Annotated in this window: 49 protein-coding genes and 2 tRNA genes (1 of these 51 running past the window's edge); 34 read left to right on the forward strand and 17 right to left on the reverse strand. The window is 65.5% G+C overall.

Annotated elements, in window-relative coordinates:
• Window positions 1-15: 15 nt before the first annotated feature.
• Window positions 16-1,557, reverse strand: a complete 1,542-nt coding sequence (locus NX782_RS23005) for a DEAD/DEAH box helicase (RefSeq protein WP_258847826.1) — start codon at window positions 1,555-1,557, stop codon at window positions 16-18.
• A gap of 401 nt (window positions 1,558-1,958) precedes the next feature.
• A complete protein-coding gene (locus NX782_RS23010) occupies window positions 1,959-3,326 on the reverse strand; it encodes a transglycosylase SLT domain-containing protein (protein WP_258847827.1) in 1,368 nt (455 codons plus the stop codon).
• Window positions 3,327-3,769: 443 nt separating this feature from the next.
• Between NX782_RS23010 and NX782_RS23015 the strand changes: the two genes are divergently transcribed.
• Both NX782_RS23015 and NX782_RS23020 read left to right on the forward strand, forming a co-directional pair.
• Window positions 3,770-4,339 carry a DUF1415 domain-containing protein gene (locus tag NX782_RS23015; RefSeq protein ID WP_258847828.1) on the forward strand — a complete coding sequence of 190 codons (570 nt, stop codon included), beginning with the start codon at window positions 3,770-3,772 and terminating at the stop codon, window positions 4,337-4,339.
• Complete coding sequence (locus NX782_RS23020; RefSeq protein WP_370661830.1) at window positions 4,320-4,535, forward strand: DUF1289 domain-containing protein; 216 nt, start codon at window positions 4,320-4,322, stop codon at window positions 4,533-4,535. The genes NX782_RS23015 and NX782_RS23020 overlap by 20 nt, the downstream gene beginning before the upstream one ends.
• A gap of 56 nt (window positions 4,536-4,591) precedes the next feature.
• Here the strand turns inward: NX782_RS23020 and NX782_RS23025 are convergent, their stop codons facing one another.
• On the reverse strand, window positions 4,592-5,101 hold the full coding sequence (locus NX782_RS23025; protein ID WP_258847830.1) for a DUF1993 domain-containing protein: 510 nt from the start codon (window positions 5,099-5,101) through the stop codon (window positions 4,592-4,594).
• A gap of 198 nt (window positions 5,102-5,299) precedes the next feature.
• Here NX782_RS23025 and NX782_RS23030 point away from each other — a divergent pair, with 198 nt between their 5' ends.
• Complete coding sequence (locus NX782_RS23030; RefSeq protein ID WP_258847831.1) at window positions 5,300-8,467, forward strand: EAL domain-containing protein; 3,168 nt, start codon at window positions 5,300-5,302, stop codon at window positions 8,465-8,467.
• Window positions 8,436-10,763 carry a xanthine dehydrogenase family protein molybdopterin-binding subunit gene (locus NX782_RS23035; protein ID WP_258847832.1) on the forward strand — a complete coding sequence of 776 codons (2,328 nt, stop codon included), beginning with the start codon at window positions 8,436-8,438 and terminating at the stop codon, window positions 10,761-10,763. The genes NX782_RS23030 and NX782_RS23035 overlap by 32 nt, the downstream gene beginning before the upstream one ends.
• 89 nt (window positions 10,764-10,852) lie before the next feature.
• Here the strand turns inward: NX782_RS23035 and NX782_RS23040 are convergent, their stop codons facing one another.
• Window positions 10,853-11,278 carry a thioredoxin family protein gene (locus NX782_RS23040; RefSeq protein WP_258847833.1) on the reverse strand — a complete coding sequence of 142 codons (426 nt, stop codon included), beginning with the start codon at window positions 11,276-11,278 and terminating at the stop codon, window positions 10,853-10,855.
• Window positions 11,279-11,330: 52 nt separating this feature from the next.
• On the opposite strand from NX782_RS23040, the gene tsaB reads away from it, so the two are divergent.
• The 4 genes from tsaB to NX782_RS23060 are packed head-to-tail and all read left to right on the forward strand — an operon-like array spanning window position 11,331 to window position 14,521.
• On the forward strand, window positions 11,331-12,053 hold the full coding sequence (gene tsaB / locus NX782_RS23045) for a tRNA (adenosine(37)-N6)-threonylcarbamoyltransferase complex dimerization subunit type 1 TsaB (protein WP_258847835.1): 723 nt from the start codon (window positions 11,331-11,333) through the stop codon (window positions 12,051-12,053).
• A complete protein-coding gene (gene rimI, locus NX782_RS23050; protein WP_258847836.1) occupies window positions 12,053-12,511 on the forward strand; it encodes a ribosomal protein S18-alanine N-acetyltransferase in 459 nt (152 codons plus the stop codon). Before tsaB ends, rimI begins: the two co-directional genes overlap by 1 nt.
• Window positions 12,508-13,560: a uracil-DNA glycosylase gene (locus NX782_RS23055; RefSeq protein WP_258847837.1), complete on the forward strand. Its 1,053-nt coding sequence runs from the start codon at window positions 12,508-12,510 to the stop codon at window positions 13,558-13,560. Before rimI ends, NX782_RS23055 begins: the two co-directional genes overlap by 4 nt.
• Window positions 13,541-14,521, forward strand: a complete 981-nt coding sequence (locus NX782_RS23060) for a DUF1853 family protein (RefSeq protein WP_258847838.1) — start codon at window positions 13,541-13,543, stop codon at window positions 14,519-14,521. Before NX782_RS23055 ends, NX782_RS23060 begins: the two co-directional genes overlap by 20 nt.
• 42 nt (window positions 14,522-14,563) lie before the next feature.
• Here NX782_RS23060 and lplT read toward each other — a convergent pair whose 3' ends face one another.
• Window positions 14,564-15,826, reverse strand: a complete 1,263-nt coding sequence (gene lplT, locus NX782_RS23065; protein WP_258847839.1) for a lysophospholipid transporter LplT — start codon at window positions 15,824-15,826, stop codon at window positions 14,564-14,566.
• Between the two features lie 161 nt (window positions 15,827-15,987).
• Between lplT and alr the strand changes: the two genes are divergently transcribed.
• The 16 genes from alr (at window position 15,988) to NX782_RS23145 (ending at window position 33,255) form a co-directional block, all read left to right on the forward strand.
• The gene (gene alr / locus NX782_RS23070; RefSeq protein WP_258847840.1) at window positions 15,988-17,094 is read left to right on the forward strand and encodes an alanine racemase; all 1,107 of its coding nucleotides are present in this window, start codon (window positions 15,988-15,990) and stop codon (window positions 17,092-17,094) included.
• 26 nt (window positions 17,095-17,120) lie between these two features.
• Window positions 17,121-18,500: a DNA repair protein RadA gene (radA, locus tag NX782_RS23075; protein WP_258847841.1), complete on the forward strand. Its 1,380-nt coding sequence runs from the start codon at window positions 17,121-17,123 to the stop codon at window positions 18,498-18,500.
• A gap of 62 nt (window positions 18,501-18,562) precedes the next feature.
• Window positions 18,563-18,880 carry a PilZ domain-containing protein gene (locus NX782_RS23080; RefSeq protein ID WP_258847842.1) on the forward strand — a complete coding sequence of 106 codons (318 nt, stop codon included), beginning with the start codon at window positions 18,563-18,565 and terminating at the stop codon, window positions 18,878-18,880.
• A 464-nt stretch (window positions 18,881-19,344) separates the two neighbouring features.
• Window positions 19,345-20,388, forward strand: coding sequence for a phosphate ABC transporter substrate-binding protein PstS (pstS, locus tag NX782_RS23085; protein WP_258847844.1), 1,044 nt, complete (start codon window positions 19,345-19,347; stop codon window positions 20,386-20,388).
• Between the two features lie 198 nt (window positions 20,389-20,586).
• Window positions 20,587-21,519 carry a phosphate ABC transporter permease subunit PstC gene (pstC, locus tag NX782_RS23090; protein WP_258847885.1) on the forward strand — a complete coding sequence of 311 codons (933 nt, stop codon included), beginning with the start codon at window positions 20,587-20,589 and terminating at the stop codon, window positions 21,517-21,519.
• On the forward strand, window positions 21,519-22,388 hold the full coding sequence (gene pstA / locus NX782_RS23095) for a phosphate ABC transporter permease PstA (protein ID WP_258847845.1): 870 nt from the start codon (window positions 21,519-21,521) through the stop codon (window positions 22,386-22,388). Before pstC ends, pstA begins: the two co-directional genes overlap by 1 nt.
• Before the next feature lie 24 nt (window positions 22,389-22,412).
• Entirely contained in the window at window positions 22,413-23,180 is a 768-nt protein-coding gene (gene pstB, locus NX782_RS23100) for a phosphate ABC transporter ATP-binding protein PstB (protein ID WP_370661831.1), read from the forward strand.
• A gap of 176 nt (window positions 23,181-23,356) precedes the next feature.
• Window positions 23,357-24,061, forward strand: coding sequence for a phosphate signaling complex protein PhoU (gene phoU / locus NX782_RS23105; RefSeq protein WP_258847848.1), 705 nt, complete (start codon window positions 23,357-23,359; stop codon window positions 24,059-24,061).
• Window positions 24,062-24,065: 4 nt separating this feature from the next.
• On the forward strand, window positions 24,066-24,758 hold the full coding sequence (locus tag NX782_RS23110; RefSeq protein ID WP_258847849.1) for a response regulator: 693 nt from the start codon (window positions 24,066-24,068) through the stop codon (window positions 24,756-24,758).
• A complete protein-coding gene (gene phoR, locus NX782_RS23115) occupies window positions 24,759-26,135 on the forward strand; it encodes a phosphate regulon sensor histidine kinase PhoR (protein ID WP_258847850.1) in 1,377 nt (458 codons plus the stop codon). It begins immediately after the preceding gene.
• Between the two features lie 86 nt (window positions 26,136-26,221).
• Window positions 26,222-27,148, forward strand: coding sequence for a patatin-like phospholipase family protein (locus NX782_RS23120; RefSeq protein ID WP_258847851.1), 927 nt, complete (start codon window positions 26,222-26,224; stop codon window positions 27,146-27,148).
• Window positions 27,149-27,179: 31 nt separating this feature from the next.
• The gene (locus tag NX782_RS23125) at window positions 27,180-27,590 is read left to right on the forward strand and encodes a GlcG/HbpS family heme-binding protein (protein WP_258847852.1); all 411 of its coding nucleotides are present in this window, start codon (window positions 27,180-27,182) and stop codon (window positions 27,588-27,590) included.
• A 228-nt stretch (window positions 27,591-27,818) separates the two neighbouring features.
• A complete protein-coding gene (gene carA, locus NX782_RS23130) occupies window positions 27,819-28,997 on the forward strand; it encodes a glutamine-hydrolyzing carbamoyl-phosphate synthase small subunit (protein WP_258847853.1) in 1,179 nt (392 codons plus the stop codon).
• Complete coding sequence (carB, locus tag NX782_RS23135; RefSeq protein WP_258847854.1) at window positions 28,998-32,228, forward strand: carbamoyl-phosphate synthase large subunit; 3,231 nt, start codon at window positions 28,998-29,000, stop codon at window positions 32,226-32,228. It begins immediately after the preceding gene.
• 102 nt (window positions 32,229-32,330) lie between these two features.
• Window positions 32,331-32,804: a transcription elongation factor GreA gene (greA, locus tag NX782_RS23140; RefSeq protein ID WP_258847855.1), complete on the forward strand. Its 474-nt coding sequence runs from the start codon at window positions 32,331-32,333 to the stop codon at window positions 32,802-32,804.
• Between the two features lie 10 nt (window positions 32,805-32,814).
• Window positions 32,815-33,255, forward strand: a complete 441-nt coding sequence (locus NX782_RS23145) for a DUF4149 domain-containing protein (RefSeq protein ID WP_258847856.1) — start codon at window positions 32,815-32,817, stop codon at window positions 33,253-33,255.
• A gap of 55 nt (window positions 33,256-33,310) precedes the next feature.
• Here NX782_RS23145 and yhbY read toward each other — a convergent pair whose 3' ends face one another.
• On the reverse strand, window positions 33,311-33,781 hold the full coding sequence (gene yhbY / locus NX782_RS23150; protein ID WP_258847858.1) for a ribosome assembly RNA-binding protein YhbY: 471 nt from the start codon (window positions 33,779-33,781) through the stop codon (window positions 33,311-33,313).
• Between the two features lie 46 nt (window positions 33,782-33,827).
• Between yhbY and NX782_RS23155 the strand changes: the two genes are divergently transcribed.
• The 7 genes from NX782_RS23155 to NX782_RS23185 all read left to right on the forward strand — a co-directional run bounded on the left by NX782_RS23155 (window position 33,828) and on the right by NX782_RS23185 (window position 40,229).
• A complete protein-coding gene (locus NX782_RS23155) occupies window positions 33,828-34,475 on the forward strand; it encodes an RlmE family RNA methyltransferase (protein ID WP_258847859.1) in 648 nt (215 codons plus the stop codon).
• 246 nt (window positions 34,476-34,721) lie between these two features.
• Window positions 34,722-36,605: an ATP-dependent zinc metalloprotease FtsH gene (gene ftsH / locus NX782_RS23160; protein ID WP_258847860.1), complete on the forward strand. Its 1,884-nt coding sequence runs from the start codon at window positions 34,722-34,724 to the stop codon at window positions 36,603-36,605.
• 71 nt (window positions 36,606-36,676) lie between these two features.
• Window positions 36,677-37,516 carry a dihydropteroate synthase gene (gene folP / locus NX782_RS23165; RefSeq protein WP_258847861.1) on the forward strand — a complete coding sequence of 280 codons (840 nt, stop codon included), beginning with the start codon at window positions 36,677-36,679 and terminating at the stop codon, window positions 37,514-37,516.
• Between the two features lie 24 nt (window positions 37,517-37,540).
• On the forward strand, window positions 37,541-38,881 hold the full coding sequence (gene glmM / locus NX782_RS23170) for a phosphoglucosamine mutase (RefSeq protein ID WP_258847862.1): 1,341 nt from the start codon (window positions 37,541-37,543) through the stop codon (window positions 38,879-38,881).
• Between the two features lie 66 nt (window positions 38,882-38,947).
• Window positions 38,948-39,024: transfer RNA gene (locus NX782_RS23175), tRNA-Pro, on the forward strand.
• A gap of 61 nt (window positions 39,025-39,085) precedes the next feature.
• Window positions 39,086-39,162 (forward strand) — tRNA-Arg (locus tag NX782_RS23180).
• 143 nt (window positions 39,163-39,305) lie between these two features.
• Window positions 39,306-40,229, forward strand: coding sequence for an MBL fold metallo-hydrolase (locus NX782_RS23185; protein WP_258847863.1), 924 nt, complete (start codon window positions 39,306-39,308; stop codon window positions 40,227-40,229).
• 3 nt (window positions 40,230-40,232) lie between these two features.
• Here the strand turns inward: NX782_RS23185 and NX782_RS23190 are convergent, their stop codons facing one another.
• Entirely contained in the window at window positions 40,233-41,534 is a 1,302-nt protein-coding gene (locus tag NX782_RS23190; protein ID WP_258847864.1) for a family 1 glycosylhydrolase, read from the reverse strand.
• Between the two features lie 141 nt (window positions 41,535-41,675).
• Between NX782_RS23190 and NX782_RS23195 the strand changes: the two genes are divergently transcribed.
• The 3 genes from NX782_RS23195 (at window position 41,676) to NX782_RS23205 (ending at window position 47,170) form a co-directional block, all read left to right on the forward strand.
• Window positions 41,676-43,577, forward strand: a complete 1,902-nt coding sequence (locus NX782_RS23195) for a TonB C-terminal domain-containing protein (protein WP_258847865.1) — start codon at window positions 41,676-41,678, stop codon at window positions 43,575-43,577.
• Window positions 43,578-43,863: 286 nt separating this feature from the next.
• Window positions 43,864-44,838, forward strand: a complete 975-nt coding sequence (locus NX782_RS23200; protein WP_258847866.1) for a polysaccharide biosynthesis/export family protein — start codon at window positions 43,864-43,866, stop codon at window positions 44,836-44,838.
• A 43-nt stretch (window positions 44,839-44,881) separates the two neighbouring features.
• Window positions 44,882-47,170: a polysaccharide biosynthesis tyrosine autokinase gene (locus tag NX782_RS23205; RefSeq protein WP_258847867.1), complete on the forward strand. Its 2,289-nt coding sequence runs from the start codon at window positions 44,882-44,884 to the stop codon at window positions 47,168-47,170.
• A 291-nt stretch (window positions 47,171-47,461) separates the two neighbouring features.
• Here NX782_RS23205 and NX782_RS23210 read toward each other — a convergent pair whose 3' ends face one another.
• The 10 genes in view from NX782_RS23210 to NX782_RS23255 are tightly spaced (at most 40 nt apart) and all read right to left on the reverse strand, a layout consistent with a single transcriptional unit that may run on beyond the window.
• Window positions 47,462-48,658, reverse strand: a complete 1,197-nt coding sequence (locus NX782_RS23210) for an acyltransferase family protein (protein WP_258847868.1) — start codon at window positions 48,656-48,658, stop codon at window positions 47,462-47,464.
• A gap of 40 nt (window positions 48,659-48,698) precedes the next feature.
• Complete coding sequence (locus NX782_RS23215) at window positions 48,699-49,301, reverse strand: hypothetical protein (protein ID WP_258847869.1); 603 nt, start codon at window positions 49,299-49,301, stop codon at window positions 48,699-48,701.
• Window positions 49,302-49,308: 7 nt separating this feature from the next.
• Window positions 49,309-49,926, reverse strand: a complete 618-nt coding sequence (locus NX782_RS23220; RefSeq protein ID WP_258847870.1) for a sugar transferase — start codon at window positions 49,924-49,926, stop codon at window positions 49,309-49,311.
• Window positions 49,923-51,170 (reverse strand): DegT/DnrJ/EryC1/StrS family aminotransferase, encoded by a 1,248-nt coding sequence (locus NX782_RS23225; protein WP_258847871.1) that lies wholly within the window; start codon window positions 51,168-51,170, stop codon window positions 49,923-49,925. Before NX782_RS23225 ends, NX782_RS23220 begins: the two co-directional genes overlap by 4 nt.
• Window positions 51,163-52,410, reverse strand: a complete 1,248-nt coding sequence (locus tag NX782_RS23230) for a glycosyltransferase family 4 protein (RefSeq protein WP_258847886.1) — start codon at window positions 52,408-52,410, stop codon at window positions 51,163-51,165. The genes NX782_RS23225 and NX782_RS23230 overlap by 8 nt, the downstream gene beginning before the upstream one ends.
• Window positions 52,407-53,189 carry a polysaccharide deacetylase family protein gene (locus NX782_RS23235; RefSeq protein ID WP_258847872.1) on the reverse strand — a complete coding sequence of 261 codons (783 nt, stop codon included), beginning with the start codon at window positions 53,187-53,189 and terminating at the stop codon, window positions 52,407-52,409. The genes NX782_RS23230 and NX782_RS23235 overlap by 4 nt, the downstream gene beginning before the upstream one ends.
• A complete protein-coding gene (locus NX782_RS23240) occupies window positions 53,186-53,890 on the reverse strand; it encodes a hypothetical protein (protein WP_258847873.1) in 705 nt (234 codons plus the stop codon). Before NX782_RS23240 ends, NX782_RS23235 begins: the two co-directional genes overlap by 4 nt.
• Window positions 53,887-55,017 carry a glycosyltransferase family 4 protein gene (locus NX782_RS23245; RefSeq protein ID WP_258847874.1) on the reverse strand — a complete coding sequence of 377 codons (1,131 nt, stop codon included), beginning with the start codon at window positions 55,015-55,017 and terminating at the stop codon, window positions 53,887-53,889. Before NX782_RS23245 ends, NX782_RS23240 begins: the two co-directional genes overlap by 4 nt.
• Entirely contained in the window at window positions 54,923-56,197 is a 1,275-nt protein-coding gene (locus NX782_RS23250) for a hypothetical protein (protein WP_258847875.1), read from the reverse strand. The genes NX782_RS23245 and NX782_RS23250 overlap by 95 nt, the downstream gene beginning before the upstream one ends.
• Before the next feature lie 10 nt (window positions 56,198-56,207).
• Window positions 56,208-57,284, reverse strand: the 3' portion of a protein-coding gene (locus NX782_RS23255; protein ID WP_258847876.1) for a lipopolysaccharide biosynthesis protein. 168 nt of this gene lie beyond the right edge of the window; the window shows 1,077 of its 1,245 coding nt (coding positions 169-1,245); its start codon lies off the right edge, out of view — the gene reads right to left on this strand; it ends in the stop codon at window positions 56,208-56,210.

A 57,284-nucleotide genomic window follows, 5' to 3' on the forward strand; every position in this document is an offset into this window, starting at 1 on the left:
CATGCAACCAGAGGATTAACGGTCGCCGAAGGTGCGGCGGGCGTTGTCCGCCGAACGCGGGTGCGAACCGCGGTAGCCGCCTTCGCGCGGAGCGCCATCACGGCGCTGGCCGCCTTCGCGGTTGTAGCCACCTTCACGATTATAGCCACCGCCGGCCGGACGGCCGCCGTCACGGTTGTAGCCGCCTTCGCGCGGTGCGCTTTCGCTGCGGTAGCCGCCTTCGCTACGGAAGCCGCCTTCACGCGGACCCGAGCCCGGCTTGTGGAAGCTGCGCTGGCCCGGCTTGGCCGAACCGTTGCGGCCGTCGCCCGGCTTCCAGCCCGGACGGGCGCCGGAGCGTGCCGGTGCCGAACGCTTCGGCTCGAAGCCTTCGACCACGTCGACCGGGATGGTCTGCTTGGTGAAGCGTTCGATGCGCTTGACGTTCATGCCTTCCGCGTGGTTCACCAGCGAGACGGCGATGCCGTTGCGGCCGGCGCGGCCGGTACGGCCGATGCGGTGCACGTAGTCCTCCGGGAACTTCGGCAGGTCGTAGTTCACCACGTGGGTGATGGTCGGCACGTCGATGCCGCGCGCGGCGACGTCGGTGGCAACCAGCACCTTCACTTGGCCGCGGCGCATGCTGTCCAGGGTGCGGTTGCGCGCGCCCTGGTGCATGTCGCCGTGCAGCGCGGCGGCGGCGAAGCCGGCGATGTTCAGGCGGTCGGCGATCATGTCGGCGTCACGCTTGGTGGCGGTGAACACGACAGCCTGGTCCAGGGTCTCGTCGCGCAGCAGGTGGTCGAGCAGGCGGTTCTTGTGCGACAGGTCGTCGACGAAGTGCACCTTCTGCACGATGTTCTCGTGGCGCTTGGTGCCGCTGGCGATCTGGATCACCATCGGGTCCTTGGTGATGCGGCGGGCCATGTTGCCGACCACGCCGTCGAGCGTCGCCGAGAACAGCATGGTCTGGCGCGAATCCGGGGTCGCGGCGACGATCTTCTCGATGTCTTCGATAAAGCCCATGTCCAGCATGCGGTCGGCTTCGTCCAGCACCAGGATCTCGAGCTGGGAGAAGTCGATCTTGCCCGACTCCATGTGGTCGATCAGGCGGCCCGGGGTCGCGACCAGGATTTCCGGGTTACGCGACAGCAGTTGCATCTGCTTCGGGTAAGGCATGCCGCCCAGGATCGAGACGGCGCGGATGCGGCGCATGAACGCGGTGTACTGCTCGGTCGCGCTGGTCACCTGCAGGGCCAGTTCGCGGGTCGGGGTCAGCACCAGCATTTTCGGCTGGGCCGGCTTGAAACGGACGCGCTCGCCGCGTGCCTTGGCGGCCTGCGCTTCCTGCGCAGGGGTACGGCCGGCCGGAGCCGCTTCCTGGTTGGCGAATTTGTTCAGGGCCGGCAGCATGAATGCCGCGGTCTTGCCCGAACCGGTTTGCGACGAGACCAGCAGATCGCGACCCGCGATACCAGCCGGCACGGCTTGCTCTTGCACCGGGGTCGGCTTTTCGTAGCCGGCAACCGACACTGCTTTGACGATGGACGTGTGTAAGCCTAGTGCTTCAAAACTCATTGTTTGGTGTACTTTCGATAGATCTGTGGGCGTTTACGCAAAATTGCGGAAACGCAAAATAGCAACGCGAACCAACAAAACGAAATGACTTGGAAACGAAAGAAATTTCGGCACAAAAGCTTTGCGCCGGGACGGTGCCAATGAAGACGGCACGCAGGGCGGGAGGGCTTTATGAATGGGTATCTTTCAACGATACCAGGGCTTGCGAAGCTGCTGTTGTACTACTGCTGCGATGCTGCTGTTTGTCTGGCCCGCAAACTACCGCTTGGGCTTGTTTGCGAATGCGTTTTGCAGCGCACAAACGACACTATACCGCAGTTTTGAAAAGTCTGCTGGACGCGTACGAAAACGCGCCCGGCCGTGAGAAGGGAAGGTCCGGGGCAGGCACGGACCCCGTCGGGTCAGCGGTGCTTGCGGCCGTTGGCGCGTGCCGACGGCTTGCTGCCGCCGGAAACACGGTTCTTGATCTCGGCCACGGCATGCGCCGCGCTGGCCTTGAAACGCTGGGCGCCGCTCAGCTTCTGGCCCTTGCGCTTGCTCTCGCCGCGGTCGGCTTCGAGCGCGATCTGGGCGTTGTCGATGATGTTCTCGGCGATGTCGGCGGCGGTCGAGGTGCTGGTCTTCGGCACCAGGATGGTCGAGCCGGCCTTCAGGCGCATCTGCGGCGGGATGTTGTTGGCCTGGCGGATGACGTCCGGCGTGGTGCCGAACTTCGAGGCCAGCGAGGCGATCGTTTCCTTGGCGCCGGTGATCTTGTGCGTGGTCCAGGACGACAGCGCATGGCCCCATTGCGACAGGTTCAGGTGGAACTTTTCCGCGTTTTCCTTCGGCAGCAGGATCTTGGTCGATTCGCCGGTGATGACCGGTTTCTTGAACTGCGGATTGAGCGCCTTGAATTCGTCGATCGACATCTCGGCCAGCTGGGCGGCCACGGCCAGGTCGATGTCCGAGGTCTTGTCGACGGTGGTGAAATAGGGCTGGTTGTCGATCAGCGGCAGCGATACGCCGTACTGGCCCGGATTGGCGATGATGTTCTTCACCGCCTGCAGCTTCGGCACGTAGTTGCGGGTCTCGGCCGGCATCAGGTCGGCCAGGCTCTCGAAGTCGGTCGGCTTGCCGGCGGCGCGGTTCTTCTGGATCGCCCGCTGGACATTACCTTCGCCCCAGTTATAAGCAGCCAGTGCCAGCTGCCAATCGCCGAACATGGTGTACAGGCGCTGCAGGTAGGTGAGGGCGGCGTCGGTCGAGGCCAGCACGCCACGGCGCTCGTCCTTGAACATGTTCTGCTTCAGGTTGAAGTCCTTGCCGGTGCCCGGCACGAACTGCCACAGGCCGGACGCATCCGCGGTGGACAGCGCCTGCGGATTGAAGGCGGACTCGATCACCGGCAGCAGCGCCAGTTCGGTCGGCATGCCGCGCTTTTCCAGCTCCTGCACCACGTGGTAGAGGTAGAGCGAGGCGCGACCCGAGGTGCGCGCCAGGTATTCCGGACGGCTGGAATACCACTGGACGTGTTTGGCGACCAGGGTATTGTCGATGTCGGGAATCGCGTAGCCGCTGCGGATACGGCCCCACAGGTCGGGATCCTTGTAGTCGTCGCCCTTGGCGTTCAGGGAGGTCGGCAGAGCCGGTTTGGCCAGTGCTGCGGCGCTGATGCCCGGGTTGCTTTGCGAGATCGTGCTCGAAGAACTTTCGGCAGCGAGGCTGATCGCGGGGACCAAAAACAGTGCGATGGCCAGGGCTTGGGTGGTGCGAGTCGTTTCGTACATAGCTTTCCAGTGTTGCGTCCAGGAACGGTTAGGACTGACGAGTAAGAGGGGAGTGTACGGACCAGTTATCACGGCAGTCAAGGAATATGTCTCGGCGGTTACAAAATTTTTTGACTACACATCTTGATAACACCTGCTTTTATTTTGACAATTAATGACAGGGTATTGGAGTGTGTTGTTCAGATTTTCATAGTTAAGGCGGGCTCTTGAAATTTGGATACCCCTGGGGGTATACGCAAGATCGAGGCGAGATAGACAATGCTGTCCAGGTGGTTCATGGCCATTTAAACAAGCCGGAAATCCTGACTAAGCGTTAATACCAGAGCCGCTTGCCCCGCTTGCCAAGTTACGCCGGCTTGCCAGTCCATCTATGAGGGCACGCAAAGTGCGCGTACAATGCCGGCTCTGCGCAATGCGCTTTTGCAATTTAGGAAACGAGCCTCATGAGCACTGCCAACCTCAACGCGGACGATGACGAAATCATCGCCGCCACCCGCCGCTGGCTGGAACGCGCCGTCATCGGCCTGAACCTGTGTCCGTTTGCCAAGTCGGTGTATGTGAAGGAGCAGGTGCGCTACGTCGTCTCGCCGGCGCGCACGCCCGAAGCGCTGCTGGAAACCCTGATGAACGAGCTGCAGGACCTGGCCGACACCGATCCGGAAAAGACCGACACGACCCTGCTGATCCATCCCTTCGTGCTGAACGACTTCCTGGACTTCAACGAGTTCCTGGACGTGGCCGACGCCGCGGTGGAAGACATGTCGCTCGACGGCGAGTTGCAGGTGGCCAGTTTCCATCCGGACTACCAGTTCGCCGATACCGACCAGAACGACATCTCGAACTACACCAACCGCGCGCCTTATCCGATCCTGCAGCTGCTGCGCGAAGAGAGCATCGACCGCGCCGTGGAAGCCTTCCCGGAAGCCGAAGCGATCTTCGAGAAGAATATCGAGACCATGGAGAAGCTCGGTCACGAAGGCTGGGACAAACTCGATGTCGGACCGGCCCGCTGATCCCATGGGCGCACCCTTGCCGGAACGTCCGGACACGCCTTGTGTCGCGGTCTGCTCGACCACCTTCGACGACGTCTGCCGCGGCTGCGGCCGCACCGTGGTCGAGGTGGCGCACTGGGTCTCGATGACGGCCGAGCAGAAGGAGCGCGTCTGGGAACGCATCCTGGCCCAGGGCTACCCGCGCCGTAACACCTGATAAAAATCAAACCGGGGTCAGACTGCTTGCGCATCGTCTGACCCCGGTTTGATTTATCAGAAACTGCCTATGAAATCGCGCTTGCCGATCTCCACGCCGTTATGGCGCAGGATCGCGTACGCGGTCGTCGCGTGGAAGTAGAAATGCGGCAGGGCGTAGTGCGCCAGGTAGGTCTGGCCGCTGCTGAACTGGCGCTGCTTGTCGCCGCTGCCGACCGTGATTTCGCGCTCCTCGCCGGCCTCGACCGCTTCGCGCGGCACGCTGTCGATGAAGGCCAGGGTCTTGGCGATGCGTTCGCGCAGGCCGGCGAAGTCGGTTTCCGCGTCTTCATAGCGCGGCACCTCGATGCCGCCCAGGCGCGCCACCGTCCCCTTGGCGAAATCGGTCGCCACCTGCACCTGGCGCAGCAGCGGGAACATGTCCGGGAACAAGCGTGCCTTCAGCAGCGCGTCCGGCTCGATCTTTTTCAGGTCGGCATGCGACTCGGCCTTCTCCAGGATCGCCGCCAGGCTGCCCAGGATCTGCCGGAAGACCGGCACCGAAGCGGTGTACATCGACAGGCTCATCGTCAACTCCTCCATATCAATCAACAAGACGGCCATCATAGCAGCCCGAAACGTGGCTGCATGGTCACGCTTGCCGTCGCTACATTCCTATGGCATGAGTATTTGATGACTTATAGCAACTTTGTGTGCATAATCTGGCAACACAAGCTGACCAATATTCACAAAAAAGCGACCGCCTCCGGGTACTGCCCTCCTGTCATGTCTGCCTCAAGCTCCCTGAATACTTTTGCCCGGCGTGTGCTGCCGCTGCGCCTGCCGCAGCTGTACGGACGTTCTCTGTACGGCGCGCTGCTCTTGATGGTGTTCGGCGGCCTGGTGGTGCCGGCGCTGGTCGGCAGCTATTTCCTGGTCGGCGTGCAGGAGCAGGAAGCCGCCCGCGCCAATCTCGACGCGACCCTGCAGCGCAATGCCGACATCCTGGCGCTGGGCATGCAGGAATCGCTGTGGAACATGAACGCCGATGCCGCCCGCTCGCTGGTCGAATCGGTGATGCGCGATCCGGCCGTGCTGCACGTGCAGGTCGCGACCCAGGGTGAGGATTTCATCGACCAGCGCGCCAGCGCCGGGCCCGAGGGCCGGGTGTTGCGCGCCGAGCGCAGCGTGGTGGTGCACGGCCAGCCGATCGGCAAGGTGCTGGTCGAGATGGACGACAACCACAGCCAGCATGAGCTGCGCGCCAAGCAGTGGCGCTATGCCGGCGTGCTGGCGGTGCAGCTGGCCTTCTCGCTGCTGCTGATCGCGGTGCTGATCAAGCGTCGCCTGCTGGCGCCGCTGGGCAGCCTGACCGGCTTTTCCGACCGCGTTTCGCGCGGCGATTTCGAGACCCCGCTGGTGCTCTCGTCGAAGGACGAACTGGGCCGCCTGGGCGCGCAGATGGACCGCATGCGGATCGCGATCCGCGAGCTGTTCGCCGACATCGGCCGGCGCGAGGAACGCTTCCGCACCATCGTGACCCAGGTCCCGGGCGCCGTCTTCCGGGCGCGTCCCGGCGGCAGCATCGACTTCGTCAGCGACGCCATCGAAGCCATCTCCGGCTACCCGGCGCGCATGTTCATGAGCACCACCACCGACCGCTGGTCCGACATCATCGCGCCGGAAGACCGCCGCATGCGCCGGCACCTGGCCAAGGAAGCGGTGCTGGCCGCGCGCGCCTACGAGATCGAGTACCGGATTGTCGATGCGGCCGGCGTCGAGCGCTGGGTGCTGGAAAGCGGCCAGCCGGTGGCGCAGGGCGGCGACGCCGCCTACTGGGTCGACGGCATCATCTCCGACATCAGCGAGCGCAAATACAACGAGATGCGTATCGAAGCCCTGCTGGCCGAGCAGGGCGCGGTGCTCGACAACGTGGTGTTCGGCATCGCCCAGGAGAGCGACCTGCGCATCGTCTCGACCAACCGCCGCTTCGACGAATTGTTCGGCTATGCGGAAGGAGAGCTGGTCGGCGAATCGATCGCGGCGCTGTTCCCGAGCTACGAGATGTACGAGCAGGGCATCGCCGCCAGCGCCAGGGTGCTGCCGACCGGCGCCGACTACAGCACCGAGCACCTGTACCGGCGCCGCGACGGCAGCCTGTTCATGTGCCAGGTGAGCGGGCGCGTGCTCGACCCCGAACGTCCCGATGCCGGCAGCATCTGGGTGTATGCGGACGTGACCGAGCGCCGCCAGGCCGAGGAAAAGCTGCGCCTGTCCGCCACGGTGCTCGAACACATCGCCGATGGCGTGATGGTGATCGACGTGCATGGCCGCATCGTCGCCACCAACCCGGCCTATACCCAGATCACCGGCTACACCGAGATCGAAGCGATCGGCACGCAATCGAACCTGACCCGCAGCGCCGCCGAAGACCAGGCCTTGTACGACGGCCTGTGGCGCGACCTCGCCGAAACCGGCTTCTGGCGCGGCGAGATCTGGAGCACCCGCAAGAACGGCGAGGTCTATCTCGAGTGGCTGACGGTGTCCGCGGTGCGCGACGACGAGGACACGGTGACGCATTACGTCTGCGTGTTCAGCGACATCACCAAGCTGAAGGAATCGCAGGAAAAGCTCGACCACCTGGCGCACCACGATCCGCTCACCGGCTTGCCGAACCGCCTGCTGTTCCACGACCGCCTGCAGCACGCGATGGTGCGCACGGCCCGCGCCGGCGAGCAGCTGGCCGTGATCTTCATCGACCTCGATCGCTTCAAGAACGTCAACGACACGCTCGGCCACCACGTCGGCGACGAGCTGCTCAAGCAGGTCGCCAAGACCCTGTCCGGCTGCCTGCGCGACGGCGACACCCTGGCGCGCCTGGGCGGCGACGAATTCATCGTGCTGCTGGAAAGCGTGGACGGCGAGCGCGGCGCGCGCCTGGTGGCCGAAAAGCTGATGCGCCTGTTCGAGCAGCCGGCGCTGGTGTCCGGCTACGAGCTGTTCGTCACCGGCAGCGTGGGCATCAGCCTGTTCCCGCAGGACGCCACTGACCTGAACGTCCTGATCCGCAACGCCGACGTCGCCATGTACCAGGCCAAGGCGCGCGGCCGCAACGGCTATGCCTTCTACGCGCCTTCGATGGACGGCGAGGGCCTCGAGCGCCTGCGCCTGGAAACGCTGCTGCGCCGCGCGCTCGAAAAGAACGAGATCTGGCTGGCCTACCAGCCGCAGGTCGAGATCGACAGCGGGCGCCTGATCGGGGTCGAGGCCCTGGTGCGCTGGAACAGTCCGGAGCTGGGCCAGGTCGGGCCCGACCGCTTCATTCCGCTGGCCGAGGACATCGGCTTCATCAACCAGCTCGGCGAATGGGTGCTGGAAGAAGCCTGCCGCCAGCTGACCCGCTGGGACCAGGCCGGCCTGTATGTGCCGAAGATCGCGGTCAACCTGTCGGCCCGCCAGCTCGATCGCGGCGGCCTGGCCGGCACCGTCGAGCGGGTGCTGCGCGAGACCAGGCTGCCGGCGCACCGCCTGCAGCTGGAGGTCACCGAGTCGGTCATTATGAACACCGGCGATGCGATGCAGTATATTAACGATTTGCACGCGATCGGCGTCGAGCTGGCGATCGACGATTTCGGCACCGGCTATTCGTCGCTGGCTTATCTGAAGCAGCTGCCGGTGCAGACGCTCAAGATCGACCGCAGCTTCATCAAGGACATCTCGACCGACGCCAACGACGAAGCGATCGCGATCGCCATCATCCAGCTCGGCAAGAGCATGAATCTGGCGGTGATCGCGGAAGGCGTGGAGACGGGCGAGCAGGCGGCGTTCCTGCTGCGGCACGGCTGCCGTCGCGCGCAAGGATACTTATATGCCCGGCCTTTGCCGCCGGCGCAATTGCAGGCACAGTGGGGACACCAACATCATGCGCGACTCGAATTCGCAGGGGCAGAATAAGGACAAGAGCCGGACCGGCAAGCCTGCGCGCAGCCGGCGCCGCTTCCTGCTGGGCGGGCTGGCCGCCGGTGGCGTGCTGATGGTCGGCTGGGGCCTGGCGCCGCCGCGCCAGCGCCTGCACACCGGCAGCCCGCTGGCCGTGGAAGCCGGCGCCGTCGCCCTCAACGGCTGGGTCGCGATCGCGCCCGACGGCACCGTCTCGGTGGTGGTCCCGCGCAGCGAAATGGGGCAGGGCGTGAACACCGCACTGCCGATGCTGCTGGCCGAGGAACTCGACGCTCCCCTGGCGGACGTGCGCATCTCGCAGGCGCCGATCGACAAGATCTTCGGCAATCTCACGGTGCTGCGCGAGAACCTGCCTTTCCACCCCGACGACCGCGGCAGCATCAAGCAGGGCGTGCAATGGGTGATGTCCAAGGTCGGGCGCGAACTGGGGCTGATGTTCACCGGCGGCTCCACCAGCGTGAAAGATGCCTGGGTGCCGATGCGCGAAGCCGGCGCGGTGGCGCGCGCGATGCTGGTACGGGCCGCGGCCGAGAAGTGGCAGGCCGATGCTGCGCGCCTGTCGACCCGCGACGGCTTCGTCCTGCATCCGGACGGGCGCCGCCTCGGCTATGGCGAGCTGGCGGCACGCGCGGCGGTGGTCGGCGCCGACATCGAGCCTGGCGACGTGCGCCTGAAGACCCCTGCCGAATTCCGTCTGATCGGCCAGCCGGTGCCGCGCCGCGACACGCCGGCCAAGGTCAACGGCAGCGCGCTGTTCGGCATCGATGCACGCGTGCCCGGCATGCTGTATGCGGCGGTAAAGATGGCGCCGGTGGTGGGCGCCGGGGTCGCCTCTTTCGATGCGGCGAAAGCGCTGGCGATGCCGGGCGTGGTGCAAGTGGTCGATGTATCGTCCGCCTTGCCGCAGTTCTCCGGCGCCGGGGCTGGCGTGGCGGTGGTCGCGAAGACCTGGTGGCAGGCCAGGCAGGCCGCCGCCGCGCTGCCCGTCACCTGGAGCGCCAGCCCGCATGCGAACCTGTCCAGCGAAGGCATCTTCGCGGATTTTGCGAAGCTGCTCGACAGCGAATCCGGCTTCACCTATTTCGAGAGCGGTAGCCAGGACGTGCAGGGCGCGGCGAAGACGCTGCAGGCCGAGTACCGCGCGCCGTTCCTGGCCCACGCCACGATGGAGCCGGTCAACTGCACCGCCCAGCTCAAGGACGGCAAGCTGAAGCTGTGGACTTCGACCCAGGTGCCGAGCATCGCCGTCGAGATCGCGGCCAAGGTCGCCGGCGTCGAGCGCGGCGACGTTTCGCTGGACGTGATGCTGCTGGGCGGCGGCTTCGGCCGGCGCTTGGAAACCGACATGGTGGCGCAGGCGGTGGCGATCGCGAAAGCCCTGGATGGCGCATTGAGCGGCCAGCCGGTGCAGCTGATCTGGACCCGCGAGGACGACACCCGGCACGACGTCTACCGCCCGCAGGCGCTGGCGCGCTTCAGCGCGAAGCTCGACGCCAGGGGCAATCTGCTGGCCTGGGACAACAAGTCGGTCAGCGGCGCGATCGGCCACCAGTACTTCCCGCGCAACCTGGGCCTGCCCGGCATCGGTCCGGACAAGACCACCGCCGAGGGCGAGTACGACATGCAGTACGCGATCCCGAACCGCCGCATCGCCCACGTGATCGCGAACAGCCCGGTCGCGATCGGTTACTGGCGTTCGGTCGGTCACTCGCACAATGCCTTCTTCAAGGAGGGCTTCCTGGACGAAGTCGCGCATGCGGCCGGCAAGGACGGCGTGGCCTTCAGGCGCGAACTGCTGCGCGAGTATCCACGCCACCTGGCGGTGCTGGATGCCGCGCTGGCCCGTGCCGGCACCGCGCCCGAGGGCCGCGCGCACGGCGTGGCGGTGCACCAGTCCTTCGGCACCATCGTGGCCCAGGTGGCCGAGGTGTCGGTGACTGAAAAGCAGATCCGCGTGCACCGCGTGGTGTGCGCGGTCGATTGCGGCATCGTCGTGAACCCGAACATCGTGGCCCAGCAGGTCGAGTCGGCGGTGGTGTTCGGCTTGTCGGCGGCGCTGGGCGGCGAGATCACGCTGAAGGAGGGCCGCGTCCAGCAGGGCAACTTCGGCGACTATCCGGTGCTGCGGATGAACGAGGCGCCCGAGGTCGTGACCGTGATCGTGCCGAGCATGGAACCGCCCGAAGGCATGGGCGAGCCGGCCGTGCCGCCGGTGGCGCCGGCGGTGGCGGGGGCGGTGTTCAAGTTGACGGGGCAGCGCTTGCGGAGTTTGCCGCTGCGGCTGGCGTGACCGATCGTTGAGCGTGGGCTCGGGGAGCCCACCCTACGATCTGTGGTGCCCGTAGGGTGGGCACCCCGTGCCCACGTCTAGCCAAATAGTTATTCCGCGTTGGCCAACAACGTACGCAAATTCGCATCCCGCTGCCACCCGCGCCGCTCCTCGCTGGACGCCGCCAGGCGCGCCAATTCCTCGTCCGCCAGCGCCGCCTGTGCCTGCACCAGGCGGTCGGCCAGCAGCGGATCGGGCAGCATGGTGCCGAAGAAGGCGACCCTGTCACCGCGCTGCAACAGCAGGGTCGGAAAATTTTCGACGTCGAGGTCGCCGACCACGTCGGCCTGGTCTTCGATGTCGATCCAGACGAAGGTCTTGTCGGGGTGGCGCGCGGCCAGGCTGTCGAAGCCGGCGCGGTAGGACGAGCAGGTGCCGCACCAGGCGGCGCACAGGCAGGCGACGACCCATCCCTCGCCGTCGAGGGCGGCGGCGAGCTGGTCGCGGGTGTCAAGATCGAGGAGCAGGCTGGGCATGGGGCGGATTTTACGGCTTTTGGCCGGCAGGCGCCACGGGTTAAAATACGGCATGCCTATCATTCTTGCCATCGAAACCTCGTCCGAGCTGGCCTCGTGCGCACTGTTCAACAGCGCCGCCGTGCCGGCAACCGTTCTTGCCCGCGACACCTCCGGCGTGCGCACCCATTCGCAATCCGTGCTGCCGATGGTGCAGGAACTGTTGCGCGAGGCCGGCGTCAAGCTGGCCGACTGCGATGCCATCGCCTTCGGCGCCGGCCCCGGTTCCTTCACCGGCGTGCGCACCGCCTGCGGCGTGGCCCAGGGCCTGGCCTTCGGCGCCGGCCTGCCGGTGCTGTCCATGGTGACCCTCGAAGCGATGGCCGAGGCGTGCCGCACGCACAGCGGCGCCACCGAGGTGCTGGCGGTGCTGGATGCGCGCATGAACGAGGTCTACTGGGCCCAGTACCGTTACCTTGACGGCGCCTGGGTCGAGGTGGTGGCGCCGCGCCTGTCTGCGCCGCAGGACGTCGCACCGCAGCCGGCGAGCGGCCTGGCCGCCTGCGGCAATGGCTTCGCCGCCTATCCGGAGGCGTTTGCCGGCAAGGACTTCGCCGCGCACGCGATCGGCGACATGCTGCCGCACGCGCGCGACATGGCCGTGCTGGGCGCCCGCGCGCTGGCGGCTGGCCTGGCGGTGCCGGCCGATCAGGCCCAGCCGATCTACCTGCGCAACAAGGTCGCTTATACCAGCGCCGAACGCCAGGCGATCAACGCGGCCAAGGCGGGCGGCTGATGGCGGCATCGCTGACGCTGCGGCCGATGGTGGTGGCCGACATCGACGAGGTGCATGCGCTCGAACAGAGCGTGTTCCCGCATCCGTGGAGCCGCGCCAACTTCGTCGATTCGCTGGCCAGCGGCTACGATTGCTGGGTGCTGCGCGAGCCGGACGAAGGCGCGCTGGCCGGTTACTTCCTGCTGATGTATGCGGTCGACGAAGCGCATCTGCTGGACGTCGCCGTCAGCGGCGCGCGCCACGGCACCGGCCTGGGCCGCTTCCTGCTGGACCGCATCACGGCGCGCTCGCGCGAAAAGGGCATGGCCTCGATCCTGCTCGAGGTGCGGCCGTCGAACGAGCGCGCGCTGCAGGTGTACGCGCGCTACGGCTACACGCAGATCGGGCGCCGCAAGGGGTATTATCCAGCCCATGAGGGCAAGCGCGAGGATGCGATCGTGATGAGGTACACACTATGAACGGATTCGCCGGACGCGATGCCATCTTCCTGGCGGAGATGGGAATCACGCCGCTGTGGCAGTTGCGCGATGCCGCGCCGGCCGCGGCCGCGGCTGGGGAAGCGGTGGCGGTGCTCGATGCCGTCGCTGAGGTGCCGGTGCTGGCCGCTGAAGCGGCGCCTGCGCCTGCGGCGCCGGAAGCGGCGGAAGATGCGTTCGTCGCTGCGGCGGCCGAGCCGGTGGCGCGCATGCCCGCGCCTGCGCCCGCGCCGGCAGATGTCGCGCCGCCGCCGGTGCCAGCGCAGCCCACGCAGCCCACGCAGCCCACGCGGCCCGCGCCGCAAGGTCCGCGTCCGCTGCAGCCGGTCGCCCAGTCGGTATCGGCGCTGGCGCCGGTCGCGCCCGAAGACCTGGCCTGGGACGACACCGCGCTGCCGGCCGAGGCGACCCCGGAAGAGATCGCACAGATGGACTGGGACCAGCTCGGCCTGGCGATCGCCTCCTGCCGTCGCTGCAGCGCCTGCCGCGATGGCCGCGCGCCGGTGCCGGGCACGGGCGCCAGGAAGGCGCGCTGGCTGGTGGCGGCCGGGGCCTCGACCGCGGCCGACGAAAAGGCCCGCGTGCCGCTGGCCGGCGATCCGGGCAAGCTGCTGGACAACATGCTGGCGGCGGTCGAGCTGACGCGCGAGCGCGAGGTCTACATCACCAACCTGATCAAGTGCCGTCCGACCACCGCCAGCGGCGGCGAACGCGCGCCGACGCCGGAAGAAGCGGCGGCCTGCCGTCCCTATCTGGAACGCGAGCTGGCCCTGACCGGCGCCGGCACCGTGCTGACCCTGGGGCAGATCGCCGCCAACACCCTGCTGGGACGGCCGATCGCGGAGCCGCTGGCCGGCGTGCGCGGCCGCGCCTACCCGCTGCAGGGTGCGCGGGCCACGCTGGTGGCGACCCTGCATCCGGGCGAGCTGCTGCGACGCGGCGGCGACAAGGCCCTGGCCTGGGCCGATCTGTGCCGGGCCCGGGCCGCAAGCGGCGCCGCTGGATCGTCCGGTGCGCAATCCGGCCGATAACTACCAGGCCGGCTTCGAGCGCCGCTGGGGCCACCTGCGGCGCGCCCGGGTGCGCGCCCTGGCCTGGTTGCTGGACGCGCCCGATCTGCTCGACATCCACGATCCGCACTGGGAAGGACGCATCGCCACCCTCGGTCCGATGACATCGGAAACCGAGTGCTGGCTGGCGGCGCTGGACCAGGATCCATCCGCGCTGGACGCGGCGCTGGGCGCCAAGATGTATACCCGACTCGGCCTGTACGCGGAAAAGCTGATGGCCTTCTATTTTGCCGAGCAGGGCAGGCTGGTGGCCCACGGCCTGCAGGTGCGCGCCGCGCGCGACGCCACCATCGGCGAGTTCGACTTTTTGCTGGATGACGGCGCGGACGGCGTCGAGCATATCGAGTTCGCCACCAAGTTCTATCTGCTGCAGGGCGAGCTGCATGGCGGTGTCAGCCAGGATGCGGTCGCGAGCTTCGACAACTTCGTCGGTCCCAACCTGGCCGACAGCCTGGGCCGCAAGATGCGCAAGGTGTTCGACCGCCAGCTGCAGCTGGGTTCGCACCCGGCGGCGCAGGCGCTGCTGCCGCGGCCGGTAACGAGCGCGAAGGCATTGGTGAAGGGCTGGCTGTTCTATCCGGCCGGGACTTATTTTGCGATGGACGGCATCACGGCCGGTCATTGCCGCGGCTTCTGGTGCGCGCTGTCGGAACTTGAGCAGATGCAGGAAGACCGCTTCCTGATCCTGCCGCGCCTGCAATGGCTGCCGCCGTTCCGCGCCGCATCCGCCACCTGGATGCTGGACCGCGCCCAGCTGCTGGCCGAGCTGGCCGACCATTTCGAGACATCCGACACGCCGGTGCTGATCGCGGTGGTGCGCGACGGCCGTGTCAACGGCGCCGGCAGCATCGTCGAAACCGAGCGCGGCTTCATCGTCCCCGACGACTGGCACGAACGCGCCAACGCCCGCCTGCACCCCTGATCTTCATCAAACCGGGGCCAGACCCCGGTTCTTGGCAAGGAATTAGTGCTTGTGCTCGCCGATCAGCGCCAGCGAATCGTGCTCGCGCTGGTTGGCGGCGTGGCGGCGGCCGATCATGTACATCAGGCCGGCGAGGGTGAGGCCGAACACGACGATGATGATGTTCAGGTCCAGGTTGAGCGTGAGCATGATCGCGTACGCCGCCAGCATGGTCAGGATCGACAGGTTCTCGTTGAAGTTCTGCACGGCGATCGAGTGGCCCGCGCTCATCAGCACGTGGCCGCGGTGCTGCAGCAGGGCGTTCATCGGCACCACGAAGAAGCCGGACAGCAGGCCGATGATCATCAGCAGGGGCACGGCAACCGACACCGAATACACCAGCGTCATGCTGGTCACCACCAGGCCCATGACGATGCCGAGCGGAATCACGGTCAGCGACTTCCTCAGCGGGATGATCTTGGCGGCGGCCGCGGCGCCCGCGGCGACGCCCAGGGCGAAGGTGCCGATCAGGAAGGACGACTTATCCAGCGGCATCTTCAGCGAACGCTCGGCCCACTTGATGACGATCAACTGCAGCGTCGCACCGGCACCCCAGAACAGCGTAGTAACGGCCAGCGAGATCTGGCCCAGCTTGTCCTTCCACAGCGTGGCCGAGCAGTTGGCGAAATCGGCGATCAGCTTGGTCGGGTTGCGCTCCTGGTGATCGTAGCGGGCGCCGGTGTCCGGCACGCCCAGGTTGAACATCGCCGCCAGGATGTACACGCCGATCAGCACGGCCAGCGAAGCCTGGCTCGGCGTCGACAGGATGCTGTCGAGGACGGGCAGGTGCAGACCCACCAGCCAGGCGCCGCCCATCGGGCTGACGAGGGCGCCGCCGAACGCGGTGCCGAGGATGATCGACAGCACCGTCAGGCCTTCGATCCAGCCGTTGGCGACGACCAGCTTTTCGGCCGGCAGCAGTTCGGTCAGGATCCCGTACTTGGCGGGCGAATACACGGCCGCGCCGAAGCCGACCACGGCATACGCGAGCAGCGGATGGACGCCGGCGAACACTAGGCCGCAGCCGAAAATCTTGATCAGGTTGGCAATGAACATCACCCGGCCCTTGAGCATCGAATCGGCGAACGCGCCGACGAAGGGGGCCAGCAGGACGTAGAACAGGACGAATGAGAGTTTCAGCAGGGGAATCAGCGATGGCGGTGCATGCATCGCTGCAAGCAGATCGATCGCGACGAACAATAACGCGCTATCTGCGAGCGACGAAAAAAACTGCGCCGCCATGATGGTATAAAAACCACGATTCATTCGAGACGTTCTAAAAGCTAGTGTGGGTTGCTTTATACCATGAAAGCGGGCCGCGCCCAAGAAATCGACAATACCCGGTTTCAACTGCCGACGCCAAGTTGCTGCCAAGTTGGCGCTAAAATAGCCCTTCTGTTCGGCTTTTTCACCCTCATCTATCGCCCATGCCACGTCCCCTCCACGCCATCATTCATCTCGACGCCATGCAGCACAACCTGGCGAAGGCCTATGCCTGCGCGCCGACGGCCCGGGTCTGGGCGGTGGTCAAGGCCAACGCCTATGGCCATGGCCTGGAGCGCGGCATGCGCGGCTTCAGCCAGGCCGACGGTCTGGCGCTGATCGAGACCGAGAACGCGCTGCGCCTGCGCGAGCTGGGCTGGGCCAAGCCGATCCTGCTGCTGGAAGGGATCTTCGACGCCTCCGACGTGCCGCTGCTGGCCGAGCACAATATCAACAGCGCGGTGCACTGCTTCGAGCAGGTCCAGATGCTGGAGTACACCCAGCTCTACCGCCCGATCGACGTGCACCTCAAGATGAATACCGGGATGAACCGGCTCGGCTTCCGTCCCGACGAATACGCGGCCGCCTACAAGCGCCTGCGCGCCATCCCCGGCATCCGCAACATCACCCTGATGACCCACTTCGCGAATGCCGACGAGCTGGAGCATCCGCGCCTGTCGGTCGCCGAGCAGGTGCGCCGCTTCCGCGAAGGGGCGCAGGGACTGGAAGGGCAGCGCAGCCTGTCGAATTCCGGCGGCGTGCTGCATCAGGCGGCCCTGGCCAAGGAGCTGCACAACGACTGGGTGCGCCCCGGCGTGATGCTGTACGGCGGCACCCCGGGCGGCGGCGTCAGCGCGCGCGAATACGGCCTGCTGCCGACCATGACCCTGAAATCCGAGATCATCGGCATCCAGCAGCTGCAGAAGGGCGATACCGTCGGCTACGGCAGCCGCTTCGAGGCGCCCGGTCCGATGACGGTCGGCGTGGTGGCCTGCGGCTATGCCGACGGCTACCCGCGCCACGCCGAGCCCGGCACCCCGGTGCTGGTGGATGGCGTCAGGACCCAACTGGTCGGCCGCGTCTCGATGGACATGATGACGGTGGACCTGAGCCCGGTCGCCAACGCGCGCGTGGGCAGCAAGGTCACGCTGTGGGGCGACGGCCTGCCGATCGACGAGGTGGCGAATGCCGCCGGCACGATCGGCTACGAATTGATGTGCGCCCTGGCGCCGCGCGTGCGCGTGGTTGAAGGCCGGGTCGGCACAGATTGAATTAATACGAGCACATATATATAGCAATGGCAAAATCCCGAACCAGTTTCGTCTGTAACGATTGCGGCAGCGTGGCCAGCCGCTGGACCGGCCAGTGCGGCGACTGCAAGGCATGGAACACCATGACCGAGCAGGTCGAGACCGCCGGCCTGAACCGGATGTCGCAGACCCCCGGCATGCACAAGAGCCTGGCGCAGACCGCGCCGGTGCTGTCTCTCGCCGATATCGAGGCGATCGACGTGCCGCGCTTCGGCACCGGCATCGAAGAATTCGACCGCGTGCTGGGCGGCGGCCTGGTCGCCGGTGGCGTGGTGCTGATCGGCGGCGACCCCGGCATCGGCAAGTCGACCCTGCTGCTGCAGGCGCTGGCCAACCTGGCCACGACCCGCAGCACCCTGTATGTCTCGGGCGAGGAGTCCGGCGCCCAGATCGCGCTGCGCGCGCGCAGGCTGCAGGTCGAGGCCAAGGAACTCAAGCTGCAGGCCGAGATCCAGCTCGAGAAGATCCTCGGCACCATCGCCGACATGAAGCCGGAAGTGGCCGTGATCGACTCGATCCAGACCCTGTACTCGGACGCGCTGACCTCGGCGCCCGGTTCGGTGGCCCAGGTGCGCGAGTGCGCGGCCCAGCTCACCCGCGTCGCCAAGCAGACCGGCGTGACCATCATCCTGGTCGGCCACGTCACGAAAGAGGGCGCGCTGGCCGGTCCGCGCGTACTCGAGCACATCGTCGATACGGTGCTCTACTTCGAGGGCGATACCCAAAGCAGCTTCCGCCTGGTGCGGGCGATCAAGAACCGCTTCGGCGCCGTCAACGAGCTGGGCGTGTTCGCGATGACGGAAAAGGGCCTGAAGGGGGTGTCCAACCCGTCGGCGCTGTTCCTGTCGCAGCACGACAGCCAGGTGCCCGGTTCCTGCGTGATGGTGACCCAGGAGGGCACGCGTCCGCTGCTGGTCGAGATCCAGGCCCTGGTCGACACCAGCCACCTGCCGAACGCGCGCCGCCTCTCGGTCGGCCTCGAACAGAACCGTCTGGCGATGCTGCTGGCGGTGCTGCACCGGCACGCCGGCATCGCCGCCTTCGACCAGGACGTGTTCATCAACGCGGTCGGCGGCGTCAAGATCACGGAACCGGCGGCCGACCTGGCAGTCCTGCTGGCGATTAACTCGTCGATGCGCAACAAGCCGCTGCCGCGCGGCCTGGTGGTGTTCGGCGAAGTCGGCCTGGCCGGCGAAATCCGCCCGGCGCCACGCGGCCAGGAGCGCCTGCGCGAAGCCGCCAAGCTGGGCTTCTCGGTGGCCGTGATCCCGAAGTCGAACGTGCCGAAGCAGCCGATCGAGGGCATGACCATCGTCGCGGTGGAGCGCATCGACGAGGCCTTCAACAAACTGCGCGAGCTCGACTAAAAAAGCGCTTAGGCCTTATAATTGCTGGTTTGTCTGATAACGGAACCAACTGGTAAGGTGTAATGACGGATCAAAGGCAGTCGGGGCGCAAGATTGTGAAGGTGAGGGCGGTGGTCGCGATGGAAGGCCAGGCGCCGATGCCGGGACGGACCTCGGATGTGGGCAGCAATGGCGTCAGCATCGCGGTGCAGAGCCCCCTGCAGGTGGGGCAGACCGGGCAGGTGGGCTTCGACCTGCTGGTCGAGGGTAAGCTGACCCCGATCGCCGCGCGCGCGAAAGTCATCTACTGCATTTTCAGCGGCGGCGAATTCAAGGCCGGCTTCCAGTTCCTGAACCTGGACCTGGCGGCGATGACCCAGCTGTCGCGCTTCCTGCGATAACGCTTCCCCGTCAAGAAAACGAAAGCGGCGAGCGCCCCTTGGGCCTCGCCGCTTTGTCATTGTGGCCAAGAGGCCAGTTACGCTATTCGTGATAGCGATCCGTCAATTTCCCAGAGCAGTTGCGTCCTTCGCAGATGGCCTCGAAAGCCACCAGTCCGGCTATCCCGACCAATATGCCGGTCACAATTACACCTAACACCATGAACGTCAAACGCCGTTTGGCGAGTCCCCCCGATCGTCTCGCATGCAATGTAAGCGCGGCATGCACACGCTGAACAAGTCCTCCATTCAGCCCCGACACCTTCAAGCTAGCAGACCAACCAGTATTTACAAGGGGCTTTTGGCCCTGTTCCGCAAGTCATAAATCGATGACAGCCATGTCATAAAGCCGTCATATTTGCTCTCTACACTGCGCAGCATTAACACCGCGTCACCTCCCTAAACCAGGAAAACAAGGACTTGATATGCGCATGAAGCAACTGCTGGCAACCCTGATCATCGGCACCTCGGCCGCCTTCGCGAGCACCGCGACCATGGCCGCGGACATCACCGGTGCGGGCGCCACCTTCCCGTACCCGATCTACGCCAAGTGGGCGGAGATGTACAAGAAGGCGACCGGCAACGGCCTCAACTACCAATCGGTCGGCTCGGGCGCCGGCATCAAGCAGATCAAGGCCAAGACCGTCGACTTCGGCGCCTCCGACATGCCGCTCGCCGCCGACGAGCTGAACCAGGCTGGCCTGTTCCAGTTCCCGGCCATCATGGGCGGCGTCGTCACCGTGGTGAACCTGCCGGGCGTCCAGCCGGGCCAACTGAAACTGACCGGACCGGTCGTGGCCGACATCTACCTCGGCAAGATCACCAAGTGGAACGACCAGGCGATCGCCGCACTGAACCCGGGCGTCAAACTGCCGGACGACGAGATCACCGTCGTGCACCGCGCCGACAGCTCGGGCACCTCCTTCCTGTTCACCGACTACCTGTCGAAGACCAACCCGGAATTCAAATCGAAGATCGGCGCCGGCACCGCGGTGAAATGGGCCACCGGCGTGGGCGGCAAGGGCAATGACGGCGTCGCCGCCAACGTCCAGCGCATCAAGGGCTCGATCGGCTACGTCGAGTGGGCCTATGCCAAGAAGAACAAGATGAGCCACACCCAGCTGAAGAACCGCGACGGCGTGTTCCTGCAGCCGGACGACGACGCCTTCAAGGCCGCCGCCGCCAACGCCGACTGGGCCAAGACCCCGGGCTTCTCGGTGGTCCTGACCGACCAGCCGGGCAAGGCGGCATGGCCGATCACCGGCGTCTCCTACATCCTGGTGCACAAGGCCCAGGAAGATGCCGCCAAGGGCAAGGAAGTCCTGAAGTTCTTCGACTACGCCTTCAAGAGCGGCGACGCCGCTGCAACCGAGCTGGACTACGTGCCGCTGCCGGATAGCGTGACCAAGCTGGTGCAGGATGCCTGGAAGGCGAACATGAAGGATGCTTCGGGCAAGGCGATCTGGTAAGTCACCAACGTCGTCCCCGCGCAGGCGGGGACCCAAGTTCTGCATGAGCAGTCGGAACGCATGCAAACTTGGGTTCCCGCCTTCGCGGGAACGACGGCAGAGAACGAATATATGAGCGCACAAAACGCCACCGTAACCCAAGAGGCCACCCAGCAAGCCCTGCTGGACGACGCCAGCCACGCCCGCCTGCGCAACACCATGCGCAAGCAGCGCATCCAGGACTTCTTCTTCCATAAGATTACCTTGCTGTTCGCGGCCTCGGTGCTGGTGGTGCTGGTCGGGATCATCGTCTCGCTGGCCGTCGGCGCGATGCCGGCTTTCCGCGAATTCGGCGCGCACTTCATCGTCCGCAACGAGTGGGACCCGATCAACGACCAGTTCGGCGCCCTGATCGCCATCGCCGGCACCCTGGCGACTTCGCTGATCGCGCTGCTGGTGGCGGTGCCGGTCAGCTTCGGCATCGCGCTGTTCCTGACCGAGATCTGCCCGGCCTGGCTGCGCCGCCCGATGGGCACCGCGGTCGAACTGCTGGCCGGCGTGCCCTCCATCATCTACGGCATGTGGGGCCTGTTCGTGTTCGCGCCGATGTTCGGCGACCACATCCAGCCGCTCCTGAAAAAGACCCTGGGCGTGCTGCCGGTCGTCGGCCCGCTGTTCCAGGGCCCGACCATGGGCCTGGGCATCCTGACCGCCGGCCTGATCCTGGCCGTGATGATCATCCCCTTCATCGCTTCCGTGATGCGCGACGTGTTCGAGATCGTCCCCGCGGTGCTGAAGGAATCGGCATACGGCCTCGGCTGCACCAAGTGGGAAGTGGTGCGCAAGATCGTGCTGCCCTACACCCGTACCGGCGTGGTCGGCGGCGTCATGCTGGGCCTGGGCCGCGCGCTCGGCGAGACCATGGCCGTCACCTTCGTGATCGGTAACGCCAACGAATTGTCGTGGTCGCTGTTCGCCGCGGGCAACTCGATTTCCTCGACCCTGGCCAACGAGTTCGCCGAAGCCAGTTCGGCGCTGCACGTGTCCTCGCTGTTCGCGCTGGGCCTGATCCTGTTCGCGATCACCTTCATCGTGCTGTCGGCCGCCAAACTGATGTTGCTGGGGATGTCCCGCAAAGAAGGAGTGAAGTAATGCAAGGCGTCATCAATCCGCCGGCCGTGAACCCGGTCTATCGCCGCCGCCTGCTGAGCCACCGCATCGGCATCGCGCTGTCGGTGCTGGCGATGGCCATCGGCCTGGGCTTCCTGGCCTGGATCCTGTTCACCCTGCTGGTGCATGGCTTCGGCGCGCTTTCGCATACCCTGTTCACGCTGGATACGCCGGCGCCGGGCAGCGAGGGCGGCATCCGCAACGCCATCATCGGCAGCCTGCTGATGGTCGGCTTCTCGACCCTGGTCAGCACGCCGATCGGCATCCTGGCCGGCATGTACCTGGCCGAGTACGGCCAGAACAACAAATTCGCGGCCGTCACGCGCTTCGTCACCGACATCATGCTGTCGGCGCCCTCGATCGTGATCGGCCTGTTCGTCTACGCGCTGCTGGTGCCGCGCATGGGCCACTTCTCGGGCTATGCCGGCACGCTGGCGCTGTCGCTGATCGCGATTCCCGTGGTGGTGCGTACCACCGACAACATGCTGCACCTGGTGCCGAACAGCCTGCTCGAAGCGGCGTTCGCGCTGGGCGCGCCGCGCTGGAAGGTGGCGCTGACGGTGCGCCTGCGCGCGGTGAAGGCCGGCGTCGTCACCGGCGTGCTGCTGGCCGTGGCCCGCATCTCCGGCGAGACCGCGCCGCTGCTGTTCACCGCCCTGAACAACCAGTTCTTCACGGCCGACATGAACCAGCCGATGGCCAACCTGCCGGTGGTGATCTACCGCTTCGCCATGAGCCCCTACGAAGACTGGCAGTCGATCGCCTGGGGCGCCGCGCTGCTGGTGACCCTCAGCGTGCTGCTCCTGAATATCCTGTCGCGGACCCTGTTCCGCCAAAAGAACCCGCAATAAGCAAAAATGATGAGCCAAGAGACCGTGAACAAACAAAAGACCAAGACCATTGAAGTGCAGGGCCTGGATTTTTATTACGGGAAGACCAGGAGCCTGAAGAACGTCAGCCTCGACATCCACGACAAGCAGGTCACGGCCTTCATCGGCCCATCGGGCTGCGGCAAGTCGACCCTGCTGCGCACCCTGAACCGGATGTACGACCTGTACCCGGGCCAGCGCGCCGAGGGGCAGATCCTCTACCGCGGCCGCAACATCCTGGAGCAGGGCGTGGACGTGAACATGCTGCGCGCCAAGGTCGGCATGGTGTTCCAGAAGCCGACCCCGTTCCCGATGTCGGTGTACGACAACATCGCCTTCGGCGTGCGCCTGTATGAAAACCTGGCCAAGGGCGAGATGGACGAGCGCGTCGAATGGGCGCTGAAGAAGGCGGCGCTGTGGGGCGAGGTGAAGGACAAGCTGAACAAGAGCGGCCTGTCGCTGTCGGGCGGCCAGCAGCAGCGCCTGTGCATCGCGCGCGGCGTCGCCGTCAAGCCGGACGTGCTGCTGCTCGACGAGCCGACGTCGGCGCTGGACCCGATCTCGACCGCCAAGATCGAGGAACTGATCAGCGAGCTGAAGGGCGACTACACGATCGCCATCGTGACCCACAACATGCAGCAGGCGGCGCGCTGCTCGGACTACACGGCCTATATGTACCTGGGCGAACTGGTGGAATTCGGCGAGACCGACCAGCTGTTCATGAACCCGGCCAAGAAAGAGACCCAAGACTACATCACCGGCCGATTTGGATGAGGGACTCTACGACCTACTGCGCGGCCGCAGGGCCGGCCTGCGATGCTCGCCGTACCGGATGTACGGCTGCGCTTCTCGGCCACCCCTGCGGCCGTTCGCTACGGTCGTAGAGCCCCTTGTGAAGTCAGCGGGCGGGTGGCACGTTAAAATAACGATATTCGATAGGAAGCAAAGACATGGTAGGCGAGCATTCATCCAAGCAGTACGACCAGGAACTCGAAGGCATCCGCTCCAAGGTGCTGCTGATGGGCGGCATGGTGGAAACCCAGTTCGACGAGGCGCTGAACTGCTTCCGCGTCGGTAACTGCCAGCTGGCGGACAAGGTGATGGCCGACGACCAGGCCGTGAACCAGCTCGAAGTCCAGCTGGACGACGCCTGCAGCCACCTGATCGTGCGCCGCCAGCCGGCCGCGAACGACCTGCGCACCGTGATGGCGACCATCAAGGTGATCACCGACCTCGAGCGCATCGGCGACGAAGCCGCCAAGATCGCGCGCACCGCCAAGAGCCTGCACGAGCGCGGCATGGTCGGCTTCAACCACCACGACATCGTGCGCACCATTGCGCGCAACACTGCCGACATGCTGCACGACGCGCTGGACGCCTTCGCCCGCCTGGACGGCAAGGCCGCGCTGCAGATCATCGCCCGCGACGACGAAGTCGACTTCGAATTCCGTACCATCCTGCGCAACATGATCACCTTCATGATGGAAGACCCGCGCACCATCTCGCCGGCGCTGGACACGCTGTGGGTGGCCAAGGCGATCGAGCGCATCGGCGACCACGCCAAGAACATCGCCGAGTACGTGATCTACGTGGCCGAGGGGCGCGACATCCGCCACTCGAAACCGGCGGCGCTGGCCGGCCAGGCGGAAGGCTGAGCCGATGGCATCCAACACGAGCGTCCTGATCGTCGAAGATGAACCGGCCATCGTCGAGCTGGTGAGCTATTCGCTGCGCGAGACCGGCTGGGAGATCCGCGCCGCGTCCAATGTGGCGGCGGCCTGGGACGCGATCGTGAAAGCCAAGCCCGACCTGCTGCTGCTGGACTGGATGCTGCCCGACCAGAGCGGCCTGCGGCTGCTGTCGCGCCTGCGCGGCGACCGCGACTTCCAGGAGATGCCGGTCATCATGCTGACTGCGAAGAGCATGGAAGAGGACAAGATCGCCGGCCTGAACACGGGTGCCGACGACTACGTCACCAAGCCGTTCTCGCCGCGCGAACTGCTGGCGCGCTCGAAAGCCCTGTTGCGGCGCAAGAGCCCGCACCTGGCCGAGGCGCCGCTCAGCGCCGGCCCGGTCACGCTCGACCCGGGCAGCTGCACGGTCAGCATCGACGGGCGCCCGCTCGACATGGGCAATGCCGAATACCGCCTGCTGAAATTCCTGATGGCGCATCGCGAGCGCGTGTTCTCGCGCAGCCAGCTGCTCGATAAAGTCTGGGGCGACGCCGCGGCGGTCGAGGAGCGCACCGTCGACGTGCACGTCCTGCGCCTCCGTAAGGCATTGAAGGAAGCCGAGAAGCTGATCAAGACCGTGCGCAGCGTCGGCTACATGCTGACCGAGAAAGAGCTGTAAATGGACACCGTTCCTGAAGCCCGCTCCGAAGCTGCCGCCGAAACCGCCCCGGCGGCGGACGCGGCTCCCACTGCGCCGGCCAGCGTCCATCCGCACCTGCTGTTCTGGGTCCCGGCGCTGCTGCGCCTGAGCCTCGTGTTCGTGGCCGCCGGCGTCGCCTGGTGGCTGTTCGGCGTGGTGGCCGGGCTGTCGCTGGCGCTGCTGGTCACGGTGGCGCTGCTGGTGGTCCAGCTGTCCTACCTGCACCAGCTGGGCGAGTGGCTGCACCATCCGCACAGCAGCCGCCTGCCGGACGGCTGGGGTGCCTGGACCGACGTGTTCGCCCGCCTGTACCGGCTGCGCCGCGACGACGAGCGTCACCAGGAAGAGCTGGCCGAATGGCTGGCGCGCTTCCGCCAGGCCATGCAGCTGCTGCCGGAAGGCGTGGCGATCATGGACGACGTGCTGTTCCTGGAATGGTGCAACCCGGCCGCCGAGCGCCACCTGGGCCTGACCCTGGACAAGGACAAGGGCCGCCGCGTGACGAACCTGATCCGCCATCCGGAATTCATCGACTACATCATCCTCGGCCGCTACGAGCAGCCGCTGACGCTGGCGATCCGCAACCGCAAGCTGGTGGTGCAGGTGATCCCGTTCGAGAACCGGCGGCAGATCCTGGTCACGCACGATGCCACCGAGACCGAGCGCCTGGAGGCGATGCGCCGCGACTTCATCGCGAATGCCTCGCACGAGCTGCGCACGCCGCTGACCGTGATCGTCGGTTTCCTCGAGATCGCGATGGCCGATCCCGGCATGATGGAGGCGACCCGCGTCGCCCACCTGAAGCTGATGACGGAACAGGGCCAGCGCATGCAGCGCCTGATCGAGGACATGCTGACCCTGTCGCGCCTGGAGTCGACCGAATTCCCGCTCAAACGCGAGCGGGTCGACGTGCGCGCCCTGGTCGAGCAGGTCGCGGAGGATGCGCGCGCGCTGTCCGGCGGGCGCCACGAGATCGAGTTCTCGGTCGAAGGGCCGGACGTGATGGGCAGCCTCGACGAGCTGCGCAGCGCCTTCGGCAACCTGGCCACGAATGCGGTGCGCTATACGCCCGAGGGCGGGCGCATCCTGCTGTCCTGGACCCGCGGCCCGAACGACCTGCGCTTCGCGGTGGCCGATACCGGCATCGGCATCGACGAGCAGCACATCTCGCGCCTGACCGAACGCTTCTACCGCGTCGACAAGAGCCGCTCGCGCGAGACCCAGGGCACGGGCCTGGGCCTGGCCATCGTCAAGCACGTGCTGCTGCGCCACGGCGGCAAGCTGACGATCCGCTCGGAGGCGGGGAAGGGGAGTGTGTTTACGGCTTCCTTGCCGAATACGTCGCTGCCTGGCTGACGACTGTGCGAGCTTAAGCCTCGCGACATCAACCGAAACCGGACTCGGGTTACAATCGTCCCTTTAGCGATTAAGCCCCCGGATCCATGCTGTCTCGACGCTCCCTCCTGTCCGCCGCCGCGGCAAGCCTGCTGCTTTCGGCCTGCGGCTCCACCCCGACGCAACCCACCGTCGCCGCCGTTCCGGCCCCGCAGCCGGTCCCGCGCAAGGTCAAGATCGGCCTCGCCCTCGGCGGCGGCGCCGCGCGCGGCTTTGCCCACATCGGCGTGATCAAGGCCCTGGAAGCCCAGGGCATCGTGCCCGACATCGTGGTCGGCACCAGCGCCGGCTCGGTGGTCGGTTCGATGTACGCCTACGGCTACAACGGCTTCACGCTGCAGAAGATGGCGCTCGAGATGGACGAGGCCTCGATCTCGGACTGGGCGCTGCCTTTCTTCAGCAAGTCGCCCGGCGTGCTGAAAGGCGAAGCGCTGCAGGCCTACGTCAACAAGACGGTGCACAACCAGCCGATCGAAAAGCTCAAGATTCCCTTCGGCGCGGTGGCCACCGACCTGAAGACCGGCCAGCCTATCCTGTTCCGGCGCGGGAACACCGGCATGGCGGTGCGCGCATCGTCGGCGGTGCCGAGCGTGTACCAGCCGGTGACCATCGCCGGCAAGACCTACGTCGACGGCGGCCTGGTGGCGCCGGTGCCGGTGCGTTTCGCCCGGGAGATGGGCGCCGAGTTCATCATCGCCGTCAACATTTCCAGCGCCACCGAGGCGCAGGCAACGGCCAGCTCGCTTGACGTCCTGATGCAGACCTTTACCATCATGGGCCAGCGCCTCAACCAGCACGAGCTGAAGGACGCGGACGTGGTCATCACGCCGGCCCTGGGCGCGATGGGCAGCGCCGACTTCAACGGCCGCAACCTGGCGGTGCTGGCCGGCGAACAGGCGGCGGCGTCGGTGATGCCGCAGCTGAAGGCCAGACTCAAGGCCAAGCAATTGAGCCCGGCACTGGCCGGACAATAACAAGCACAATCTCGACATAAGGAAGAACAAGATGCAAACCAAGCCCGTACTGACCCTCGACGACGTCAAGAAGATCGCCGCAGCCGCCGAAGCCGAGGCGCTGGCCAACAAGTGGAACGTGGTCATTTCCATCGTCGACGACGGCGGCCACCTGCTGTGGCTGCAGCGCCTGGACGGCGCCGCGCCGATCTCGGCCTACATCGCGCCGGAGAAGGCCAAGACCGCCGCGCTGGGCCGCCGCGAGTCGAAGATCTACGAAGACATGATCAACAATGGCCGCGTGTCCTTCCTGAGCGCGCCGGAACTGCAGGGCATGCTGGAAGGCGGCGTGCCGATCGTGGTCGAGGGCCACACCGTCGGCGCGATCGGCGTTTCCGGCGTGAAATCGGCGGAGGATGCGCAGATCGCCAAGGCCGGCATCGCCGCGCTGGCACTCGGCTGAGCGTAATTTCCGAGCGGAACGGCAGGTGAAATGTAAGGACGCCCGATTGCCGGGCAGCCCGAATCGCGCTATAATTTGGAAGTTTAGCCATCACTCATCTGCCGTAGCGCATACCCACTTCACCATACATCTGTTGACCTTCCGCCCCCGGTGTAACGACCGTTGCGGCGATCCCTGCAGGTCAGTCTGACGTGGCGCAGCTACGGCAACCTTATTGGAGAGTTGCCCTTGCCGCCATTTTTTTCTGGCCCAGCCGTTCCAGCCATCCTGGCCCTCGCAGACGGAACCATTTTCAAAGGATATTCGATCGGAGCCATCGGTCACACGACCGGTGAAGTGGTGTTCAACACCGCGATCACGGGCTACCAGGAGATCCTTACCGACCCCAGCTATTCGCGCCAGATCGTCACGCTGACCTACCCGCACATCGGCAACCAGGGCGTGAACCCGGCCGACGTCGAGGCCTCGAAGGTGCATGCCGCCGGCCTGATCATCCGCGACCTGCCGCTGCTGGCATCGAACTTCCGCTCGACCCAATCGCTGTCGGACTACCTGAAGCAGGAAAACGTGGTCGCCATCGCCGGCATCGACACCCGCAAACTGACCCGCATCCTGCGCGAGAAGGGTGCCCAGAACGGCGCCATCCTGACCGCGCAGCAGGGCCAGGAGCCGTCGGAAGCGCAGGCGCTGGAACTGGCGCGCTCCTTCCCTGGCCTGAACGGCATGGACCTGGCCAAGGTCGTCTCGGTGAAAGAGCCGTACTCGTTCGACGAGACCGAATGGAAGCTGGGCGAGGGCTTCGGCAAGCAGGACAACCCGCAATACCACGTGGTGGCCTTCGACTACGGCGTCAAGCGCAACATCCTGCGCATGCTGGCCGAGCGCGGCTGCAAGATCACCGTGCTGCCGGCCCAGGCGACCGCCGCCGAGGCGCTGGCGCTGAACCCGGACGGCATCTTCCTGGCCAACGGCCCCGGCGACCCGGCCGCCTGCGACTACGCGATCGAAGCGACCCGCGAAGTGATCGAAAAGGGCGTGCCGACCTTCGGCATCTGCCTGGGTCATCAGATCATGGCGCTGGCTTCCGGTGCCAAGACCGTCAAGATGAAGTTCGGCCACCACGGCGCCAACCACCCGGTGCAGGACCTCGACTCGAAGAAGGTCCTGATCACCTCGCAGAACCACGGTTTCGCGGTGGACTCCGCCACGCTGCCGGAAAACTGCCGCGTGACCCACGTCTCGCTGTTCGACAATTCGCTGCAGGGTTTCGAGCGCACCGACAAGCCGGCGTTCTGCTTCCAGGGCCACCCGGAAGCCTCGCCGGGACCGACCGACGTATCCTACCTGTTCGACCGTTTCATCAGCCTCATGCAACAAGCCAAAGCCAATACCCAGGAGAAGAACTAAATGCCGAAGCGTAGTGACATTCAAAGTATCCTGATCATTGGCGCCGGCCCGATCGTGATCGGCCAGGCGGTGGAATTCGATTACTCGGGCGCACAGGCCTGCAAGGCCCTGCGCGAAGAAGGCTACAAGGTCATCCTGGTCAACTCGAACCCGGCGACCATCATGACCGACCCGGAAACGGCCGACGTCACCTACATCGAGCCGATCACCTGGAAGGCGGTCGAGCGCATCATCGAGAAGGAGCGTCCGGACGCGATCCTGCCGACCATGGGCGGCCAGACCGCGCTGAACTGCGCGCTCGACCTGCACCGCAACGGTGTGCTGGACAAGTACAAGGTCGAGCTGATCGGCGCCTCGCCGGAAGCGATCGACAAGGCCGAAGACCGCGCCAAGTTCAAGGACGCGATGACCAAGATCGGCCTGGGTTCGGCGCGCTCCTTCATCGCCCACTCGATGGACGAATCGCGTGCCGCGCAGCGCGAGCTGGGCTTCCCGGTCATCATCCGTCCGTCCTTCACGATGGGCGGCTCGGGCGGCGGCATCGCCTACAACGAAGAAGAATTCGAAGCGATCTGCAAGCGTGGCCTGGAAGCCTCGCCGACCAGCGAGCTGCTGATCGAGGAATCGCTGCTGGGCTGGAAAGAGTACGAGATGGAAGTGGTGCGCGACAAGGCGGACAACTGCATCATCGTGTGCTCGATCGAGAACCTGGATCCGATGGGCGTGCACACCGGCGACTCGATCACCGTCGCGCCGGCGCAGACGCTGACCGACAAGGAATACCAGATCATGCGCAACGCGTCGATCAACGTGCTGCGCGAGATCGGCGTCGACACCGGCGGCTCCAACGTGCAGTTCTCGATCAACCCGGCCGATGGCCGCATGATCGTCATCGAGATGAACCCGCGCGTGTCGCGTTCCTCGGCGCTGGCCTCGAAGGCCACCGGCTTCCCGATCGCCAAGATCGCGGCGAAGCTCGCGGTCGGCTTCACGCTCGACGAGCTGCGCAACGACATCACCGGCGGCGCGACCCCGGCTTCGTTCGAGCCTTCGATCGACTACGTGGTCACCAAGATCCCGCGCTTCACCTTCGAGAAATTCCCGTCGGCGGACAAGCACCTGACCACCCAGATGAAATCGGTGGGCGAGGTGATGGCGATCGGCCGCACCTTCCAGGAATCCTTCCAGAAGGCCCTGCGCGGCCTGGAAGTGGGCGTGGACGGCCTGAACGAGAAGACCCGCGACCGCGAGAAGATCGAGGAAGAACTGGGCGAGCCGGGTCCGGAGCGCATCTGGTACGTGGGCGACGCGTTCGCCCAGGGCTTCACGCTGGAAGAAGTGCACGCGCTGACCAAGATCGATCCGTGGTTCCTCATCCAGATCAAGGAAATCGTCGACATCGAGCTGTGGCTGGATCACCAGAAGCTGGAAAGCCTGGACAAGCCGACCCTGTACAAGCTGAAGCAGAAGGGCTTCTCGGACCGCCGCCTGGCCTTCCTGATGCAGACCACGCCGCATGCCGTGCGCGAGCGCCGCCACGCGCTGGGCATCCGCCCGGTCTACAAGCGCGTCGACACCTGCGCCGGCGAGTTCGCGACCAATACCGCCTACATGTACTCGACCTACGACGAGGAGTGCGAGTCCAACCCGACCGACAAGAAGAAGATCATGGTGCTGGGCGGCGGCCCGAACCGGATCGGCCAGGGCATCGAGTTCGACTACTGCTGCGTGCACGCGGCCCTCGCCATGCGCGAAGACGGTTACGAGACCATCATGGTCAACTGCAATCCCGAGACCGTGTCGACCGACTACGATACCTCGGACCGCCTGTACTTCGAATCGCTGACCCTGGAAGACGTGCTGGAGATCGTCGAGCTCGAGAAGCCGGAAGGCGTGATCGTCCAGTACGGCGGCCAGACCCCGCTGAAGCTCGCGCTGGACCTCGAAGCCAACGGCGTGCCGATCATCGGCACCTCGCCGGACATGATCGACGCCGCCGAAGACCGCGAGCGCTTCCAGCAGCTGCTGCAGAAGCTGGGCCTGCGCCAGCCGCCGAACCGCACCGCGCGCACCGAAGCCGAGGCGCTGGCGCTGGCCACCGAGATCGGCTACCCGCTGGTGGTGCGCCCGTCCTACGTGCTGGGCGGCCGCGCGATGGAGATCGTCCACGAGCAGCGCGACCTCGAGCGCTATATGCGCGAAGCGGTCAAGGTCTCGAACGATTCGCCGGTGCTGCTCGACCGCTTCCTGAACGACGCGATCGAATGCGACGTCGACTGCATCTCGGACGGCGAAACCACCTTCATCGGCGGCGTGATGGAACACATCGAACAGGCCGGCGTGCACTCGGGCGACTCGGCCTGCTCGCTGCCGCCGTACTCGCTGTCGCAGGCGACCATTGATGAGCTCAAGCGCCAGACCTCGCTGATGGCGAAAGCCCTGAACGTGGTCGGCCTGATGAACGTGCAGTTCGCGATCCAGCGCACCGAAGTCGAGGGCAAGGTCGAGGACAACGTGTTCGTACTGGAAGTGAACCCGCGCGCCTCGCGCACCGTGCCTTTCGTGTCGAAGGCGACCGGCCTGCAGCTGGCCAAGATCGCGGCGCGCTGCATGGTCGGCCAGACCCTGGCGCAGCAGGGCATCACCAAAGAGATCGTCCCGCCGTTCTACAGCGTCAAGGAAGCCGTGTTCCCGTTCGTGAAATTCCCGGGCGTGGACACCATCCTCGGCCCGGAGATGAAGTCGACCGGCGAGGTGATGGGCGTGGGCATGACCTTCGGCGAAGCCTTCGTGAAGTCGCAGCTGGCGGCCAGCGTCAACCTGCCGACCTCGGGCCGCGTGTTCCTGTCGGTGAAGGGTTCCGACAAGCCGCGCGCCGTGGCCGTGGCGCGCGACCTGGCGGCGATGGGCTTCTCGCTGGTGGCGACCAAGGGTACCGCAGCGGTGATCGCCGCCGCCGGCATCCCGGTCACGCCGGTCAACAAGGTGCTGGAAGGCCGTCCGCACGTGGTCGACATGATCAAGAACCACGAGATCGCGATGGTGGTGAACACCGTCGAGGAAAAGCGCAGTGCGATCAACGATTCGCGCACCATCCGTACCTCGGCGCTGCAGTCGCGCGTCGTGACCTACACGACCATCGCCGGCGCCGAAGCGGCGGTGCAGGGCATGCGCCACCTGGACGAGTTGCGGGTCTATGATTTACAAGGCCTGCATAAAACACTAAACTAAGCGTAACAGCAGTACAGCAGTACCAAGTTGTACGTCAAACCACACAGACCGCGCGGTGCACCGTGAGGTCTGTGTGGTTTTCACTTTTTTATAGCGACGACCATGAATACACCTCTGACCAAACACGGCGCCGAACTCCTGAAAGAAGAGCTGCACCAGCTCAAGACCAAGGAGCGCCGCAACGTGATCGATGCGATCGCCGAAGCGCGTTCGCACGGTGACCTGTCCGAAAACGCGGAGTACGACGCCGCCAAGGAGCGCCAGGCCTTCGTCGAAGGCCGCATCGCGGAACTGGAGCAGAAGCTGTCCACCGCCCAGGTCATCGACCCGACCACCCTCGACGCCGAAGGCCGTGTGGTGTTCGCCTCGACCGTCGACCTCGAAGACCTCGAGAGCGGCCAGAAGGTGACCTACCAGATCGTCGGCATCGACGAAGCGGACCTGAAGCTCAACAAGGTCTCCGTCACCTCGCCGATCGCGCGCGCCCTGATCGGCAAATACGCCGGCGACGTGGTCGAAGTGCAGGCCCCGTCGGGTCCGCGCGAATACGAAATCCTGGAAGTCCGCTATATCTGATCGGCGGACGATGCTAGCCAACCTGCGCTTGCTGCTGGCGGCCCTGTGGGCGGGCAGCGTGTGGACGGTCAGTTACCTGGCCGCGCCGAGCGCCTTCGCGGCGCTCGACAGCACCCAGGCCGGCAACGTGGTCGGCATCATGCTGACCCGGCTGGCCTGGCTGTCGATGGCACTGGCGCCACTGCTGGCATTGCTGGTATGGCGCGCCCCGGAACTCGATGCCAGGCGTCGGCGCTGGCTGTACTGGCTGATCGCCGGCATGCTGGTCTGCAGCCTGGTCGTGTACCTGGGCCTGCAGCCGATGATGGCGGCGATCCGCGAAGTGGCCGGCCCCGCCGGCGTGCGGGCGTCGCCGCAGTGGGGAACCTTCGCGGCCCTGCATGGAGTGTCGCAGGTGCTGTACCTGGTCGAGACTGTGCTGGGTGCGATTCTGGTCGTGAAGGCCCGGTAGGGCAGGTACAAAAAAACCGGGGCATGCCCCGGTTGATTTTTGAAGCGGCGCCGAATTATTTGTTCAGCGCGTTCTTCTTGGTGCTGGCCTGGCGCGTTTTCGCGCGCTTGACGTTACCGCCCTGGGTCACGCGTTCGTTACCCTTCAGCAGGACCTTGGTGACGCTCGGCTTCTTGGTGCCGCTCGGGCTCGGCTTGACGATGGTGACTTCGCGCATGCCTTTGCCGGTCTTGGTCGAACGTTCCTTGACGGCTTCCTTCTTCGGGCGATACAGCACCAGCAGTTTGCCGATATGCTGTACGGGTGCCGCTTCCAGCTCTGCGCAGATCTGTTCGTAGATGGCGATGCGCGCCTCGCGGTCGTCGCCGAACACGCGGACCTTGATCAGGCCGTGCGCGTCCAGGCTGGACGAGATTTCTTTCATGACGGATGCGGTCAGGCCGGCTTCGCCGATCATGACGACGGGGTTGAGCCCGTGAGCTTCCGCACGAAGGGCCGCGCGCTCGGCCGGTGTAAGTTTGATCATAATGGTTCTTTTTTGATGTACCTAATAAAAGCAGTATTTTACGCGAATGGCCAAGAACAAATTCAATAAAAACTGGATACACGACCACATTAACGACCCGTATGTCAAATTGGCACAGAAAGAGGGTTACCGTGCGCGTGCGGCCTACAAGCTGAAAGAGATCGACGAGGCCGAGAAGCTGATCAAGCCGGGCCAGGTGATCGTCGACCTGGGCTGCACGCCGGGCAGCTGGGGCCAGTACACCCGCCGCAAGCTGGCGGGCGGCGAGGAGGGCGGCATCAAGGGCACGATGATCGGCCTCGACATCCTGCCGATGGAGCCGATCGCCGACATGCACTTCATCCAGGGCGACTTCCGCGAGGACAGCGTGCTGGACCAGCTGGCCGGGATCCTCGGCGAACGCCAGGCCGACCTGGTGCTGTCCGATATGGCGCCGAACCTGTCCGGCATCCCGACGGCCGATGCGGCGCGCATGGAGCATTTGATCGAAATCGCTATTGAGTTTTCTCAAGCCCACCTCAAACCGTCCGGCGCATTGTTAGTAAAATGCTTTAAAGACATGGGCTTTACGCAAATCGTCGAGCTCTTCCGCAAAGAGTTCAAAGTCGTCAAGCAGATCAAACCGAAGGCCAGCCGCGACAAATCTTCGGAAATTTTCCTGCTGGGCCGCGGTCTCAAGAATCCGTCAGCATAAAAAATGCGGAAATTCACGGTCTTGCCCCTTGATATTCGACCGTATACCCACACATCGCCCAATGGATGGTGAGCCCGCAGCAATTATGCTTATTCGTGCGCGTCGGAAATAAAAAACCGTTATAGTGACGGGACAAGGATTCGAAGCGGGCTACACGAGCGGCAGTGCGTGGCACCGCCTGCTTATTGCGGTAAAATCCGCGTTTGAAACAATGGGAAAAGATGCGTCCGCATCAGAGGAGTTTTCGTGAATAATATGTTTTCCAAATCCGCCATCTGGGTGGTGGTCGCGCTGCTGTTGTTCATGCTGTTCAAGCAGTTCGACAACCACAGCGTCGCGGGCGGCAGCAAGACGATTGCTTATTCCGAGCTGCTCGATGAAGTCAAGGCGCGCAAGATCAAGGATGTGGTGATCGAGGGTTCGAGCATCACCGCCACGCGCCAGGACGATTCCAAGGTACGCACCACTGCAACCATGCTCGACCGTGGCCTGATCGGCGACCTGCGCGACAACAACGTGCGCTTCGACGTCAAGCCGCCGGAGGAGCCGTCCTTCCTGCAGCAAGTCTTCATTTCCTGGTTCCCGATGCTGCTGCTGATCGGGGTCTGGGTGTTCTTCATGCGCCAGATGCAAGGCGGCGGCAAGGGCGGGGCTTTCTCGTTCGGCAAGTCGAAGGCGCGCATGATGGACGAAACCAATAACACCGTCACCTTCGCCGATGTCGCCGGTTGCGACGAAGCCAAGGAAGAAGTCGCCGAGATCGTCGACTTCCTGAAGGACCCGACCAAGTTCCAGAAGCTGGGCGGACGTATCCCGCGCGGCGTGCTGATGGTTGGTCCTCCGGGTACCGGTAAGACCCTGCTGGCGCGCGCCATCGCCGGCGAAGCGAAAGTGCCGTTCTTCTCGATCTCGGGTTCCGACTTCGTCGAGATGTTCGTCGGTGTCGGTGCAAGCCGCGTCCGCGACATGTTCGAGAACGCCAAGAAGCACTCGCCTTGCATCATCTTCATCGACGAGATCGACGCCGTCGGCCGCCACCGCGGCGCCGGCATGGGCGGCGGTAACGACGAGCGCGAACAGACCCTGAACCAGCTGCTGGTCGAGATGGACGGCTTCGAAGCCTCCTCGGGCGTGATCGTGATCGCCGCGACCAACCGCGCCGACGTGCTGGACAAGGCGCTGCTGCGTCCGGGCCGTTTCGACCGCCAGGTGATGGTAGGCCTGCCGGACATCCGCGGCCGCGAACAGATCCTGAACGTGCACATGCGTAAAGTGCCGATCGGTACCGACGTGAAGGCCGACATCCTGGCCCGCGGCACCCCGGGCTTCTCCGGCGCCGACCTGGCCAACCTGGTCAACGAAGCCGCCCTGTTCGCCGCGCGCCGCAGCAAGCGCCTGGTGGAGATGAGCGACTTCGAAGACGCCAAGGACAAGATCTTCATGGGTCCGGAGCGCAAGTCGATGGTCATGCGCGAGGAAGAGCGCCGCAACACGGCCTACCACGAGTCGGGCCACGCGGTGATCGCCAAGCTGCTGCCGAAGGCCGATCCGGTCCACAAGGTCACGATCATGCCGCGCGGCTATGCACTGGGCCTGACCTGGCAGCTGCCGGAGCACGACAGCCTGTCCGGTTACAAGGACAAGATGCTCGAGGAAATCTCGATCCTGTTCGGCGGCCGTATCGCCGAAGAGATCTTCGTCGGCCAGATGTCGACCGGCGCCTCGAACGACTTCGCCCGCGCCACCAAGCTGGCACGTTCGATGGTGACCCGCTTCGGTATGTCCGAAAGCATGGGCGTGATGGTCTACGAAGACGATGCCAACGAAGGCTTCTTCGGCGGCTCGGTCAAGACCATCTCCGAGGCGACCCAGCAGAAGGTGGACGCCGAGATCCGCGCGATCCTCGACACGCAGTACGCGCTGGCACGCCGCCTGCTGGAAGAGAACCGCGACAAGGTCGAAATGATGACCAAGGCCCTGCTGGAATGGGAAACCATCGATGCCGAGCAGATCAACGACATCATGGCCGGCCGCGAGCCGACCCCGCCGAAGTCGGTGCAGCTGACCAAGCGTCCGTCGAGCGGCGGCGATTCGGGCGGCGTGGCGACCAACGCCCCGGCACCGGCCTGATTCACGCCTGAGCTTCTCCAAAAGACACCCCGCGGGGTGTCTTTTTTTCTTTCTCAAATTACCTTTTTATCATGCATTCCTACCTGCAATGCGGCCGTTTCGGCTTCAAGCTCGCCCAGCGTCCGCTGGTGATGGGCATCCTCAACGTCACCCCCGATTCCTTCTCCGACGGCGGCCGCTACCAGGGCCTCGAATTTGCCATGGAGCGGGCCGAACAGATGATCAAGGATGGCGTCGACATCATCGACATCGGCGGCGAGTCGACCCGTCCCGGCTCGCCCAGCGTGCCGGTCCAGGAAGAACTGGACCGGGTGATGCCCGTGATCTATGCCTTGCGTGAACTCGGCCACGCGCTGTCGATCGACACCTGCAAACCGGAGGTGATGCGCGAAGCCATCATCGCCGGTGCCGACATGATCAACGACATCAACGGCTTCCGCGCGCCTGGCGCCGTCGAAGCGGTGGCCGGCAGCGATGTCGGCCTGTGCATCATGCACATGCAGGGCACGCCCCAGGACATGCAGGCCCAGCCCGTCTACCAGGATGTGGTGGAGGAGGTCGGCGCCTTCCTGCGCGAGCGTGCCGATGTCCTGCTGGCGGCCGGTGTTGCACCGGAGCGCGTCACGATTGATCCGGGATTTGGCTTTGGCAAGACTGTCGAGCATAATGTTGCCTTGCTTCGTAGCATTAACGATTTGCAGCGCGAACTGGGCTTCCCTGTACTGGCCGGTCTGTCGCGCAAATCGATGATCGGCGCCCTGACCGGGCGCCCCGTCGAACAGCGCCTGGCCGGCAGCCTCGGCGGCGCGTTGGCTGCGGTAGCACAGGGCGCCCGCATCGTGCGGGTCCATGATGTGGCGGAGACGGTGGATGCCCTCCGGGTGTGGAATGCCGCAACCGCTGCAAACTGAGCGAACAACTGAGAAGAGAGCAACATGGCACGCAAATATTTTGGTACCGATGGCGTACGTGGCCTGGTGGGCGTGGCGCCCATCACCCCTGATTTCGTGATGCGCCTCGGCTACGCCGCCGGCAAAGTGCTGGCCAAGGGCAGCACTGGCACCAGCGGCCGTCCCACTGTGCTGATCGGTAAGGACACCCGCATCTCCGGCTACCTGCTGGAAGCCGCGCTCGAGGCCGGCTTCTCGGCGGCCGGCGTCGACGTCATGCTGGCCGGCCCGATGCCGACCCCGGCCATCGCCTACCTGACCCGCGCGCTGCGCCTGCAGGCCGGCGTGGTCATCTCGGCTTCGCACAACCCCTTCCAGGACAACGGCATCAAGTTCTTCTCCGAGCACGGCACCAAGCTGCCGGACGCGGTCGAACTGGAGATCGAGGAAGCGATCGACCAGCCGATGGGCTGCGTATCGTCCGAGAAGCTGGGCCGCGCGACCCGTCTGCGCGATGCCCAGGGCCGCTACATCGAATTCTGCAAAGGCACCTTCCCGAACGAGCTGGACCTGCGCGGTTTGAAGATCGTGGTCGACTGCGCCCACGGCGCCGCCTATGCGATCGCCCCGCACGTATTCCACGAACTGGGCGCCGAAGTCATCGAACTGGGCACCAAGCCGGACGGCTTCAACATCAACGACGGCGTCGGCGCCACCGCGCCCGAGGCCATGGCCCAGGCCGTGGTCGAGCACGAGGCCGACCTCGGCATCGCGCTGGACGGCGACGCTGACCGCCTGATCATGTGCGACGCCAGCGGCCGCCTGTACAACGGCGACGAGCTGCTGTACGTGATGGTGCGCGCGCGCATGGCCACCGGCAAGGTCGAAGGCGCGGTCGGCACCCTGATGACCAACATGGCCCTCGAAGTCGCGTTCAAGGAAATGGGCGTGGGCTTTGCGCGCGCCAAGGTCGGCGACCGCTATGTGCTGGAACTGATGCAGGAGAAGGGCTGGCTGTTCGGCGGCGAAGGCTCGGGCCACCTGCTGGCGCTGGACAAGCACTCGACCGGCGACGGCATTGTCTCGGCCCTGCAGGTGCTGTCGGCGCTCAAGCGCGGCAACCAGAGCCTGGCCGAGTGCTGCAAGGACCTTGTGCTGTTCCCGCAGACCCTGATCAACCTGCGCGTGCAGCCGGGCTTCGACTGGACCAAGAACAACGCGGTCGTCGCCGAGAAGGAGCTGGTAGAGCGCGAGCTGGGCGAGCGTGGTCGCGTGCTGATCCGCGCATCGGGCACCGAACCGCTGGTGCGCGTCATGGTCGAGGCCAAGGAAGCGGAACTGGCCGAAGCCATGGCCAAGCGCATCGCCGCGCGTTTCGAGGTCTGATGTCCGTCCTCCGGCCGTCCGGCGTTCATTGACGCTTGGAGGCCGGAGGCGTATGATCCTTGCCATCGGAGTGTAGCGCAGCCCGGTAGCGCACCTGCTTTGGGAGCAGGGGGTCCAAGGTTCGAATCCTTGTACTCCGACCACCGTTTCGAACGCGGGCTGTCCTCGACGGCCCGTTTTCATTTCATCGGGATTTTCATCTCACTGCCCATAGCTCAGTTGGATAGAGCATCAGCCTTCTAAGCTGAGGGTCGCTGGTTCGAACCCAGCTGGGCAGGCCACACATTTCCTCCCCGCTAGCGAACGCCATCACTGCCGCGTTCATGTTAGTGTCCATTCAGACAACATCGTCGGATATGGAGGAGAACACATGCTGTTTTGCCGTTTGATTCGGTCCGCTGCGGGACCTGCCGCTGCGGCATTGATGGCGCTGAACCTGTCGCTCGCCGTGCCCGCGCACGCCCAGCAGCAGCCCGCATCCGCGCCCGCCGGCGAGGTGTTCGCGCTCAAGCTGCCGGCTGCCAGCGCCGCGGCCGCCACGGAAGCGAACGGCACCGTCCAGTTCATCGGCACCGCCACCGTCCTGATCCGCTACCAGGGCTTCACCATCCTCACCGACCCGAACTTCCTGCACAAGGGCGACCACGTCCACCTGGGCTATGGCCTCACCGCGGAACGCCTCACCAACCCGGCGATCGAGCTCGACAAATTGCCGCCCATCGATTTCGTGGTGCTGTCGCACATGCACGAAGACCACTTCGACAAGCTGGTGCAGGAAAAGCTGCCGAAGGACACGCCCATCGTCACCACCAAGGAAGCCGCCGCCTCGCTCGGCAAGCTGGGCTTCAACCGCGCGATTGGCCTGGGCAAATGGGACCAGGTCGAGGTGGAGAAGGGCGAGTCGCGCATGCGCCTGACCGCCGTCCCCGGACGCCACGGCAAGGCCGGCATGCAGGCGCTGCTGCCCAGCGTGATGGGCTCGATGCTGGACTTCGGCCCGACCAAGGGGGCGCCGACCTACCGCATGTACATCAGCGGCGACACCCTGGTCTACGACGACCTGAAGGCGATTCCGCAGCGCTTCCCCGGCATCGACCTGGCCCTGCTGCACCTGGGCGGCACCCGCATCCTCGGCGTGTTCAAGGTGACGATGGACGGCAAGGATGGCGTCGAACTGCTGCAGATTATCCGTCCGCAGCACGCGATCCCGATCCATTACAACGATTACGACGTGTTCAAGTCGCCGCTGGCCGACTTCGCGCGCGAGGTCAAGGCCGCCGGGCTGGATCAGCAGGTGAGTTATCTGGCGCATGGCGAGACATATACGTTCTCGCCAAGGAAACGCTAAGCGCTATTCGCGTTCCTCGGTACGGGGCGCCAGCGTGGCGTCCTCTTCGAAGGGCCAGCCGGTATAAGGCGGCACCTCGCGCTGGAACTCGTGGGGCATCGCAATCGGCACCTGCAGGCAGACGCTCTGGGTCGGCAGCACTTCCATCCAGTCGCGCACCAATTCCTTATAGGCGATGCCGACCGGGCGGATCTTGCGGTCGAGGTCGAACAGGCCGAGCTCGTTGACGTTGCCATTGTTCTCGCGCAGGGCCGTGTCCCAGTCGACCTGGTCGGTAAGCGAATACCAGGTGAAGCCCACCAGCGGCACGCCGTTGTTTCGTACGCGCAGCACGTTGGCCCATTCCTTGCGCAGCCATTGCACCGCCTCGTCGCCGCGCGGCCCCTGGCACAGGTTGGTCTCGGTATGCATGACCGGCAGGCGGTAGCGGTTGTAGTACTGGTGGGTGATGACCGCGTAGCCGAAGATCTCGCCGGCCGAGCGCGTCAGCCCGTCCGCCGACACATAATGCTCGTTGGTCTGGTAATAATCGTTACCCATGATGCAGTGGTGCTTCAGATTATTATTCAGGAAGAAGTGGTACTCGTCACGCGTCATGCCGTTGTCGAGCATGTACTCGTACATTTCCGAATCGACGCGCCGGCCGTAGTTGAGGTCGAGCGAGAGGAAGCGCCGCGAGTTGTAGAGCTCCGCCGGACCGATGGCTGCCGGGCTCTCGGCGTGAAAGTATTCGGTCGATTCGCTCTGTACGAACAGGGCGTCGGGCCGGACCTTCAGGATCGCATGCATGGCCAGAATGTTGGCCTTGACCAAATGCTTCATGGCAGTCACGAAGGCGCGATCGGTCGTCATCTGTTCGTTCCACCAGCCGTACAGGGCAGAAAAGAGGGCGCAGATCGACATTTCGTTGATCGGCGTGTACAGCTGCAGCCAGGGATAGCGCTTGGCGAAGTCGCCGGCATAGGCGGCGAACTGCTCGGGGAAGTCCGGATTCTGGAAATTGCCGATCCAGTCCGGCACGCCGAAGTGGCACAGGTCGACGATAGACGCGATGTTGCGCTGGCGTAGATCGTTGAATACGAGGTCGGAAAATTCCCAGTCATAGCGTTTCGGACCGAGCCAGGTTTTGTGCAGCGGCGGACCGTAGCGCAGCACTTTCAGGCCCAGTTCCTGCACCAGATCGAAGTCGGTCTTCCAGTACTTGTAATGACCGCACTTTTCCAATTCGTCCATGCGGACGCGCCCGTGCTCGATGGTCGGATTGCTGTTCTCGATACCGGTGGCAAAGATAAATCCGGGAGACATCCATGCTCCTTTTGTCCTGAACGGGTCTTTTCATTGTAGCCAAGTTGGAATTTGCCGTTCCGAACCGTGCGCACGTCCATACTGCCGAGTGATAAGCTCTATAACACTTCGACAATATTTCCTGCCCTCACCGAACTCAGCATGTCCACGCTCATCGCGATTCCGACCGCCGGCCCGCGCGTGCCCGCGACCATGGCGCCTGCCAACCGCCGGCTCGCCTGGGGCTTGCTGCTGTCCTTGCTGTTGCATGGCTTGCTGCTATTGCTGCAGTTCGGCATTCCCGGCCTGCGGGCAGGCTCCGGCGGCCCGTTGACGGTGGTGCTGGCGCCGCCCGCGCAGACGCGGCCGCTACCGCCTGCCGATCTGCCTGTGCCGGCCTTGCCACCGGTCGTGACGCCGGCGCCGCCTTTGCCAAGCGCTGCCGTTCCGCCACCTCCACAGCTTGCACCTGCACCGATGCAGGCCCCGGCCGCGCAGCCAGCAAGGCCGCCGCAGCCATCGCCGCGGCGCGGATTCAGCCTGCGCGATCCGGTGCCGATCCTGCCCGCACCGCCAGCGCCGAAGCCGGCCCCGCCAGCGCGGCGCGCAATGCGCCGGCCACGCCCACGCCTGCGGCCGCCAAAGCAAGCCCTGCAGACGGAAGTGATTGCGAAGCAGACTCGGGATGAGTCGACATTTGTGCTGCCGCAGCCCGAGATTCCGCCCTTGGCGGATGTGCAGGTCGCGAGCGAGCCGGAACAAAAGATCGAGCCCGTGCCGGAGCTGGTTCGGCAGGCCGAAGAAGAGGATGAAGCAAAGCGCGTGGCCGAGCGTCAGCGTACTGAAGAGCTTGCGCGACAACAAAGGGAAGAGCAAGAGTTGGCCGTGCAGCGGCAAGCCGAGGAACTGGCGCGGCAGAGGCTGGTCAAACAAGAGCGTGCCCAGCAGCTGGCAGAGCAGCACCGTTCGGAAGAGCTTGCCCGTCAGCAGCTTGCGGAACAGCAGCGTGCCCAGCAGTTGGCAGAACAGCGGCGTAGCGAGGAGTTTGCCCGTCAGGAACTGGCTGAGCAACAGCGTGCGCAGCAACTGGCAGAACAGCGCCGTTCGGAGGAGCTTGCCCGTCAGCAGCTGGCCGAACAGCAGCGTGCGCAGCAGTTGGCAGAACAACGTCGTTCGGAGGAGCTTGCCCGTCAGCAGCTGGCCGAGCAACAGCGTGCGCAGCAGTTGGTAGAACAGCGTCGTTCGGAGGAGCTTGCCCGTCAGCAGCTGGCCGAACAGCAGCGTGCACAGCAGTTAGCAGAACAGCGTCGTGCCGAGGAGCTGGCCCGTCAGCAATTGGCTGAGCAACAGCGTGCGCAACAGCGCCAGGCGGAGGAGCGTGCCCAGCAGGCTGCGGCACGCCAGCGTGCCGAAGAGCTCGCACGGCAACAGGTAGCGGAAGCCGAGGCAGCCCGGCGCCTCGCGCGTCAGGATGCGGCGCCAGGCCAGCCGGCCGCAGATGCCGGCGGCAAGCTTGCACGCGCAGACAGCGGCGCCGGCTCCGGACTCGGCCCCGACCTCGGCAGCGGCCAAGGCGCCGGCACGGGGGCACGTGGCTTGCCGGGCAAGGACTTCGGTTCGCGCGCGCGCGAGCTGCTGCGCGGGATCGACGTCGGAAAAGCCGTGCCGCCAGCCATGCGCGCGGCCGAGCAGGCCCGGCAGTCGGTGCGGCGCGCGCTGGCCGATGCCGGCCGCCGCGATGTGCCGCTGCGCCTGTATATCGACAGCGTGCGCCAGAAGATCGAGCGCAACGCCATCGTCAGCCAGCTCCAGCTGTCGGGCGGCGCCGTGCACACCGATCCGGTGGTCAGCATCGCCATCCGCAGCGATGGCAGCGTCGAGGACGTCACCATCCTGCGTTCCAGCGGACGGCCGGACATCGACGACATCGTACGCCGGATCGTCGGCCTGAACGCGCGCTACTCGGCCTTTCCGGCCAACGTCGCCGCCAACTACGACGTGATCGAATTGCGGCGCATCTGGACCTTCGCCGAGGCCCTGCGCCTGGTGGAAGAAGTACGCTGAGCACCTGCAGGGGCAGCCCTGCCGGCTCACTGCTGACCTGAGCCTGCCGTTTGACGTGCGCCAAAGCCAATCTGGGTAGGGGGCTTACCCTGACTCTGATCGCCAGAGGCTGGCAGCACATTTCGACGGGCAACACATGAACGCTTCCTATACGCAATTTCTGGCACGCGCTTGCGCAGCCGTGCTTGCGGGTAGCTTTGCATTGGTTCTTGCAGGCTGCGCGCCCTCCATCCATTTCCGCTCGCACGACCGGACCGGTGCGGACGAACCCGCGCCGCCCACGGAAATGATCACCGAAAGCCTGATCGCCGCCGAGCGTCAGCAGCACCGGGAAGAGGTCAACCAGGATCTGGAAAAGCTGCTGGTGCCGAATCCGCCGCCATATGCCATCGGCAATGGCGACGTACTGTCCATCGTGGTGTGGGACCACCCCGAGCTGGCCGGCAACGCGCTGAATACCGGCTCGATCACGCCCGACCCCAGCGGAGCGAACTCGGCGCCGCCAGGCTTCGTGGTCGACCACCAGGGCCGCATCCAGTTTCCGCTGATCGGCATGGTCAGCGTCGAGGGCCAGACCGAGGAGCAGGCGCGCGCGCTCCTCACCACGAAGCTGGCCAAGTACCTGGCCAACCCGAACGTCACCCTGCGCGTGCAGTCCTACCGCAGCAAGCGCGTGTACATCGACGGTGAGGTCAAGTCGCCCGGTCTGCAGGCGATCAACGACATCCCCATGACCCTGGTCGAGGCCATCAACCGTTCCGGCGGCCTGCTGCCCAGCGCCGACCAGAGCCGCATCGTGCTGGAGCGCGGCCAGCAGCGCTACCGCATCAACCTGCGCGACCTGGTACAGAAGGGCATCAATCCCGGGCTCGTGATGCTGGCCCCTGGCGACGTCGTGCGTGTGCACTCGCGTGACGAAAGCAAGGTCTTCGTCTCCGGCGAAGTCCTGACCCCGAAGGCGCTGACGATGCACGACGGCCGCCTGACCCTGAACGAGGCGCTCGGCGAGAGCGGCGGCATCAGCCCCCTGAGCGGCGATGCGCGCCAGGTTTACGTCGTGCGCAAGACTGCCGACAAGACCCGCGTGTTCCAGCTCGATGCCCGCGTCGCGGGTTCGCTCGCGATGGCCGAGTCCTTCGAACTCCAGCCGAAGGATATCGTCTACGTCGCCGCCACGCCTCTGGCCAACTGGAACCGCAACCTGAGCCTGTTGATTCCCGGCGCCCTGACCTCGGCGGTGAGCGCGACCAACCGGCCCTGAATGCAATCTCGATCCAAGCCCGATTTCAAGCAGGAGCACGTCCATGAGCACCCCTGGTGAGCCGCATCCCCTGACTCCCGTCGTCCGCACGCTGCCCATCGTCAGCGTACCCTTCGACCCGGGTGCGGTCGGCGCTGCGGCCGAAGAACCCGTCTTCGACCTCAAAGGCTATCTGCATACCCTCTACGACAACCGCTGGCTGATTGGCGGGATCACCGCCTTCATCACTCTGGTCGCGGTGCTCTACGCCCTGGTCGCCATGCCGGTGTTCGAGGCCAACCTGATGATCCACGTGGAGGAGGAAAGCCCGAACGCGTCGAAAAACATCCTGAGCGAGGCGTCCTCGCTGTTCGAGACCAAGAAGGCGGCCATCGCCGAAATGGAGCTGCTGCGCTCGCGCATGGTGGTCTCGCGCGCGGTCGACAACCTTCAACTCTACATCGAGGTGCAGCCGAAGTACTTTCCCATCGCCGGCTTCTGGTTCGCCAACCAGAATGGCAATACCTTGTCCGAGCCGGGCCTGTTCGGCTACGGCGGCTATGTCTGGGGTGCCGAGAAGGCCGAGGTGTCCGTGTTCGAGGTACCCGACGCCTGGCTGGGGCGCGAGTTCGCGCTCACCGCGCTCGGCAATAACCGCTACCGCTTTTCCGGCGGCGGCCAGCGCATTGTCTTCGACGGCAACGTCGGCCTGCGCTACCGCGTGCCGACGCCGGAGGGTGTGATCGAACTGAAAGTCGACCGCATGATGGCGAATGCCGGTGCGCGCTTCCGCCTGCGCCGTATCTCGCGCGTGGCCATGATCCAGGCGATCCAGACCGCGCTCGTCATTACCGAGCAGGGCAAGCAGTCCGGCGTGATCGAAGTCAAGCTGCAGGGCGAGAACGCGCGCCGCACGCATACGCTGCTCAGCGAGATCGGCCGCGAATACATGCGCCAGAACCTGGCGCGCAAGACCGAGGAAGCGGAAAAGTCGCTGGCCTTCCTGAACCAGCAACTGCCGATCCTGAAACGCCAGCTCGAGCAGGCCGAGGACCGCTACAACCAGTTCCGCAACGAGCACGGCACTGTCGATCTGCAGGAAGAGGCCCGCATGAGCCTGGCGCAGGCCGCCGCCGCCCGCGCCCGCCGCATCGACCTGATCCAGAAGAAGACGGAACTCTTGGCGCGCTTTACGGAAGACCACCCGATCGTCGCGGCCATCAACCGCCAGCGCAAGGAGGTGGAGGCCGAGATCGACGAGGTCAACGCCCGCATCAAGTCGTTGCCCGTGCTGGAGCAGGACGAAGCACGGCTGACGCGCGACATCAAGGTCAACACCGACCTGTACACGGCGCTGTCGAACACGGCCCAGCAGCTGCGCCTGATTTCCGTCGGACGCGTGAGCAACGTGCGCATGGTCGATGCGCCGGTGCCGCCGGAAAAACCGCTCAAGCCGAACCGCCCGCTGATCGTCGCGCTGGCCGTCGTCACTGGCCTGTTCCTCGGCACCCTGATCGCCTTCGCACGCAAGGCCATGATGGGCGGCATCGACGATCCGCAGAAGATCGAGCGCCTGCTGCGCGCCCGCGTGGTCTACGCGACCATCCCGCACAGCAGCAACCAGGACAAGTTGATGCGCAAGGCCAAGGGCGATGGCGGCGCGCTGCCGCTGCTGGCCCGGATCATTCCCGAAGACGCTGCGGTCGAGAGCCTGCGCAGCTTCCGCGCTGCATTGCAGTTCGCCATGCCGCACTTCCGCAACAACATCGTGATGTTCGCCGGGCCGACCCATGGCCTCGGCAAGTCCTTCGTATCGGCCAACTTCGCCGCCGTCATGGCGGCCAGCGGCAAGCGGGTGCTGCTGATCGATGCCGACATGCGCAACGGCCAGCTGCACCGCTATTTCAGCGTCAAGCGCGAGCGCGGTCTCTCGGATGCCATTCTGGGCAAGAAGCGTGTCGACGAAGTCATCCGTCACGACGTGGTCGAGAACCTCGATTTCGTGCCGACCGGCGAATTGCCGCCGAACCGCTCGGAATTCCTGCTGCACCTGAACTTCGGCAGCCTGCTCGAGCAGGTCAGCGCCCATTACGACCTGGTGCTGATCGACCCGCCGCCGCTGCTGGCCGTCGCCGACGCCCTGATCATCGGTGCGCACGCCGGCGCCGTCTTCATCGTCGCCCGGTCGGGACGCACCAACGAGTCGGAAGTCAACGAGTCGATCAAGCGCCTGAACCACGCCGGCATCTCGCCGCAGGGCGTGCTGTTCAACGACATGGCACCGCGCTTGGGCACCTACGGCGCCTACAATCGTTTCGGTGCCGCGGGCCAGATCGGCTTCTCGGCAAGCTGAATATCGCGCGCAGTCTTCTGGCACAAAGCCGGTCTGGACACAGGCCGGCTTTTTTTGTGCCCAGTCGTGGGGCGCAAGATTGCTGTCAGCTCGGCGGAACCGTATGGTGCTCGTCGAAGGTGGGCGAGATTCTGGAAAGCGGCCTATCGACGCCTGAGCAGGCTGGCGGGCTTCGATCGCGGGCGCTGGCGAGGCAGGGGCGAGGGCAGGGGAGCGAGGGCAGGGAAGCGAAGGCAGGCGGCGAGACAAAACCGGCGTGTCCGACCTTCGATACGGACACGCCGGCCCGGCTTATTCAGCCGAAGCGGAAACGATGGCGGGACGGTGACGCTGCGGCTGCACGGCGTTCTTGATGGCCCGGCGTAGGCGGAAGGTGTGGGCTTCGAACAGGCGATACGACAGGTAGGCGGTTCCCAGCAGCGCCAGCAGCATGCCGGCGTAGATTACGTAGTCCAGCGGTGCGTCGACGGCGAGGCGGCTGCGGCCGAATTGCTCCTGGCCCAGGTAGCGCAGGAGCTTGATCGTCGGGATGTGGATCACGTACAGCGTGAACGAAAATTCGGACAGCCAGTGCGCCAGCTTCGCCAGACCCTGGTTGAAGGAGGAGCGCAGCAATAGCGGACGCTGCAGCGAGGACAGGATGATCAGCAGAGGCAGGCTGTACACGAGATCCTGCAGGAAGGAGTCGAAAGTCAGGTCGTCGTTGCTGCCGTGAATGCGGAAATACACCGAGAACGAGAAGCCGGTGAGCATCAGGACCACGCGCAGGCTGTTGCTGCATTCGATGCGCACGCGCGAGAACAGCGCGCCCAGCAGCCATAGCGCGAAGTACAGGGTGATCGTCTCGGGCAGGGCACCGGCCATCAGCACCAGTGCGCTGGCCGCGGCCAGCTGGCCCAGTCGGCTGCGGCCCATGAAGACGAACAGCAGCAGGGGGAACTGGATGTAGTACCAGGTTTCGTTGGCCAGACTCCATAGCGCGTAGTTGCCGCCGAAGTTCTTGACGAGCACGGTCTGCAGGCCGAGTAGATTGCCGGCGAAACTGGCCGCCGAGTATTCGTTGGCCGCCGCAAAGTCGGCCTTCGCCGGATCGGCGTCGTTGATGAGGATGCCGACCGCCAGCATGAAGCAGAGCGCCGGTACCAGCACCGTCCACAGGCGGGTGGCGCGGTCGATCGCGTACGACAGGATGGCGCCGGGCTGGCCGATCCGGTTCAACAGGCTGCCGCCGACCAGCCAGCCGCTGATCAGGAAGAACACGACCACGGCCTGGTGGGCGAAGCCGGTGGCGAAGGCCAGCAGCTGGTAGTACAGCGGCGGATCGACCATGCCTTTCAAGCCGGGGAACATTTCGGAACGCAGGTGCGCCGCGGCGACCTGGAGCGCCGCCAGGCCCCGCATCAGCGAGATCAGCAGCGAATGGACGGACTTGCTGTCCAGCTGGCTCTGTCGCTGCCACTGGATCTTGGGAAGGATGGTGCTGCTCATGATGTCTCCCGGAGTAAGGAGTTGAAAAAACGTGAATGCGCTAGCCGCAATGGTCCCAGGGGGTAGGGTGGGCATTGCCGGACAGGGCCAGGGCCACCTTGATCATCCAGTAACCCAGCGGCGCCATTTCCAGGGCCCAGGCGACGGCGGCCCAGGCCAGGGCGCAGCAGACGATCGCCCGGCCCGTGGGCGGCGCGGCGACGTCGCCGGCAAGGTGGATGGCGCACACGGAGGCGCCCGCGCCGATGAGCCAGCCGGCAATCGCCTCGGCGGCGGTGTGTTCACCCGCGTGGACCAGGGCCGCGGCCACCATCGCCCCGAGCGCCAGCGATGCGGCGGTGGCGCTCAGGCGCACCGTGGTGGTGCTTGCGCGCAGCAGCAGGAAGGTCAGCGTCGGAAAGACTGTGGTGAAGCTGGCAGCATGGCCGCTGACGGCCTTGTAGTCGAGGGCCGGCAGGCGGGTCGCCCAGCCGAGGAAGGCGATCTTGGTGGCCGCGACCAGTGCCAGTGCGAGCGCGAACACCAGGGTCCAGCCGAAGGCCGCGCGCCAGGCCTTGGCGGCCAGCAGCCAGGCCGCGATCGCACTGCCCGCCGGCAGGGTGAGCGACAGGTCGCCCAGGTGGAGGAGCTGGGACCAGTCCATGGCATCCTCATCGGACGATCGCCGCCAGGGTGCGGAAGATGATCCGCAGGTCCAACCAGAACGAGCGCTCGCGCACGTAGCGCTGGTAGTACTCGAGCTTGACCGGCAGGATGGTCTCGACATAGGCGCGCTCGGGGTCGCGCGCCTGGCCGAGGATCGCGCTCTCGTCCTTGTACAGGATGGCCGCAAGGTCGGTGATGCCGGGCCGGACCGACAGCACGGCGCTGCGCGCGGCGGGCGGATAGCACTCGACGTAGCGCGGCACTTCGGGACGCGGCCCGACCAGGCTCATGCTTCCTTCGAGCACGTTCAGCAGCTGCGGCAATTCGTCGAGCTTGTAGTGGCGCAGGAAGCGCCCGGCGCGGGTCACGCGCGGATCCTGCCCGACGGTAAGCTGTGGTCCTGCACCCCGGCGGCCGCCGTCCGGGCGGTCGACCATGGTGCGGAACTTATAGATCTCGAAGGGCACGCCGTGGCGGCCGATCCGGACCTGGCGGAACAGCGCCGGGCCCGTCGAATCGAGCTTGATCCACAGCGCCACCGCGAGCAGCAGCGGCGCCAGCACCAGCAGCCCGGCGCCGGCCGCCAGCACGTCGAACAGGCGCTTGGCGACGCTGCCGCTCATGCCAGCAGCTCGCGCAGGTTGGCGATGACGCGGTCCTGGTCGGCATCGCGCATCTTCGTGTACAGCGGCAGGCTCAGGATGCCCTCGAAGCAGGCTTCCGCCACCGGAAACTGCGCGGGCGTCAGCGCGCAGGCATCGCGCCAGACCGGCTGGCGGTGCAGCGGAATGAAGTGGACGCTGGTGCCGATGCCGCGCTGCGACAGCTGCAGGATCAGCTCGTCGCGCGTGACCCCGGCTTCCGGCGCCAGGCGCACCACATACAAATGCCAGGCATGGGTGCTGCCGGCGGCCGTGTCGGCGACCGGCGGCAACTGCAGCGGCAGGCCGGCCAGGCCTTCGTGGTAGCGCCGTGCCAGGTGTTCGCGGCGCTGCCAGAAGCGGTCGATCTTGCGCAGCTGCTGGACGCCGATGCTGGACGCGATGTCGGTCAGGTTGTACTTGAAGCCGGCCGCCACGACCTCGTAGTACCAGGCCGGCGTGCGCGAGACGTAGCGGTTGAAGGCGTCCTGGCTGATGCCGTGCAGGCGCATCAGGCGGATGCGGCGCGCCAGCTCGGCGTCGCGCGTGACCACCATGCCGCCTTCGCCGGTGGTCATGGTCTTGTTCGCGTAAAAGCTGAACACGGTGATATCGCTGTCGAGGGTGCCCACCAGGCGGCCCTTGTAGCGGGTCGGGAAGGCGTGCGCCGCATCCTCGACCACGCGCAGGCCGTGGCGCCGGGCGAGCGCGAGCAGCGCGTCCATGTCGCAGGCCAGGCCGGCGTAGTGGACCGGGATCACGGCGCGCGTGCGCGGCGTGATCGCGGCCTCGACCGCGTCCACCGACAGGTTCATGCAGCGAGCTTCCACGTCCACGAACACGGGCGTGGCGCCGAGGTAGCGCACCACCTCCGCGGTGGCGGTGAAGGTCAGGGTCGGCACGATCACCTCGTCGCCGGGACCGATGCCCAGGCTTTCCAGCGCCAGGTGCAGGCCGGCGGTGGCCGAATTCACCGAAATGGTCTCGACTTCGCCGCCCAGGTAGTGCTTGAAATCCTGTTCGAACTGGCGCGTCGCCGGCCCGGTCGTGACCCAGCCCGAGCGCAGGCAGGCGACCACGGCCTCGATCTCGGCATCGTCGATGTCGGGCAGCGCGAAAGGCAGGAAAGGGGCGGGCGCGGCATCGGCGATTGCCGGATGGGCAGTCGCAGCCTCGGCAGTGGCGAGATCGGCAGTGGCGAGATCGGAACAGAGTTGGTCAGCCATGGCTAGGTTCTCCAGCAAATGCATTCAGGAAGCGGCGTCCGAGGACGGGGTAGGTATGATTGGCAAGGGCAAAGCGGCGGCCGCGCTCGCCGAGCGCGGCGCGTTCCTGTGCGTTCAGCGCGAGCAGGGACAGCACGCCGTCCGCGACCGCTTGCGGGTCTTCGGGCGCGACGGTCAGGCCGCAGCCGGCTTCGGCCACCGGATCGTTGCCGGCCTCGACGGCATGCAGGATGGGGCGCGCCGCCATCATGTAGTCGATCAGCTTGTTCGGCGAGATGCCGAAGCGGTACAGGGGCTGGCGCTGCCAGCCGATGTACGCAAGGTCGATGCGGGCCAGCAGCGCCGGGACCTGGGCTTTCGGGATCGGGTCGAAGAAGTGGACGTTGTCGAGGCCGAGCGCGGCCGCCTGTCGCATCAGCGCAGACTTGTCCGGACCGCCGCCGACCAGCACGAATGCGACCGGCTTGCCACGCAGGAGCGCCGCCGCTTCGATCAGCGTGTCGAGCGCATTCGAGATGCCGTGGGTGCCGGCGTAGCCGACCACGAACTTGTCCTGCCGGCGCAGTTCCGCCAGGCGCGCATCCAGCCCGAGAGGCAGGATCTGCAGTGCGCCTTCCCATTCGGCCGGGTCGACCCCGTTCGGCACCAGGTGCAGCTTGGCCGGCGCCATGCCGTGGGCTTCCAGGTGTTCGCGCACCCGCGGCAGGATCGACACCACGGCGTCGGCGCGGCGGCAGGCGAAGTTCTCGGCGGCCTGCAGCAGCATGATGAAGGGATGCCAGCGCGAGTAGCCGCCCAGCTCCATCGGCGACAGCGGCCACAGGTCGTGCACCTCGAACAGCAGGCGCGCGCCGGCCAGGCGGGCGATCCGGTGCGCCGGCCAGATGTCGAGCGGATAGGTGCTGGAGGCGATCACGGCATCGGGCCGGATGCGGGCAGCCAGCGCGGCGCCTTCCCGATGAAGGCGGGTGACGAAGGCGGCCATGTTGCGCACGCGCGCCAGGCCGTTGCCGCGGTAGGGCGGGGTGGCCAGCCACAGGTAGTCGATGCCATCGATGGTTTCCAGCCGCTGCGCCGCGCCGTGCATGTCCGGCGCCTGGGCGCGGATATGCGACTCGGACGAGGCGACAATGGTCACCCGGTGCCCCAGCCGTACCCATTCGCGCGCCAGGTAGTAGGGCCGGTATTCCATGCCGTGGCGCACTGAACCGGCGTAGTGGTTGATCAGCAGGATGTTCATCGGTGCCACGCTACTTCCTCGGCCAGGCGCACCATGTTGCAGCGGGTGTTTTCCAGCCAGTTGGTTTCCCATTGCACGGGATGGGTCAGAAAGCAGATGCGTTCATGCTGGCCCAGCGCCGCGAACGGCGACATCGGGTAGTAATAGACCGGGTAGGGACGGTCGCTGATGTACAGATCGAAGTGGCGCAGCAGCTCGGTATCGTAGGATTCGCATTCGATGCCGCAGCGGCGCCGCAACTGCTCGTCGCGCAGCAGTTCGTGGTTGATGACCTTCAGCCTGCGGTTGGCGAAGTCGCCGTGGCTGGCGACGGTCGCCATCTGCATGCCGAACTGTTCGCGGATGCGGGTGAAATTGCGCACGAACATTTCGCGTATCTCGGGGAAATGCTGGCGCACCTCCTCGCCATGGCGCAGGCGGTGGCGCTTGGCATACGTGGCGACTTCCTCGTAGTGGTAGCTGGCTTCGCCGCCGGCGGCTTCGATGTCGCGCATGAAGCCGTAGTCGAGCGTGCTGAGACGGAAGTAATAGCTGGCCTGCACCCCGTGCTTGACCTCCAGGGCGAACATCTTGCGGGCGGTGCGCAGGTCGCTGTCGATGTCGTGGCGGTGCACCAGTACCTTGCCGACCTCGGTACCGGCATGCACCGCGCGGTAGAAAGCGCGCACCGACAGCTGCCGGTAGCCCGCCTGTGCGGCCTTCACCAGCAGCGCCTCGTATTCCGCCATCCGCGACGGCATCAGGTAATCCGCATACAAGCGGTTGATCAGGGTCTTCATTGCAGGCTGTACTTCACGCGGTAGGGTTGGTAACCGAGGATGCGCTTGAACTGTTGCAGGCCGGGCTGGGCGCCGAAGAAGGTGTCGTACATGACGTAGCGCACGCGCTTCTGCTCCAGCAGGCGGGTGACGATGTCGACCATCAGCAGGTGCATGATGCCGTCGTTGTTGCGGATGCCGATGAGCTGTGAAAAGGCGCTGAAGTTGCCGTAGTGGCCGATGTTGGCATAGGCCACCAGCTGACCTTCGGCGTTCAGCACGCCGTAGTAATCGAAGTGCGGCTGGCGCTCGAAATGGGTGACCTTCTCCCGGTATTTCTGGTCCATCGGCCGCCCCTGGCGCTCTTCGAGCGAGGTATTGATCGCGTGGATGGCATCGATATATTCGTTACGCTCGATTTCGGCGCAGACATAGCCGCGCGCGCGGGCCCGCTTGGCATGCCAGGCGCCGCGGTTCTTGCCCTGGATATGCTCGAGATAGCCGGGCGGCCCCTCGAAGCGGCCGAGATCGATCAGCGCCGCGCCCATGGTCTTGTTGCCGATGATTTTGTAGCGCGGGTGGCGCCGCGTGTAGTAGCGGTAGGTCCTGGGGATATCCTCCGGATCGATGCGGGAATCGAAATGCAGGCGTGCCACGGGCATACGCAGCAGCTCGCGCAGGGTGTTGCTCAGGGTATGAAAATTGCGCTGGAGGGCTTTCATGGTCGGTCGAGGCGGTGTGTTGAACGTGCGATTCGATCGTGGAAGGCAAGCAGCTTGTCGGCTTCGCCATGCCAGTTGTAGCGGGTGTGGACCGCGCGCCGGCCGTTCTCGCCTATGCGCCGCGCCTCCTGCGGATGGCGGCAGAAGTGGTCGATCGCCGCGGCAATCGCCGCCGGGTCCATGGGGTCGACGCAGATGCCGCAGCCGTTGCCTTCGACGATCTCCTGCCACAGCGGGAAGCGCGAAGCGATCACGGGCAGCCCCGCCGCCATGTACTCGAACATCTTGACCGGCAGCGCATCCAGGTAATTCACGACCGGATGCAAGGTGACCAGGCCGGCCATCGCCCGTCCCATCGCCTGCTGCACTCCTGCGCGGTCGAGGTGGCCGTGGGCGTCGACCCGCGCCCAGCCGGGGTAGCCGGCCACTTCGCGCTCGAGTGCCGGCTCGGAGAAGCCGCCGACCAGCGACAGACGCGCGGGCGAACGCAGCTGCTCGCAGGCGCGCACCAGCTCGCGGATGCCGCGGATCGCGGAGATGCTGCCGACGTAGCAGACTTCCATGGCCTTGCGGTTCCAGTCGGGCGCGGTCTCGAATTCCTGCAGCACCGGGTAGTTGTTGACGTCGACCGTGTTCGGGTTGATCGCCGCCAGGCGTTCGCGGATGAAGGGTGTGGCCGCGATCAGGCCGTCGAAGCGCCGGCAGGCGTGGCGCTCGTAGGCGGCAAAAGCGGTCGACAGGGCACGTCGCGAGAACCGGTTCAGGTAGGGCTTGGCCAGCAGCTGGGCCGGGACGTCCTCGTGCGAATCGAACACCACCTGGCGGCCCTGGCGTTTCAGGCGCAGACCGGCCGGAATCAGCTCCGGATCGTGGAGTTGATAGACGTCGGCGTCGAGCGTCAGCGCGGCGCGCAGCACCCGGCCGGTCGTGCGCAGCACCCGCTGCAGGCGCCCGCCGGAGCGGCCGACGTCGACGATGCGCACCCCGTCGGCCCGTTCCTCGCCCAGGCCGTCCGCGACGACGAGCGTGACCTCATGCCCGCGAGCTGCCAGGCTGCGGCACTGCTTGACGAAGATCCTCGTATCGTAGCGGGGATGGGCTGAGGTGAGGTGGACGATATTTGCCATATTTCCTCTCGAACCGGTATTGCGAGTAAGCGCCGAGCGATGCGCCGATGAGCATGTCGGTGAAGAAGTGGGATGAAATCAACAACAGGACGGTGACGCAGGCCAGCGAAAAGCCGAGGATGAATTCCGGGCGCCGCCGGCCCGCCAGGTACTCCTTGAAGAACATCGGGATGGCCGGAACGATCGTGATCGCCAGCACATAGAGGAAGCCGAACAGGCCCAGGTCGACCCAGGCCGACAGCACGTTGTGCGAGTAATAGCCTGGCGCATAGCTGGCGTAGTCGCCCAGGATCGGATGGGCGGCGATGGTCTGGCGCGCATACACGGTCAGGTGGTGGCGCTTGTTGGCCGAGGTCGAATGCGACAGATCGACCAGCTCGAGGATCCGGCTTTCCGGCAGCGAGGCGATGATGTCGTCGAGGTGGACATAGACCGACATGCCGATCACCACGGCCAGGCCGAGGAAGACCATCTTGTGCCGCGAAAAGTAGAACTCGATGATCGGGATCGCGAACAGCAGGGCGGCGAATTCGCTGCGGGCCGTGTTCACGAACAGGGTGGCGGCGCCGACGCCGTAGAGGACCAGGCGCAGCGGCAGCGAGCGGGTATAGGCGGCCAGCGGCAGGAAGGTCATCAGGTAGGAGCGCGCGAAGCCCTGGTAAGTCGCCAGGCTTTCGGCGTCGCGGGCGATGCCGAGGGCGCCCAGGTAGAACACGCCGTTCACGGAAAAGCTGAAGGCGATCGTCGACATCGCCGCCAGGCTGGCGAAGGCCATCAGGCGGAACTGGCGGTGCTCGAAGTCGATGAAGGTGAACATGATGAAGGTATTCACCATGAACAGGATGCACACCAGGTGGTTGACGATGATGGCGCGGTTGGCGCCGGCCGCGGCGTTGACGATGATGACGGCCAGGAAATAGGCGTTGAACAGGCCGTAGTGGAGGTCGATCGCGGAGCGGCGGCGCGGATCGAGCCGCATGCGCCGGTAATAGAGGAACAGCAGCGGCAGCATGTAGGCGATCGAGATGGGCGAGAAATACCCGCCCAGGAAAGCGCCGGTGGTGCCGGTGCCTAGCAGCGTGTGGTAATAGAAGAAGCCGGGGAACAGCAGGAAGAATGCCGAGTTCAGCAGAAGCTGTTCGCGCGTGCTGGTGCCGGGCTTGTGGGTGCTCGTGCTCATGCTGTTGCCCTCATGCCGCGGCCAGCTGGTTCTGCGAGCATTGGTAGGACATGCGCAGGTACACCAGGTAGAGCATCGAATAGCCGATCGTGTACCACATCACGTTCTGGCGCAGCGTGCCCGGCGCCAGGAAGGCGCACAGGGTCATCAGGAACAGGGCAACCTGCCACACCAGGTCGACCTTCTGCCGGCCGGTCACGAAAAACACGTAGCTGAGCGGGCTGGCGATGAAGTTCAGGAAACATAGCGGGGCCAGGATCTGCGCCAGCTCGCCGGCCGGGCGCCAGTTCTCGCCGAAGGCAAAGGCGAACAGCTGCGGCGAAAACAGCAGGAGCAGCAGCGCCGGGCCCAGGCCCAGCAGCGACAGAGCCTTGAAGGTGTAGCGGTAGGCGCGCCGGCAGTTGCCGAGCGTTTCGAATTCATGCACCGATTCGCGTTTGAACACTTCCAGCACCGAGGCGGCCAGCAGCGACACCGGCGCGGCCAGCACCCGGTTGGTCAACGCATACAGGCCCGCGGCCAGCGCGCCGTGGCGCATGCCGATCAGGAACAGCGGCATCTGGCTGACCAGGGCGTTGAGCAGATTCGACGGCAGCGAGAAGCGCCAGAATTTCTGGTGCCGGACCAGGTAGGCCCGGGCGGCGCCGTCCAGCTGCAGGGACACGTAGGGGCGCGGCGGGCGCAGCAGCAGGGTGGCGGCCAGCAGCCCTGCGGCCAGGCCGATCAGCTGGCCGAGCAGCAGGCCGAATTCGCCGGCGCCGAAGTAGAGCAGGACCAGCTGGCTGAGCGCGATCGTTGCCGCCCCCCAGACCTTGGCGCGGGCCGCCTTGCCGAAGGCCTTGTGCGAGGTGGCATAGGCCAGCGTAGTCTGGGTATAGGCCGTCAACCAGGTGCCCAGGCCGACGACCGCGAGCGCCAGCCAGGACTGCTGGCTCAGCGCAGGCAGGTCGAGCGAATGGGCGATCATCGCTGCCAGCGACACCAGTACCGCGGTGACCGAGGCCGTGTAGAGCACCACGCTGAAACAGACCCGCTGCTGCTCGGCTTCGTGATCGAGGATCATCGCCGTTTCCAGCCGCAGGGTGGC

This window comes from Massilia norwichensis (assembly GCF_024753245.1).
GTDB classification, from domain to species: Bacteria; Pseudomonadota; Gammaproteobacteria; order Burkholderiales; family Burkholderiaceae_D; genus Telluria; species Telluria norwichensis.

Excerpts from the sequence above, each read along its gene's own strand:
- tsaB (WP_258847835.1), top strand. The coding sequence starts at position 11,331 with ATGCCTATCATTCTTGCCATCGAAACCTCGTCCGAGCTGGCCTCGTGC.
- NX782_RS23245 (WP_258847874.1), bottom strand. The coding sequence starts at position 55,017 with ATGGCAAATATCGTCCACCTCACCTCAGCCCATCCCCGCTACGATACG.
- NX782_RS23190 (WP_258847864.1), bottom strand. The coding sequence starts at position 41,534 with ATGTCTCCCGGATTTATCTTTGCCACCGGTATCGAGAACAGCAATCCG.
- folP (WP_258847861.1), top strand. The coding sequence starts at position 36,677 with ATGCATTCCTACCTGCAATGCGGCCGTTTCGGCTTCAAGCTCGCCCAG.
- NX782_RS23210 (WP_258847868.1), bottom strand. The coding sequence starts at position 48,658 with ATGAGCAGCACCATCCTTCCCAAGATCCAGTGGCAGCGACAGAGCCAG.
- NX782_RS23010 (WP_258847827.1), bottom strand. The coding sequence starts at position 3,326 with ATGTACGAAACGACTCGCACCACCCAAGCCCTGGCCATCGCACTGTTT.
- pstA (WP_258847845.1), top strand. The coding sequence starts at position 21,519 with ATGCAAGGCGTCATCAATCCGCCGGCCGTGAACCCGGTCTATCGCCGC.
- rimI (WP_258847836.1), top strand. The coding sequence starts at position 12,053 with ATGGCGGCATCGCTGACGCTGCGGCCGATGGTGGTGGCCGACATCGAC.
- NX782_RS23020 (WP_370661830.1), top strand. The coding sequence starts at position 4,320 with ATGTCGGACCGGCCCGCTGATCCCATGGGCGCACCCTTGCCGGAACGT.
- NX782_RS23025 (WP_258847830.1), bottom strand. The coding sequence starts at position 5,101 with ATGAGCCTGTCGATGTACACCGCTTCGGTGCCGGTCTTCCGGCAGATC.
- NX782_RS23225 (WP_258847871.1), bottom strand. The coding sequence starts at position 51,170 with ATGGCTGACCAACTCTGTTCCGATCTCGCCACTGCCGATCTCGCCACT.
- NX782_RS23195 (WP_258847865.1), top strand. The coding sequence starts at position 41,676 with ATGTCCACGCTCATCGCGATTCCGACCGCCGGCCCGCGCGTGCCCGCG.
- NX782_RS23005 (WP_258847826.1), bottom strand. The coding sequence starts at position 1,557 with ATGAGTTTTGAAGCACTAGGCTTACACACGTCCATCGTCAAAGCAGTG.
- alr (WP_258847840.1), top strand. The coding sequence starts at position 15,988 with ATGCCACGTCCCCTCCACGCCATCATTCATCTCGACGCCATGCAGCAC.
- NX782_RS23015 (WP_258847828.1), top strand. The coding sequence starts at position 3,770 with ATGAGCACTGCCAACCTCAACGCGGACGATGACGAAATCATCGCCGCC.
- NX782_RS23215 (WP_258847869.1), bottom strand. The coding sequence starts at position 49,301 with ATGGACTGGTCCCAGCTCCTCCACCTGGGCGACCTGTCGCTCACCCTG.
- NX782_RS23185 (WP_258847863.1), top strand. The coding sequence starts at position 39,306 with ATGGCGCTGAACCTGTCGCTCGCCGTGCCCGCGCACGCCCAGCAGCAG.
- NX782_RS23110 (WP_258847849.1), top strand. The coding sequence starts at position 24,066 with ATGGCATCCAACACGAGCGTCCTGATCGTCGAAGATGAACCGGCCATC.
- NX782_RS23145 (WP_258847856.1), top strand. The coding sequence starts at position 32,815 with ATGCTAGCCAACCTGCGCTTGCTGCTGGCGGCCCTGTGGGCGGGCAGC.
- NX782_RS23055 (WP_258847837.1), top strand. The coding sequence starts at position 12,508 with ATGAACGGATTCGCCGGACGCGATGCCATCTTCCTGGCGGAGATGGGA.
- radA (WP_258847841.1), top strand. The coding sequence starts at position 17,121 with ATGGCAAAATCCCGAACCAGTTTCGTCTGTAACGATTGCGGCAGCGTG.
- NX782_RS23240 (WP_258847873.1), bottom strand. The coding sequence starts at position 53,890 with ATGAAAGCCCTCCAGCGCAATTTTCATACCCTGAGCAACACCCTGCGC.
- NX782_RS23080 (WP_258847842.1), top strand. The coding sequence starts at position 18,563 with ATGACGGATCAAAGGCAGTCGGGGCGCAAGATTGTGAAGGTGAGGGCG.
- pstC (WP_258847885.1), top strand. The coding sequence starts at position 20,587 with ATGCGCAAGCAGCGCATCCAGGACTTCTTCTTCCATAAGATTACCTTG.
- phoR (WP_258847850.1), top strand. The coding sequence starts at position 24,759 with ATGGACACCGTTCCTGAAGCCCGCTCCGAAGCTGCCGCCGAAACCGCC.
- NX782_RS23035 (WP_258847832.1), top strand. The coding sequence starts at position 8,436 with ATGCGCGACTCGAATTCGCAGGGGCAGAATAAGGACAAGAGCCGGACC.
- NX782_RS23200 (WP_258847866.1), top strand. The coding sequence starts at position 43,864 with ATGATCACCGAAAGCCTGATCGCCGCCGAGCGTCAGCAGCACCGGGAA.
- NX782_RS23030 (WP_258847831.1), top strand. The coding sequence starts at position 5,300 with ATGTCTGCCTCAAGCTCCCTGAATACTTTTGCCCGGCGTGTGCTGCCG.
- greA (WP_258847855.1), top strand. The coding sequence starts at position 32,331 with ATGAATACACCTCTGACCAAACACGGCGCCGAACTCCTGAAAGAAGAG.
- carB (WP_258847854.1), top strand. The coding sequence starts at position 28,998 with ATGCCGAAGCGTAGTGACATTCAAAGTATCCTGATCATTGGCGCCGGC.
- yhbY (WP_258847858.1), bottom strand. The coding sequence starts at position 33,781 with ATGATCAAACTTACACCGGCCGAGCGCGCGGCCCTTCGTGCGGAAGCT.
- NX782_RS23250 (WP_258847875.1), bottom strand. The coding sequence starts at position 56,197 with ATGAGCACGAGCACCCACAAGCCCGGCACCAGCACGCGCGAACAGCTT.
- NX782_RS23125 (WP_258847852.1), top strand. The coding sequence starts at position 27,180 with ATGCAAACCAAGCCCGTACTGACCCTCGACGACGTCAAGAAGATCGCC.
- NX782_RS23155 (WP_258847859.1), top strand. The coding sequence starts at position 33,828 with ATGGCCAAGAACAAATTCAATAAAAACTGGATACACGACCACATTAAC.
- NX782_RS23230 (WP_258847886.1), bottom strand. The coding sequence starts at position 52,410 with ATGAACATCCTGCTGATCAACCACTACGCCGGTTCAGTGCGCCACGGC.
- NX782_RS23205 (WP_258847867.1), top strand. The coding sequence starts at position 44,882 with ATGAGCACCCCTGGTGAGCCGCATCCCCTGACTCCCGTCGTCCGCACG.
- glmM (WP_258847862.1), top strand. The coding sequence starts at position 37,541 with ATGGCACGCAAATATTTTGGTACCGATGGCGTACGTGGCCTGGTGGGC.
- NX782_RS23120 (WP_258847851.1), top strand. The coding sequence starts at position 26,222 with ATGCTGTCTCGACGCTCCCTCCTGTCCGCCGCCGCGGCAAGCCTGCTG.
- pstS (WP_258847844.1), top strand. The coding sequence starts at position 19,345 with ATGCGCATGAAGCAACTGCTGGCAACCCTGATCATCGGCACCTCGGCC.
- lplT (WP_258847839.1), bottom strand. The coding sequence starts at position 15,826 with ATGAATCGTGGTTTTTATACCATCATGGCGGCGCAGTTTTTTTCGTCG.
- NX782_RS23220 (WP_258847870.1), bottom strand. The coding sequence starts at position 49,926 with ATGAGCGGCAGCGTCGCCAAGCGCCTGTTCGACGTGCTGGCGGCCGGC.
- NX782_RS23235 (WP_258847872.1), bottom strand. The coding sequence starts at position 53,189 with ATGAAGACCCTGATCAACCGCTTGTATGCGGATTACCTGATGCCGTCG.
- phoU (WP_258847848.1), top strand. The coding sequence starts at position 23,357 with ATGGTAGGCGAGCATTCATCCAAGCAGTACGACCAGGAACTCGAAGGC.
- NX782_RS23040 (WP_258847833.1), bottom strand. The coding sequence starts at position 11,278 with ATGCCCAGCCTGCTCCTCGATCTTGACACCCGCGACCAGCTCGCCGCC.